Source organism: Priestia sp. D51, from assembly GCF_053345675.1.
This window is the reverse complement of sequence record NZ_JBLTIR010000016.1, coordinates 1-47637: the sequence shown is the minus strand read 5'-3', so window position 1 is coordinate 47637 and position 47637 is coordinate 1. Positions and strand designations below refer to the sequence as shown.

Below are 47637 nucleotides of genomic sequence, written 5' to 3'. Positions count from 1 at the left end.
AGTAAGATCCCTGAAAGATGATCAGGTTGATAGGTCAGAGGTGGAAGCGTGGCGACATGTGTAGCTGACTGATACTAATCGATCGAGGACTTAACCAAACTTTAAAAGCGTAAGCTTTACTCAGCAAACTGTTACCTAGTTTTGAGAGAGCAATCTCTTGTCTGGTGGCGATAGCGAAGAGGTCACACCCGTTCCCATACCGAACACGGAAGTTAAGCTCTTTAGCGCCAATGGTAGTTGGGACTTTGTCCCTGTGAGAGTAGGACGTTGCCAGGCCAATAAAAAGACTAGTCATTCAATGACTAGTCTTTTTTGTTTCTAAAAATTACAGCATGAATTTAACTTTTAAATTATGTTACACTATAGTGGATTCATTTAATTTTTTATTATAAAAGTTCTTTTTGACGTTGTAAGAAACTTCTTTCAAACTGGAGGCTGCATTTTGGGTAAGAAATCAAAAAAAGTACTATACGAATTACAGGAAAATGAAACAATCGCAAGTTGTTTAGATCGGATGAAAAAAGATGGGTATATGCCCGTTCGACGAATGGAAAAGCCTATCTTTGAAGAAAAAGAAATAAATGGTAAAAAAGAGTATGTTCCGGTAAAGCAACAAATTGTTTTCGAAGGGAAAAGTCTCTAAATACGAACATTTTAATGATAAAAATAGTAAACATTCGATTTTTGGGTTGACTTTTTTCTGGTTTGGCTGTTATTATTAAGTTGTCAAATGAGATATCCGAAACCTCATATAATAGTGGGAATATGGCCCACGAGTTTCTACCCGATGACCGTAAATCATTGGACTATGAGGAGAGTACAATTACTAAATAGGTAAACATGATTCCTTTTCAAAAGGAATATTGATACATGAAACCTAGGGTAGTTGTGGCTTTCCTTTAGTGAGCCATAACATACCCTAGGTTTTTTTATAACGTGAAAAAGGAGCTTTTATTCATGAATGTAAAAGTTGCTGTTGTAATGGGCAGTCAGTCAGACTGGAGCACTATGAAATATGCGTGTGACATTTTAGATGAATTAAATATTGAATATGAAAAGAAAGTTGTATCAGCACATCGAACGCCGGATTATATGTTTGAGTATGCTGAAACTGCTAAAGAACGAGGGATTAAAGTTATTATTGCTGGCGCTGGGGGCGCTGCTCACTTACCTGGTATGATTGCCGCAAAAACAATTTTACCTGTAATAGGAGTACCCGTTAAATCAAGTAACTTAAACGGTTTAGATTCACTTTTATCGATTGTTCAAATGCCAGGCGGCGTACCGGTAGCTACAGTAGCTATTGGGAAAGCTGGTTCTACGAACGCTGGCCTGCTAGCAGCACAAATCTTAGCAACACAGGATCCAACGTTAAGTGATCAACTTGAAAATCGTAGAGAGTCTATTAAATCATCCGTGTTAGAAAGTAGTGATCAACTTGTCTAATTTACTTATACCTCCTGGTAAAACAATTGGAATCGTAGGCGGTGGACAGCTAGGAAGAATGATTGCACTATCTGCTAAAGAAATGGGTTATTACATTGCAGTGCTTGAACCAACAGAAGATTCTCCTTGCGGTCAAGTAGCAGATATTAAAGTCATTGGCAACTATGATGATAGAAAAGCGGTTGAACAGCTTGCTGAAGTGTCAGATGTCATCACCTATGAATTTGAAAACGTTGATGTTGAGATGATGAAATGGCTAGAAACAAAATGCTACGTGCCACAAGGCAGTCATTTACTAGCCGTTACACAAAATCGTCGTTTAGAAAAAGAAATGATTACAAAGCTTAATCTAGACGTTCCTGATTACGCAATCGTTACGACTGAAGAAGAACTTTTAAAAGCTGTCGAAACAATTGGTTATCCATGTGTCGTAAAAACTTGCCGAGGCGGATATGACGGTAAAGGGCAAGTTCTAGTGAAAAATGAGAATAATATTCGTGAAGCAGCTGAGCTATTAGCACAGTCGGAATGCATTGTAGAACAGTGGATGAACTTAGATAAAGAAGTATCAGTTATTGTACACCGCAATGCAAAAGGCGAAACGGTATGTTTACCAGTAGCTGAGAACATTCATAAGCATCATATTTTGCACCAAACGATTGTTCCGGCACGTATTACAGCAGATCAAGAAGCGAAAGCTCTTCAATATGCGCAAGAAATAGCAAAAGGATTAGATTTAGTTGGTACATTAGCAGTTGAGATGTTTCTAACTGAAGAAGGTCAGCTTTATATAAATGAAATGGCACCTAGACCTCATAATTCAGGTCATTATTCAATCAATGCTTGTGATCTTTCTCAATTTCAGCAGCATGTAAGAGCCATTTGTAACTGGACCCTAGCACAGCCGACTTTATTAAAACCTGCTGTTATGGTTAACCTATTAGGGGAACATATTGAGAACACAATGGCAAAAATCGAATGTTTAGATGATATGCACTTGCATTTGTACGGAAAAAAAGTTGCAAAAGAGAAGAGAAAAATGGGACATATCACGGTATTAGCTGATAAGATAGATGAGGCGATAGAAAAAGCCGAATCTCTAGGAATTTGGGAAAGAACGGAGGAAGTAACAACATGATTGAACGTTATACAAGACCAGAAATGGCAGCTATTTGGACAGAAGAAAATAAATTTAAAGCTTGGTTAGAAGTTGAAATTCTAGCTTGCGAAGCATGGTCAGAATTAGGACATATTCCGAAAGAAGATGTGAAGTTAATTCGTCAAAATGCATCTTTTGATATTAACCGCATCAATGAAATTGAATTAGAAACGCGTCATGACGTAGTAGCTTTCACTCGTGCAGTATCTGAAACGCTTGGTGAAGAGCGCAAGTGGGTACACTACGGTTTGACTTCAACTGACGTAGTTGATACAGCTCTATCTTATTTATTAAAGCAAGCTAATGAAATCTTGCTAAGTGACGTAGAGCGCTTTGTAGAAGTACTAAAGGAAAAAGCTCAAGAACATAAGTATACGGTTATGATGGGACGTACGCACGGTGTACACGCTGAGCCAACGACATTTGGTTTGAAAATGGGATTATGGTACGAAGAAATGAAGCGTAACCTAGAGCGTTTAAAACGTGCTGCAGCTGAAGTGGAATTCGGTAAAATGTCAGGAGCAGTTGGAACGTTCGCTAACATCGATCCTTTCGTTGAAAAATACGTATGTGAGAAGTTAGGAATTTCACCAGCACCAATCTCTACGCAAACATTACAGCGTGACCGTCATGCACACTATATGTCAGTACTAGCGTTAATTGCGACATCTATTGAGAAATTTGCAGTAGAAGTTCGCGGTCTTCAAAAGAGTGAAACACGTGAGGTTGAAGAGTACTTTGCAAAAGGTCAAAAAGGATCATCTGCAATGCCTCATAAACGTAATCCAATCGGTTCTGAGAACGTAACGGGACTTGCTCGCTTAATTCGCGGCTATATGGTTACAGCTTATGATAATGTACCGCTTTGGCATGAGCGTGACATCTCTCATTCATCAGCAGAGCGTGTCATCTTACCTGATGCAACGATTGCTTTAAATTACATGTTAAATCGTTTTGCAAACATTGTTAAAAACTTAACAGTATTCCCTGACAATATGAAGCGCAACATGGATCGTACACTAGGATTAATTTACTCACAGCGTGTACTGTTAACACTAATCAATAAAGGCATGGTACGCGAAGAAGCATACGACTTAGTACAGCCAAAAGCAATGGAAGCATGGGAAACGCAAGTTCCTTTCCGTTCTTTAATTGAAGGCGAAGAGCGCATTACTCGCCACTTATCGCCAGAAGAGATTGAAGATTGCTTCGATCATAAGCACCATTTAAAAAATGTAGATATGATCTTTGAACGTTTAGGTCTTTAATAAAAAAGGCAAGGCACGTCCTTGCCTTTATCTAAGAAAGTGTATCTGAATATTCTGTATGTAGAGGTGACAGCATGGAAAAGCAAGAGTTACTTTATGAAGGAAAAGCGAAAAAAATTTACGCTACTGATGAGCAAGATGTATTGTGGGTTGCTTATAAAAATGAAGCTACAGCATTCAACGGTCAGAAAAAAGCGGAGATTAGCGGAAAAGCACAGTTGAACAATCAAATTAGTAGTTTACTATTTTCAATGTTACATGAGCAAGGGATTACAACTCACTTTGTGAAGCAGCTTTCAGATCATGAACAAGCGGTTAAGAAAGTAGAAATTGTCCCGCTTGAAGTTGTTGTACGAAATGCTACAGCAGGAAGCCTTGCGAAGCGAATTGGCGTAGAAGAAGGTATTCGTTTTGAACAGCCAATCGTTGAACTTTATTACAAAGACGATGCGCTTGGTGATCCATTAATTCTTGCAGAACATGCGATTTTCCTTGAGGCTGCAACTCAAGAAGAGATTGATAGTTTAAAGGCACAAGCACTTCAAATCAACGAAATATTATCGAAATTTTTCAAAGATAAAGATATTTTCTTAGTAGATTTTAAATTAGAATTCGGCCGTACTTCTCAAGGCGACATTATTTTAGCGGATGAAATTTCACCTGACACTTGCCGCTTCTGGGATGTTCATACGAACGAAAAATTAGATAAAGATGTATTCCGCAGAGATTTAGGCGGTTTAACAGAAGCATACGAAAAAATCTTACAGCGAATCGGAGGATAACCCAACCATGTATAAAGTAAAAGTATTTGTCACATTAAGAGAAAGTGTATTAGACCCTCAAGGAGTAGCCGTTAAAAATTCATTGCACCGTATGTCTTATGAAGAAGTTCAAGAAGTACGCATCGGTAAATTTTTAGAGCTAACAATCGACAGCACAGATTCATTAGATGAACGCGTAAAAGAAATGTGTGAAAAGCTTTTAGTTAATACAGTAATTGAAGATTACCGTTACGAGGTTGAGGAGGTTGTCGTACAGTGAAATTTGCTGTAATTGTTTTTCCAGGATCAAACTGTGACGTAGATATGTATCATGCTATCAAAGATGAGCTTGGTGAAGAAGTAGATTACGTTTGGCACGATACAGAATCATTAGATCAATATGATGGTATCTTGCTTCCAGGTGGTTTCTCATATGGAGATTACCTTCGTTCAGGTGCTATCGCTCGCTTCTCAAATGTAATGGATGCTGTAAAAAAAGCAGCAAGCCAAGGAAAGCCAGTACTAGGTGTATGTAATGGATTCCAAATTTTATTAGAAGCAGGATTACTGCCAGGTGCTATGCGCCGTAATGAAAACTTAAAATTCATCTGTAAAACAGTGAATTTGAAAGTAGCTAATAACGAAACAATGTTTACAAATGCTTATGGCAAAGATGAAGTAATTGCTATTCCAGTGGCACACGGTGAAGGCAACTACTATTGTGATGAACATACGTTACAAAAATTGATTGAAAACAACCAGATTCTTTTCCAATACGCAGGTGATAATCCAAACGGAAGTCTTCAAGATATTGCAGGGATTACGAACGAAACAGGCAACGTATTAGGAATGATGCCTCACCCAGAAAGAGCGGTAAGCGATCTTTTAGGAAGCGCGGACGGACTTAAATTATTTCAATCAATCGTAAAGCAGTGGAGGGAACAAAATGTCGTTACTTCTTGAACCAAATGTAGAGCAAATTAAAGAACAAAAGTTATATCGAGATATGGGATTAACAGACGAAGAGTTTGCGAATGTAGAGCAACTGCTTGGTCGTACTCCTAACTATACAGAAACAGGCTTATTCTCTGTTATGTGGTCAGAGCACTGTAGCTATAAAAACTCTAAGCCTGTACTGAAAAAATTCCCTATCACGGGTGAAAAAGTATTACAAGGTCCTGGTGAAGGAGCTGGTATCGTTGATATTGGTGATAACCAAGCCGTTGTATTTAAAATCGAAAGTCATAACCATCCATCAGCGATTGAACCTTATCAAGGAGCAGCAACTGGTGTAGGTGGCATCATTCGTGACGTCTTTTCAATGGGAGCAAGACCGATTGCACTTTTAAACTCTTTACGTTTTGGTGAATTAACATCTCCAAAGGTTCGTCATTTGTTTGAGGAAGTAGTAGCGGGAATCGCAGGTTACGGTAACTGTGTAGGAATCCCAACAGTAGGTGGAGAAATTCAGTTTGAAGCTTCATATGAAGGAAATCCGCTTGTTAACGCTATGTGTGTTGGTTTAATTAACCACGAAGATATTCAAAAAGGTCAAGCTAAAGGCGTTGGCAACACGGTTATGTACGTAGGAGCAAAAACGGGACGCGACGGTATCCACGGCGCTACATTTGCTTCTGAAGAGCTATCTGATCAGTCAGATGAAAAACGTCCTGCTGTACAAGTAGGAGATCCATTTATGGAAAAACTTCTTCTTGAAGCTTGCTTAGAGCTTATCAAGTGTGACGCTTTAGTAGGTATTCAAGATATGGGTGCTGCGGGCTTAACAAGTTCTTCGGCAGAGATGGCAAGTAAAGCAGGTTCTGGTATTGAAATGAACCTTGATCTTGTACCTCAGCGTGAAACGGGTATGACACCATATGAAATGATGCTTTCAGAATCTCAAGAGCGCATGCTCATCGTTGTTGAAAAAGGCCGTGAAAATGAAATCGTCGAAATCGTTGAAAAATACGGATTAGAAGCTGTTTCAGTCGGTCACGTAACCGACGATAAGCGCCTTCGTTTAACTCATAACGGAGAAGTAGTAGCAGATGTTCCTGTAGATGCATTAGCAGAAGATGCACCGGTATACCACAAACCATCTCAAGAACCAGCATACTATCGTGAGTTCCAAGAGCAGTCAGCATACGCTCCTACTGTTGAAAATCACAGTGATATGTTAGTAACGCTTTTAAAACAGCCTACGATTGCAAACAAAGAGTGGGTTTACAACCAATATGACTACCAAGTACGTACAAACACAGTTGTATCTCCTGGTTCTGACGCGGCGGTTGTTCGTGTACGTGATACAAATAAAGCATTAGCGATGACAACAGACTGTAACTCTCGCTATTTATACCTAGACCCGGAAGTAGGCGGCCGTATCGCAGTGGCAGAAGCTGCTCGTAACCTTGTATGTTCAGGTGCACAGCCTCTTGCGATTACAGACTGCTTAAACTTCGGTAACCCTGAAAAGCCAGAAATCTTCTGGCAAATTGAAAAAGCAACAGACGGTATGAGCGACGCTTGCCGTGAGCTATCGACTCCGGTTATCGGCGGTAACGTATCTCTGTACAATGAGACAAAAGGTGAAGCAATTTACCCAACTCCTGTTATTGGAATGGTTGGTCTAATCGATGATATCAACCATATTACAACTCAATATGCGAAGCAAAAAGATGACTTAATCTATGTTATTGGTAAAGCTGAAGCAGAATTCGCAGGTACTGAGCTTCAAAAAGTACTAGAAAACGGTACGGTATTCGGCCAGTCACCTAAATTAGATTTAGCGGTTGAAAAAACACGTCAAGATCAGCTTCTTCAAGCAATTCGTGAAGGTGCAGTTCAATCTGCTCACGATATTGCAGAAGGAGGATTCGCGGTAGCCCTAGCTGAAAAAGTGATGAACGGCAGCGGGTTAGGCGTAAACGTAACGGTAGACGGTGAAGCAACAGCAGAGCTATTCAGTGAAACACAATCACGCTTTGTCGTAACGGTTTCACCAGAGAATAAAGAAAAATTCGAAATGCTTGTACAAGATGCAACATTAGTAGGACGCGTAACAGAAGACGCAACATTAACTGTTAAACATCAAGAAAATGTTCTTGTTCAATTATCAGTTGAAGAATTAACTACTGCTTGGAAAGGAGCGCTTCCATGCTTGCTGAAATCAAAGGCTTAAACGAAGAATGTGGCGTATTCGGTGTATGGGGACATGAAAATGCAAGCCAGATTGCTTATTACGGTTTGCATAGCTTGCAACACCGCGGACAAGAAGGCGCTGGTATTGCTGTAACAGACGGAGAAAAAGTGACAGTGATGAAAGGCGTCGGTCTTGTTAACGAAGTATTTGGCCACGGAGAGTTAGAGCAACTAAACGGTAAAGCAGCAATTGGACACGTTCGTTATGCAACAGCTGGAGGCGGAGGGTTTGAAAATGTTCAACCCCTTCACTTCCGCTCTCATAGCGGAAGCCTTGCGTTAGCTCATAATGGAAACTTGGTTAATGCAAATGCATTAAAGCATCAGCTGGAAAATCAAGGGAGTATTTTCCAATCAACATCTGATACAGAAGTACTTGCTCATTTAATTAAACGAAGCGGCTATGAAGATATGAAAGATAAAGTGAAAAATGCTTTATCCATGGTTAAAGGCGCATACGCATTCGTTATTTTAACGGAAGATACGATGATGGTTGCACTTGATCCTCACGGACTGCGTCCATTATCAATTGGACGATTAGGTGATGCCTATGTAGTAGCTTCTGAAACATGTGCGTTTGATATTGTTGGAGCGGTTCATGAGCGTGATGTAGAGCCTGGTGAGTTACTTATTATTAATGATGAAGGTATTCAATCAGAGCGATTCACACTAAACGTAAACCGTGCTATTTGCAGTATGGAATATATTTATTTCTCAAGACCAGATAGTAATATTGATGGAATCAATGTTCACTCTGCTCGTAAAAACCTTGGGAAACAACTTGCAGTTGAGTCACCGATTGAAGCAGACGTTGTAACAGGCGTTCCGGATTCAAGTATTTCAGCAGCGATTGGTTTTGCAGAACAGTCAGGGATTCCATACGAATTAGGTTTAATTAAGAATCGATACGTAGGCCGTACATTCATTCAGCCTTCACAAGAATTGCGTGAACAAGGTGTAAAAATGAAGCTGTCTCCTGTACGTAAAATTGTAGAGGGTAAACGTGTTGTCATGGTAGATGATTCTATCGTTCGCGGCACAACAAGCCGTCGCATTGTTCGTATGCTTCGAGAAGCAGGAGCAACTGAAGTACATGTACGCATCAGTTCACCTCCTATTAAAAATCCATGTTTTTATGGAATTGACACATCGTCATCCTCTGAGTTAATTGCTGCTACGCGCTCTGTTGAAGAAATTCGTGAATTGATTGAAGCTGATTCACTTGTTTTCTTAAGCAACGAAGGTTTAGTAGACGCAATCGGCAGACAGTATGAAGGCAACGGCGGACAGTGTATGGCATGTTTTACTGGAAAGTATCCAACTGAAATTTATCCAGATACTGTACACCCTCATGAAAAGGTAACTTGTTAGTTTTAACGTAAAAAAGGAGTGACAACATGTCATATTCATATAAACAAGCTGGAGTTGACTTAGAAGCAGGATATGAAGCTGTTTCACGTATTAAAAAGCACGTAGAACGAACTGCTCGTGCAGGTATTATGGGAACAGTCGGCGGCTTTGGCGGAATGTTCGATTTATCTACATTGAATTTAAAAGAGCCTGTTCTTGTTTCTGGTACAGATGGAGTAGGAACAAAATTGAAACTTGCTTTTCAAATGGATAAGCATGACACAATCGGTGTGGATGCAGTGGCCATGTGTGTAAACGACGTTTTAGCACAAGGAGCAGAGCCTCTCTACTTCTTAGATTATATTGCTTGCGGGAAAGCAGTTCCTGAAAAAATTGAATCGATTGTAAAAGGAATTGCAGACGGCTGTGAACAGTCCAACTGTGCGTTAATTGGCGGAGAAACAGCTGAAATGCCAGGTTTATACGAAGAAGATGAATATGATCTTGCAGGGTTTACAGTAGGAGCGGTAGAAAAGTCAGAAATTATTACTGGAGATGAGATTAAAGCTGGACAGCTGTTGATCGGTATCTCATCTAGCGGTATTCACAGCAACGGCTACTCTCTTGTACGTAAAATTGTTGATGATCAAGGGTTAAATCTTCACGAAACTTACGCTGGTTTTAATGAAAAGCTCGGAGTTGAGTTATTAACGCCAACAAAAATATACGTGAAGCCGGTCCTAAAAGCATTACATGCAGCTAAGATTGCAGGTATGGCTCATATTACTGGAGGCGGATTTGTTGAAAATATCCCTCGTATGCTTCCTGAAGGTTTAGGTGTAGAAATCGATTACGGTTCTTGGCCAATTCCATACGTGTTTGATTTCCTTGAAGAGCAAGGCAAGCTAGACCGTAAAGAAATGTTCGAAGTATTCAATATGGGAATCGGATTTGTTTTAGCTGTTGAACCTGAAGATATGAATAAAGTCATTGAAGCAATTGAAAACGAAGGCGAAAAAGCATTTGTTATCGGACGTGTCAAAGAAGGAACAGGTGTTGAATTTGCTGGAGGGACGTTTGCATGATAAATATTGCAGTGTTTGCTTCTGGAAACGGCAGTAACTTTCAATCCATCTACGAAGCAACTCAGTCAGGTCGATTAAAAGCAAATATTGCGCTTGTTGTTTGTAATAAACCGGATGCATACGTAATTGAACGAGCAAAAGCATGTGGAATACCATGCTTTGTTTGTTCGCCTAAAAACTATGAAAATAAAGAAGCGTATGAAGCAGCAATTCTTGCAGAGCTTACATCAGCTAAAGTAGAATTTCTTGTTTTAGCAGGATATATGCGATTAGTTGGTTCGACGTTGCTTAAGCCATACAAAAATCGTATTGTTAATATCCACCCTTCGCTTTTACCTGCATTTCCTGGGATTGATGCTATTGGTCAAGCTTTTGATGCAGGAGTAAAAGTGATTGGAATTACCGTGCATTTTGTAGATGAAGGCATGGATACAGGACCAATTATTGACCAGCAGGCTATTCGCATTGAAAAAGGCGATACAAGAGAAACAGTTGAGGCCCGTATTCATGAAATTGAACATCAATTTTATCCCGCGGTACTGAATGAATTATTTGAACAAGCCGCAGTTAAATAAATAGGATGTAACCTTGTCAAAAAAGTTTTAATCCTTTACTATGGTAGAGTAGTAGTGAAAGAAAGATTTTAAATGAGAGATCGGATCAGGAGGAGTTTACAAAATGACAGCAAAACGCGCGCTTATTAGCGTATCTGATAAAGAAGGTATTGTTTCATTTGCACAAGAATTAAAGGACTTAGGAGTAGAAATTATTTCAACTGGCGGTACAAAGCGTACCCTAGAAGAAAACGGCATTGACGTTATCGGAATCTCTGAAGTAACTGGTTTCCCAGAAATTTTAGACGGCCGTTTAAAAACATTGCATCCTAACGTTCACGGTGCTTTATTAGCGTTACGCGATAATGAAGAGCATCAAGCTCAAATGAAAGAGCATAATATCTCGCCAATCGACTTTGTAGTTGTAAACTTATATCCATTTAAAAAGACAATTGAAAAAGAGGATGTAACGCTTGCTGAAGCGATTGAGAATATTGACATCGGTGGACCTACAATGCTTCGTTCAGCTGCGAAAAACTATCGTTCTGTCTCAGTTGTAGTAGATCCAAGCGATTACGCAACCGTAGTAGAAGAGTTAAAAGCGGATGGCAATGTTTCATTTGAAACCAACCAACGATTAGCAGCAAAAGTATTCCGTCATACGGCAGCTTATGATGCATTAATCGCTGAATACTTAACAAACATTACAGGTGAAACAACTCCTGAGAAATTAACAGTAACGTATGAGCGCGTTCAAGGCTTACGATACGGAGAAAACCCTCACCAACAAGCTTCTTTTTATAAAAAGCCGTTAACACAAAAAGGTTCTATTGCAACAGCTACGCAGCTGCATGGAAAAGAGTTATCATACAATAATATCAACGATGCAAACGCAGCTCTTCAAATCGTAAAAGAATTCAAAGAGCCGGCTATCGTAGCGATCAAACATATGAATCCTTGCGGTGTAGGTGTGGGTGAAACAATTGCTCAAGCTTATCAAAAAGCATATGAAGCGGATCCTACATCTATCTTTGGCGGCATCGTAGCAGCTAACCGTCCTATCGACCGTGAAACGGCTATTCAGTTAAAAGAAATTTTCTTAGAAATTATCATTGCTCCTGCGTTCGATCAAGAAGCATTAGATGTATTAACAGCTAAGAAAAACCTTCGTTTACTAACGATAGAGCTTGATGAAAAAGCAGAAAAAGAAGCTTTCTTAACGTCTGTAAAAGGCGGCGTGCTTGTTCAGGATGAAGACGTATTCGGATTTGATGATGCAACGATTACTGTTCCAACGAAACGCGAGCCAACAGAAAAAGAGTGGGCAGATTTAAAATTAGCATGGAAAGTTGTTAAAAATGTTAAGTCTAATGCTATTGTACTTGCAAAAGATGACATGACAATTGGCGTAGGTGCTGGTCAAATGAACCGCGTGGGCGCTGCAAAAATTGCAATTGAACAAGCTGGTGAAAAAGCACAAGGTTCAGCTTTAGGTTCAGATGCTTTCTTCCCAATGGGCGATACAGTAGAAGCAGCAGCTAAAGCAGGAATCACAGCTATTATTCAGCCAGGCGGATCAATTCGTGATGAAGAGTCAATTGCAAAAGCAGATGAATACGGCATTGCAATGGTATTTACAGGCGTAAGACATTTTAAACATTAATGAGGTGAAGAACGTGAATGTTTTAGTTATTGGAAAAGGCGGAAGAGAGCATACAATTGCATGGAAAGCTTCAAAAAGTCCACTTGTTAACGAAGTGTTTGTAGCACCAGGAAACCCAGGCATGAGAGATGTGGCAACGATTGTACCAATCGATGAAAGCAGCCAAGAAGAGCTTGTGCAGTTTGCAAAAGAAAATAAGATTGGATTAACAATTGTTGGACCAGAAAATCCGCTAATTGAAGGCATTGTTGATCGATTCGAACAAGAAGGTCTTCCGGTCTTTGGACCGCGCAAACAAGCAGCGATGATTGAAGGAAGCAAAAGCTTTGCAAAAGAGCTCATGAAAAAGTATGATATTCCAACCGCAGCGTATGAAACATTTACGTCTTACGAGGAAGCAAAAGCATATGTGGAAAAGCAAGGCGCTCCAATTGTTATTAAAGCAGATGGCTTAGCAGCTGGTAAAGGTGTAACTGTTGCTTTAACAGTAGAAGAAGCTGTAGATACATTACGTGATTTTCTAGTTGATCAAAAATTTAAAGAAGCAAGTGCCAAAGTAGTTGTAGAAGAATTTTTGGATGGTGAAGAATTTTCATTAATGGCATTCGTACGCGGGACAAATGTGTATCCAATGGTAATTGCACAAGATCATAAGCGTGCTTTTGACGGTGATCAAGGTCCGAACACAGGAGGCATGGGAGCTTACTCTCCTGTTCCGCAAATTAGTGATGCAGAAGTACAAGAGGCTGTAGAAAACATCTTACTTCCAATGGCTAAAGGATTAGCTGAAGAAGGCTGTGAGTATACGGGAATTCTATATGCTGGTCTGATTCAAACACAAAAAGGACCAAAAGTGATTGAATTTAATGCGCGTTTTGGAGATCCTGAAACACAGGTTGTACTGCCCCGTATGAAAAGCGATTTAGTCGATGTGCTTCTTCGCATTTTGAAAGAAGAAAAAGTAGAAATTGAATGGGATAACGAAGCAGCTATTGGAATTGTATTAGCAGCAGCGGGTTACCCAGAAGATTATCAAAAGGGTGCGCCAATTAACGGATTGGATGCGATCAGTGAAGACGCGCTTGTTTTCCACGCTGGTACGGCTTTAGAAAACGACACATACGTTTCGAACGGCGGCCGCGTTCTATTAGTAGGTGCCAAAGGAGCAACTCTTCAAGAAGCGCAGCAAGAAGTATACAAACAAATGGCTCATATCGATGTAGAAAAAGGCTTTTTCTATCGCAAAGACATCGGCCATCGTGCATTAGCAAAAGCAGCTTTAAAATAAAAAAGGAGAGCTCCGGCTCTCCTTTTTACCTTATGAAGGATTATACGTTTCTTCGTTTCCATTTGGATGGTGTTCATGTTCATCGTGTTTTTGACACGAATCATATGCGTACGTAAGGGGGCAAAAACGCGTGATGCCTTCTGCAACTTTTAAAGCTCCCATTAACCCTAAGAAGATGTATGAATCTTTGTACGGTCTGCGAGATAAACGAGATGTTGTCCAAGAAAGAAGGGTAAAGCCCAGTGTAAGTCGAATTAATGCGTTAACAATACCGATATTTGGTTTCATGTTTTATCACCTTTATTCATAAAATTAATAACAGTTTCTGAATGCGTTTACATCACGGATGTGTTACGATAAAAATACATAGTAAATTAGGGGGAATTTAGCATGCCGGAACAGAGATACCGCTGGAAAAGCAAACATATTAGACAGCAGCTTTTAGTATTAAACGGTCAAAAAGCACCAACTATTGTCTTAAAAGATGCAACATATTTGAACGCTCGAATGAAGCAGTGGAAAAAAGCACATATTTGGGTTTACCAAGATCGTATTGTATACGTTGGCTCAGAGATGCCTAAGCACACAGACGCTTCTACAGAGATTATAGACTGCAGTGAGAAATATGTGGTTCCTGGGTATATTGAGCCGCATGTTCACCCGTTTCAGTTATATAATCCCCAGACTTTTTCCCAATATGCAGCCAAGCACGGAACAACCACTTTATTTAATGATAATTTAATTCTCGCTTTACAGCTTGAACAAAAAACGGCATTTTCATTGATTGAAGAAATGAAAACGTTACCACAGTCACTGTATTGGTGGTGCAGATTTGATTCGCAGACAGAAATTGATGAAGAGGCTGATATCTTCTCACATACAAACATTACTTCTTGGCTACAAAATGAAGCTGTCTTACAAGGAGGCGAACTGACAAGTTGGCCGAAGCTTTTAGACGGAGATGATTTAATGCTTCACTGGGTTCAAGAGACAAAGCGGATGAGGAAGCATATTGAAGGACATTTCCCGGGGGCGTCAGCATTTACCTTAGCAAAAATGAAATTGCTCGGGGCAGACAGCGATCATGAGTCTATGACAGGGGAAGATGTTGTTGCTCGGTTAACGCAAGGCTATGACGTTGCTTTGCGCCACTCTTCCATTCGGCCAGATTTGCCAAAACTGCTGCAGGAGTTAAAAGAGCTGCAGGTAGATTATTTTGACCATATTACCATGAATACAGACGGTTCTCCGCCTTCTTTTTACCAAAACGGCGTGTCAGATATGTTAATTACATTAGCTATTTCAGAAGGAGTTCCTGTGTTAGATGCTTATAATATGGTGTCTGTAAATATTGCTCGCTATTATAACATGGAACATTTGCACGGGCATGTAGCAACAGGCTGTGTGGCTAATATTAATATTTTAGAAGATCCTATGCGGCCTACTCCGGTATCTGTCTTAGCAAAAGGAAAGTGGATGAAAAAAGAAGGCAAAGAACAAGCATTAGCCTCGGTAGAATTTCCTTGGGGAAAGTTTGGTTTTTCACCGTTAAAGTTAGACTTTGATTTAACGATGGACGATTTTCAATTTTCAATGCCAGTAGGCGTGAAAATGAAAAATGCTGTTATTATGGAGCCGTATTCAATTCACTTAAATGTGAGCGGAGATGTATTAGCCTCTGATCATGATGAAAGCTTTTTAGTGCTGGTGGACCGAGAAGGCAAGTGGCGCATCAATACGCTGTTAAAAGGATTTGCCACAAATGTATCGGGACTGGCGAGTTCATTTTCAAATACAGGTGATTTTATTTTAATTGGAAAATCAAAAAAAGATATGATGTGTGCATTTAAACGTATGAAAGAAATTGGCGGCGGTATTGTTATTACAGAAGGAGAGAAGGTAGTATATGAACTGGATCTTCCGTTAAAAGGAGTCATGTCGAATCTGCCGATGGAAGAGTTAAGTAAACGAGAGGTGGAACTAAAGAAAGTGCTGGGGGAGCGAGGATACAAACACGACGATCCTGTCTATTCACTGCTTTTCTTTTCGTCTACACATTTGCCTTATATTCGTATTACGCCAGTAGGAATTTATGACGTTATGAATAAAAAAGTACTTTTTCCGTCTATAATGCGTTAAAATATAAAAGTATCAAAGGAATTTGAAATTTGTATGAAATTGGCTGTCTTCATACAGAATGAATGTATGTGCAAATAAATATAGAAACTGTATTTTATAGATAGAAACAACCAGTAAAGAAAGCCAATGATAAAGGAGTTCGATACGATGCAAATCAACAAACTACGAGGAAAAGAATTAGATCAGCTATTTCAAGCGATTTTATCATTAGAAAACATTGAAGAATGCTATCAATTTTTTGATGACCTATGTACAGTTAATGAAATTCAATCATTAGCACAGCGCTTAGAAGTAGCAAGAATGCTAAGAGAAGGCAACACGTACCATAAAATTGAGACGGAAACTGGAGCAAGCACAGCGACTATTTCCCGTGTTAAACGCTGCTTGAATTATGGAAGCGATGCGTATCAAATGGTGTTAGAACGCCTTCAAGAAGATTCAAATCAAAAGTAAAGCGTATGGCTGAAGCAGCCATACGCTTATTTTTTTAATTAAAATTGAGTTGCTTCTTCAATGATATTTTTTAGGTCGCTAATTGCTACACGTTTTTGTTCCATTGTGTCGCGGTTACGAATTGTTACTTGATTGTCTTCTAATGAATCGAAGTCGAATGTAATACAGAAAGGCGTACCGATTTCATCATGGCGACGGTAACGTTTACCGATTGAACCAGCATCATCGTAGTCAATCATAAAGTGTTTTGCTAAATCTTCAAAGACAGCGCGCGCTTCGTTAGAAAGCTTTTTAGAAAGTGGCAATACAGCAGCTTTAAATGGTGCTAAAGCAGGGTGAAGCTGCATTACTGTACGAGATGAGCCGTCTTCTAACGTTTCTTCTTCATATGCATCAATCATATAAGCCAATGTTACACGGTCAGCACCTAAAGAAGGCTCGATGCAGTAAGGTACATAGCGTTCGTTTGTTTCTTGATCAACGTATTGGAAGTCTTCTCCAGAGTGTTCCATATGCTGCTTTAAGTCATAGTCTGTACGAGAAGCTACGCCCCATAGTTCGCCCCAGCCGAATGGGAATTTGTATTCAAAGTCTGTTGTTGCATTACTGTAGTGAGAAAGTTCATCATCATCATGGTCGCGAAGACGAACGTTTTCTTCTTTCATGCCAAGAGAAAGAAGCCATTTGTTACATGTTTCTTTCCAGTAGTTAAACCATTCTAATTCAGTGCCTGGTTTACAGAAGAATTCAAGCTCCATTTGTTCAAATTCACGTGTACGGAATGTGAAGTTACCAGGTGTAATTTCGTTACGGAAGCTTTTACCCACTTGGCCGATACCGAATGGAAGCTTTTTACGCATTGAGCGCTGAACGTTTTTAAAGTTTACGAAAATACCTTGAGCTGTTTCAGGACGAAGGTAAATTTCATTTGTTGATGTTTCAGTTACACCTTGGTGCGTTTTGAACATTAAGTTAAATTGACGAATTTCAGTGAAGTTAGCTGAACCACACTCAGGACATGTAATTTCATGTTCTTTAATTAAGTCAGCCATTGCATCAAATGAAAGGCCGTCTACGATCATTTCAATGCCTTTTTCTTGAAGCTTTTCTTCAATTAATTTATCAGCACGGTGACGAGCTTTACAATCCTTACAGTCGATCATTGGGTCATTAAAGTTTCCTAAGTGACCAGAAGCTTCCCATGTTTTTGGATTCATTAAAATCGCAGCGTCTAAACCAACGTTGTATGGAGATTCTTGAATGAATTTTTTCCACCATGCTTTTTTAATATTGTTTTTTAATTCTACGCCAAGCGGGCCGTAATCCCATGTATTTGCAAGACCGCCGTAAATTTCAGAACCTTGAAATACAAAGCCGCGATGTTTGGCGTGAGATACGATTTGATCCATTGTTTTTGACATTCTAATTCCTCCTGTAAATGGTAGTAATTCAAGCGAAACAAAAAGAGCGGGTACAAAAAAACTCTCGTCCCTGGGCATATCAACAATATGCCCAGGGACGAGAGTTTTTCCCGCGGTTCCACCCTGGTTGATACAAAATGTATCCACCTTCGTCTGTATATACTCCAGATTGCCTTTTCCTTAAACCATTCTCTAGGCTCCCACCGTCCCTAGTTCGCTTTGTGAAGAGGATTTAAGTACTATTGATCCTTCAGCGTATATCATATGAATTTTAGTAGCTATATATTAGCATATCCTATGCAGAGAAACAATAACCTTGTGCAAAATGGGCTTTTTTTGTGATGTTTTCTTCCGGAGTTTGAGGATAAAACCATATCTTTTATCCATATTTTTTGAAAACAAAAAACGTGATGAAAAGTTCGGTTTTCCTTTCATTTCACCCTCTTAGTTTTGTTATAATGAACAAATGGACGAGCGCGAACTTTTAAGTGTAAAGAAATGGAGGAACCTATATGTATGATATTAAAGAGTGGAGACATGTCTTTAAATTAGATCCTAATAAAGAAATTTCAGATGCAGATTTAGAAAAAATTTGCGAATCCGGCACGGATGCGGTTCTTGTTGGAGGATCAGACGGAGTAACTTTAGACAATGTGCTGCAGCTGCTAATGCGTATTCGCCGCTACACGGTGCCGTGTGCGCTAGAAGTATCAACCATTGACTCTGTAACGCCTGGTTTTGATTCTTATTTCATTCCGACCGTTTTGAACAGCAAGGATCCAAAGTGGATTGTTGACTTACATCATGCGGCGATGAAGGAATACGGTGAAATCATGGACTGGGATGAAATTTTTGTAGAAGGATACTGCGTACTTAACCCCGAAGCAAAAGTAGCTGCGCTAACGGAAGCGAAAACCGATTTGGATGCAGAAGATGTTGTAGCGTATGCTCGCATGGCTGAACGCATGTTTCATTTGCCCGTTTTCTATCTAGAATACAGTGGAACATATGGAGACCCTGCATTAGTGGCAGAAGTGAAAAATTCGCTAAATGAGACGAAGTTATTTTACGGCGGCGGTATTGAGACAAAAGAGCAAGCAAGTGAGATGGGAGAGCTAGCTGATACAGTTATTGTAGGAAATGTTATTTATACAAATTTATCGGAAGCATTAAAAACGGTAAAAGCGGTAAAAAAGAATATTGCACAGTGAAAAATAAATAAAGTAGAATAGAGAATATATGTTCGATATAGGCGGTGAAAACGTGAATTTTTTAAGTGAAAAATTATTAACAGGATTAAACCCTCAGCAGCAAGAGGCAGTTAAAACAACAGACGGACCATTATTACTTATGGCCGGTGCAGGAAGTGGGAAAACACGCGTATTAACGCATCGAATTGCGTTTTTAATGGCGGAAAAAGAAGTTGCACCTTGGAATATTTTAGCTATTACCTTCACAAACAAAGCAGCTCGTGAAATGAGAGAGCGTGTGGCAAGTATCGTTGGCGGAGTGGCAGAAGATATCTGGATTTCAACGTTCCACTCGATGTGCGTGCGTATTTTAAGAAGAGATATTGATCGTATTGGCTTTAATCGCAACTTTACGATTTTAGATTCAACGGATCAGCTGTCCGTTATTAAAAACATTTTAAAAGATCAAAACATCGACCCAAAAAAATTCGATCCGCGCTCGCTATTAGGGAGCATTAGTTCAGCTAAAAATGAACTGAAAGTAGCGGAAGAATTTGATAAAACAGCAGCAGGACCATATGAAGAAGTTGTAAGTAAAGTCTATAAAGAGTATGAAAAGCGTTTAAAGAAAAACCAAGCGCTCGATTTTGATGATTTGATTATGACAACGATTCAGTTATTTAAACGAGTTCCTGAAGTGTTAACGTACTATCAGCGCAAGTTTCAATATATTCATGTGGACGAGTATCAAGATACAAACCATGCACAATATATGCTGGTTCGCTTGCTAGCCGCACGATTTGAAAATGTATGCGTAGTAGGGGATTCAGATCAGTCTATTTACCGCTGGCGCGGGGCTGATATTACAAATATCTTGTCATTTGAAAAAGATTACCCAAAAGCCAAAACCATTTTGCTTGAACAAAATTATCGTTCAACGAAAACGATTTTGGCTGCGGCAAACGGCGTCATTGCAAACAATATGAATCGTAAAGTGAAAAACTTATGGACGGAAAACGATGAAGGCCAGAAGATTTATCATTACCAAGCAATGAGTGAGCATGATGAGGCACAGTTTGTAGCACGTAAAATCAAAGAAGCAGTAGACAGCGGCAAACGTAAATATAGCGATTTTGCCATTTTGTATCGTACAAATGCACAGTCGCGTGTAATGGAGGAAGTACTGCTAAAATCCAATATTAACTATACGATTGTCGGCGGGATTAAGTTCTACGACCGCAAAGAGATTAAAGATTTGCTTGCGTACTTACGCTTAATTGCCAACCAAGATGATGACATTAGCTTAGCTCGTATTGTGAACGTTCCAAAACGCGGAGTTGGAGCTACTTCAGTCGATAAAGTAGCCAATTACGGAAACGTTCATGACATTTCTATTTTCAAAGCGCTTGATGAAGTAGAATTGATGGGGTTAACGGGTAAAGCAACAAAGGCACTTCGTGATTTCCAATCCATGATTTCAAACTTAGCTCAAATGCAAGACTATATGTCTGTAACAGAGCTTGTGGAACAAGTATTAGAAAGAACAGGGTACCGTGAAGCGCTTAAAGTAGAAAAAACAATTGAAGCACAAAGTCGCTTAGAGAATATTGATGAGTTTTTATCTGTTACAAAAACGTTTGAAGAAGCAAGCGAAGATAAGAGCTTAGTAGCATTTTTAACCGATTTAGCGCTTGTTGCTGATATCGATAAGCTTGACGACGAGGAAGAAGAAGAGAACGAACAAGTGATTCTGATGACGCTTCACTCAGCAAAAGGTCTAGAGTTCCCGGTTGTTTTCCTAATGGGTATGGAAGAAGGCGTATTCCCTCATAGCCGATCGTTATTCGAAGATAATGAAATGGAAGAAGAACGACGCTTAGCCTACGTAGGGATTACACGTGCTGAACAAGAATTGTATTTATTAAATGCTCAAATGCGTACACTATTTGGTAAAACAAACGTTAATCCAAAATCGCGCTTCATTGGAGAAATCCCAAGCGAGCTTGTGGAATCTTTAAATGAAACGATGCGCAAGCCTGCTGCTGGTCGTTCAGGGGCTTCAGCTTCGCCGTTTGCAGCGCGCCGACAAGCGGCCGTGGCAAAAACGAAGCTTGTATCAACGGGCAGTGAATCGATTGGATGGAGCGTTGGAGATAAGGCCGAGCATAAAAAATGGGGAATTGGTACAGTTGTAAGTGTAAAAGGAGAAGGAGACTCAAAAGAATTAGACATTGCTTTTCCTAGTCCTACAGGTGTAAAAAGACTGCTTGCTAAATTTGCCCCGGTTACGAAAGTGTAATCGTGAAAAGGAGCTAGAATATGGAGTTTGAGACAGCAAAATCACGCGTTCAAGAATTACGTGACTTATTAAATCAATATGGTTATGAATATTATGTGTTAGATCAGCCATCTGTTCCAGATGCAGAATACGATAAATTAATGAATGAGTTAATTGAAATAGAAGAATCGTTTCCAGAATTAAAAACAGCTGACTCACCTACTCAGCGCATCGGCGGCCAAGTGCTCGATGCGTTTGAGAAGGTTCAGCATCAAACGTCTATGCTAAGTTTAGGAAATGCATTTAATGAAGAAGACCTTCGAGATTTTGATCGCCGAGTGCGCCAAGCCGTTGGAGATGAGTTTTCTTATGTATGCGAACTTAAAATTGACGGCCTTGCTGTATCTCTTCGCTATGAAGATGGATACTTAGTGCTGGGTGCTACGCGCGGAGATGGTACGACTGGTGAAAATATTACTGAAAACTTAAAAACAATTCGCTCGATTCCACTGCGAATTAAAGAACCGTTATCAATGGAAGTTCGCGGAGAAGCATTTATGCCGAGAAAATCATTCGAAGCACTTAATGAAGCAAAAATGGAAAGGGATGAAGTTCCGTTTGCTAACCCCCGTAACGCAGCTGCTGGCTCACTGCGTCAGCTAGATCCTAAAATTGCGGCAAAACGTAATTTAGATATCTTTGTCTATGCCATGACTGATACAGGAGAATTAGAAATCGACTCTCACAGCGAAAGTTTGAATTTACTCGATGATCTTGGCTTTAAAACAAATAAGGAAAGACAGACGTGTGAAACCATTGATGATGTGATTGCTTATATCGAAAGCTGGCAAACGAAACGTCCAGAACTATCTTATGATATTGATGGCATTGTTGTAAAAGTAGATTCATTTGATCAGCAGGCTGAGCTTGGAACAACGGCCAAGAGTCCACGCTGGGCTATTGCTTATAAGTTTCCTGCTGAAGAAGTTGTAACCAAGCTTGTAAATATTGAGCTGACGGTAGGCCGGACAGGTGTCATTACGCCAACAGCTATTTTGGAGCCGGTTCAAGTAGCAGGTACGACGGTACAGCGTGCGTCTCTTCATAATGAAGATTTGATTCGTGAAAAGGACATTCGCATCGGCGATTATGTCGTGGTAAAAAAAGCAGGAGATATTATTCCTGAAGTAGTGAATGTAATTGAAGAGAAGCGAACGGGAGAAGAGCAAGAGTTTACGATGCCTACTCACTGCCCTGAATGTGAAAGTGAACTGGTGCGTTTAGAAGGAGAAGTTGCGCTTCGCTGCATTAATCCAAGCTGTCCTGCTCAAATTCGTGAAGGACTTATTCATTTCGTGTCCCGCAATGCGATGAACATTGATGGACTTGGTGAAAAAGTTATATCACAATTATTTCGTGAACAGTTAATTAAAGATGTAGCAGATATTTATACGCTGACAAAACAGCAGTTAATCGAGCTTGAGCGCATGGGTGAGAAATCTGCTGATAATTTGATTGCGGCCATCGAAGCTTCTAAAGAAAATTCACTTGAGCGTTTGCTTTTTGGTTTGGGCATTCGCCACGTTGGAGCAAAAGCTGCAAAGACGTTAGCTCAGCACTTTGAAACCATAGACAAGTTAACAAAAGCAACGTATGATGAATTAGTGGCAATTAATGAAATTGGTGCCAAAATGGCTGATGCTATTGTCGCTTACTTTACACAAGAAGAGGTTCAAGAACTTATACATGAATTAAAAGAGTATGGAGTAAACCTTACATACAAAGGACCCAAGCTTGTAAGTGTAGAAAATGTAGATTCTGTTTTTGCTGGTAAAACCGTTGTATTAACAGGTAAGCTTGAACAGCTATCTCGCAATGAGGCAAAAGCACAAATTGAAGCACTTGGCGGTAAAGTCACAGGAAGCGTAAGTAAAAAGACAGACCTTGTTGTGGCAGGGGAAGAGGCTGGTTCCAAACTGACAAAAGCTAACGAGCTTGAAATTGAAGTATGGGATGAAGCAAGGCTACTTACGGAATTAAATAAATAAGAGGTGTGTGTAGTTGAAAAAGATATTGTTACTTTCTCTTGCGGTCATGCTTGTAACTTCAGCGTGTGCACCGAACCTTTCGGACGATAAAGAGACTGTTCAACAAACCAACAACAAGAAAGAAAAAGCAGTTATTCCGAAGTATAGTATTTCAGACGATTATTACCGAACAATTCTTCCATTTAAAGCGGGAGTGGCAAGAGGCTTAGTAGCAGCAAACTTAAATAACCGCTTGGATGCGCAAGAATTTGAAACAGGCTTAATGCGCTTATCGACAGATAGCTATTCTCCGAAAAAATATGTGTATCAAGAAGGCCAGTACCTTGATAAAGATACCATTCGCTCATGGTTAAGCCGTAAGCTGAGTGATAAACAGTTTAAAGATCTTCAAAGCAAAGCAAAAGATGATACGGCGAAAAAGAAGCTTAAAAACACTGGGTTAAACCCAATTGATACAGAAAAAGGCGATTTGAAAACTCGTAACGAAACAAGTCCAATGTACTTAGCGAACATTACTGAGCAAGATTACCTTATTCAAGACGGAGACGATAAGGTAAAACTTGGAGGCGTCACAATTGGTCTGGCGATGAATTCTGTTCATTATTATACAGAGGAAAATGGTTATGCCCGTGAAAAACAACTAACCGATAAAAATATTGAAGAGCAAGGCAAAAAGATGGCCGATGAAATTGTGCAGCGTATGCGTAATATCAAGGGCTTAGAAAACGTTCCAATTCGAGTAGCACTATTCAAACAAAGTGCTAAGGCTTCTTTAACGCCAGGTAACTTCATGGCTGTCGGAAATGCAGGTTCAAATGATACGGCTGTTGGCAGCTGGGATAATTTAGATGAGAAATATTATTTATTCCCATCATCAGATGCAACAAAAGACCATCGAGACGATGCGATGAAATTTGATGAGTTTAAAGCGCAAATCGAAGACTACTTCCCGAACTTTACAAGCGTAGTAGGGAAAGGGTATTACAAAGATGGACAGCTTCAAAAAATGACGATTGATATTCCCGTACAATTTTACGGAAAAGGTGAAATTGTAGGATTTACTCAGTACGTTGCTGGTTTAATGCTTGATCATTTCCCTTCATATATGGAAACGAGTATCTCTATTAACTCAGTAAGCGGACCGGAAGCTCTCATTGTTAGAAAAGCAGATGAAGACAAGCCGTTCGTTCATATTTACGAAGAGTAAGCAAAAAGGACACTGCGAAAGCAGTGTCTTTTTCTAATTCTATGAAATTGCCTTTTATGAAGGAATGGCATGAGAATTTTGTCTTGTAAACTTAGCAAGATAATAAGCAGCAAATGCAAACGCATCTTGTTCGGTTGTCCGCTCTTCATACGGGCGTTTTTTATCCAGCTCAAATTCTTTCTGATAATAAGGGATGTGATCTTGAATATAGTGACGCAGCTCGTGAAAGGTGGTTTCAACAAGCGGAAGGTAGTCATCAAATTTAAAAATAAATATAATGCCGACTTCTCGCCAGTAAACACCTGAGGCAAACTGCAGGTATTCTGCTTCTTCTTCTCCAAGAGCGGAGACAATTTTATTGGCTTCACATGAATCACAAAAAATGATAGGAATATGAAAGGCTTTATTTAAACAAGCAAAAACATCTTTTTGCAAGGTGGATAAATCCCACTTGAATTCTTCATCTAATACAAACCATCTTCCGCTTTGCTGATACACAGGGCGCTGGTGGATGACTGACTGTATAAGTATTTTATTCAATTTTTATAGCACCTCTTTTACGGTAAAGTAGTTATTCGTTTTGTTTACTTTCCCAAAGACTAGTGAAATTAAAACATGGTGGTGTGTTCTTCTAAAGCATGTTTCTCTTTCTATCTATCTTTTCTACAAAGAAGGTTATTTTATACCTATGCAAGAGAGAAATATTTTATGACGAAGGAAAAGTATGGAATGTTGTTTGAATGAAATAGATTTGGTATAAAATAGAAGTGATAAATGTAAGCCCTGTCTTGTCTGGCGGGGTTTTTAATATTTTAGGAACTAGTCTCAGAAATGTTGCCTGTTGCTAGTGAAGTTTGGTATTATCAGTATATTGTAGTGGGACGAATATTCGGAGGTGAAGGAACATGTCAAGAATTTCTGTTGATCAAGTAAAACACGTTGCAAACTTAGCGAGACTTGCGGTGACGGATGACGAAGCAGAACTATTTACAAAACAATTAGATGCTATTATTACATATGCAGAACAATTAGATGAGCTAGATACTACAAATGTAAAACCAACTTCTCACGTATTGGATATGAAAAACGTGATGCGTGAAGATAAGCCAGCTAAAGGCTTACCAATTGAAGACGTAGTAAAAAACGCGCCAGACCACAAGGATGGCTACATTCGAGTACCAACTATTTTAGAATAAGGAAGGAGGCTTTACGATGTCTTTATTCGATCGTAAACTTTCAGAACTACATAGTCTTTTACACAAGAAAGAAGTACGTGTACAAGATTTAGTAGACGAATCATACAAACGTATTAATGAAGTAGATGATAAAGTAGGTGCGTTCTTAGCGCTTAATGAAGACAATGCTCGTGCTTATGCAAAAGAGCTAGATGAAGCATTACAAACAAAAGATGAATTTGGCCTATTATTTGGTATGCCGATCGGTGTAAAAGATAATATTGTCACAAAAGATTTACGTACAACTTGCTCTAGTAAAATTCTAGCAAACTTTGATCCGATTTATGATGCAACAGTTGTTCAAAAACTGCAGGCAGCTGAAGCAGTAACAATCGGTAAATTAAATATGGATGAATTCGCAATGGGTTCTTCAACTGAAAACTCAGGTCTTCAGTTAACGCGCAACCCATGGAATTTAGATTACGTACCGGGTGGGTCTAGCGGTGGTTCAGCTGCAGCTGTAGCAGCAGGCGAAGTTCCGTTCTCTTTAGGTTCTGATACAGGTGGTTCAATTCGTCAGCCAGCTGCTTATTGCGGTGTTGTTGGATTAAAACCAACGTATGGTCGCGTATCTCGTTACGGATTAGTGGCATTTGCATCTTCTTTAGATCAAATCGGACCAATCACAAATTCTGTTGAAGATAATGCATACTTACTTCAAGCAATTTCAGGCGTAGACCCAATGGATTCTACTTCTGCTAATGTTGATGTACCGGATTATGTATCTGCTTTAACAGGTGACGTAAAAGGCCTTAAAATTGCTGTTCCAAAAGAATACTTAGGCGAAGGTGTGGGCGAAGAAGCTCGCCAGTCTGTTTTAGATGCACTAAAAGTGTTAGAAGGACTAGGCGCAACTTGGGAAGAAGTATCGCTTCCACACTCTAAATACGCATTAGCTACGTATTATCTATTATCTTCTTCTGAAGCGTCTGCTAACTTATCTCGTTTTGACGGCGTTCGCTACGGATACCGTACAGATAATGCTGAGAACTTAATCGAAATGTACAAGCAGTCTCGAAGCGAAGGCTTTGGAAACGAAGTAAAACGCCGTATCATGCTTGGGACATTTGCGTTAAGCTCTGGTTATTATGATGCTTACTACAAAAAAGCACAGCAAGTACGTACGTTAATTAAGCAAGACTTTGAGTCTGTATTTGAAAACTATGACGTTATCATTGGACCAACTACACCAACTCCATCATTCAAAATTGGTGAGAAAACAGATGATCCATTAACAATGTATGCAAACGATATTTTAACAATCCCAGTAAACCTTGCTGGAGTACCTGGTATTTCTGTGCCTTGCGGCTTATCAAATGGATTGCCATTAGGGTTACAAATTATCGGTAAGCATTTCGACGAAAGCACAATCTATCGTGTTGCTCATGCATTCGAACAAGCAACTGAGCATCATAAAGCGAAACCAGCACTGTAAGGGGTGAGATAAAGATGAACTTTGAAACGATTATTGGTCTTGAAGTACACGTTGAGCTTAAGACAAAATCTAAAATTTTCTCAGCAAGTCCAAACGCATTTGGTGCGGCTCCAAATGCTAACACAAGTGTAATTGACTTAGGTTATCCTGGCGTACTACCTGTGTTAAACAAAGAAGCAGTTGATTTTGCAATGAAAGCGGCGCTTGCGCTAAACTGTGAAATCGCAACAGATACAAAGTTTGATCGTAAAAACTATTTCTATCCGGATAACCCAAAAGCTTATCAAATCTCTCAATTTGATAAACCAATTGGCGAGAACGGTTGGATTGAAGTAGAAGTGAAAGGTGAAACGAAGCGCATTCGTATTAACCGACTTCATTTAGAAGAAGATGCTGGTAAGTTAACGCATACAGGCGATGGCTATTCACTAGTAGACTTCAACCGTCAAGGTACACCTCTAATTGAGATTGTATCGGAAGCAGATATGCGTTCTCCTGAAGAAGCATATGCTTATTTAGAAAAACTAAAATCAATCATTCAATATACAGGCGTATCTGACTGTAAAATGGAAGAAGGTTCACTTCGCTGTGATGCCAATATTTCTTTACGTCCAGTTGGACAAGAAGAGTTTGGTACAAAAGCTGAGCTAAAGAACTTAAACTCATTTAACTATGTGCGCCGCGGTCTTGAACACGAAGAAATTCGTCAAGAAAAAGTGTTATTGTCTGGTGGCCTAATCGAGCAGGAAACACGCCGTTTTGATGAGTCTACGGGTGAAACAATTCTGATGCGTGTAAAAGAAGGATCTGACGACTACCGCTACTTCCCAGAGCCTGACTTATTAGAATTACACATCGACGAAGAGTGGAAAGAACGCGTTCGTGCTTCGATTCCTGAACTTCCAGATGCTCGTAAAAAGCGCTATGTAGAAGAGCTTGGCTTACCTGCTTATGATGCAATGGTATTAACGCTAACAAAAGAAATGTCTGATTTCTTTGAAGCAACACTTGCTGCAGGCGGAGATGCTAAGCTATCTTCTAACTGGTTAATGGGTGAAGTTTCTGCTTACTTAAACTCAAATCAAAAAGAACTTTCAGATGTAGCATTAACACCTGAAGGTCTAGCTGGTATGATTCAATTAATTCAAGAAGGTACAATTTCGTCTAAAATTGCGAAAAAAGTATTCAAAGAATTAATTGAAAATGGCGGAGATGCAAAGAAAATTGTAAAAGAAAAAGGTCTTGTACAAATTTCTGATGATGCAACTTTACGTAAATTCGTAACAGATGCATTAGATGCAAACCCTCAATCTATTGAAGATTTCAAAAACGGTAAGGATCGTGCAATCGGCTTCTTAGTTGGTCAAATTATGAAAGCTTCAAAAGGTCAAGCGAACCCACCGATGGTTAATAAAATTCTTTTAGAAGAAATTAATAAACGCTAAATTTGATAACTAAATGTGAGGTGGGTATCCATCTCACATTTATTATGAGTAAGGGCGATCGCGCTGAAGGTATGAATAAAAACCGAAACGTGAATATTGTATATCAAGGTTAATTTCTTTATAATATGTTTGTTCATGCCCCCTCTTGTTGATGATGTAATGTGAGGGGGCATTCTTTCACTGATAAAAGTAGGCAAAGATTTGTGACAAATTATCATTATTAGGATGATGAATATGAAAAGAGCGAGAATTATTTATAACCCGACATCGGGCCGTGAAATTTTTAAGAAAAACTTACCGGAAGTTTTGCAAAAGCTAGAGCAAGCAGGCTATGAAACATCTTGTCATGCTACAACTTGTGCTGGCGATGCAACAGAAGCTGCCAAAGTAGCAGTAGAGCGCCACTTTGACGTTGTAATCGCAGCCGGTGGAGACGGTACTATCAATGAAGTCGTAAACGGTATTGCCGGACAAGACTATCGTCCGCAGCTAGGTATTATTCCTGTTGGAACAACCAATGACTTTGCTCGTGCCATTAATGTTCCGCGTACAATTGAAGGCGCTGTTGATGTTATTGTAGAAGGCGTAACGAAGCCAATTGATTTAGGCTGTGTAACAAACGACGGAGAAACGCATTATTTTGTAAATATCGCCGGAGGCGGCCGTTTAACTGAATTAACGTATGAAGTGCCAAGCAAGTTAAAAACAATGCTTGGACAGCTAGCTTACTATTTAAAAGGGATGGAAATGCTTCCTTCTATTAAACCAACATCTGTTGAAATTGAGTATGACGGAAAATTCTTTGGCGGCGAGATTATGTTCTTCCTCGTTTCCTTAACGAACTCAGTCGGCGGTTTTGAAAAGCTGGCACCAGATTCTTCTTTAGATGACGGCATGTTTGATTTAATTATTTTAAAGAAAGCAAATTTAGCTGAATTTATTCGAATTGCGACACTTGCGCTGCGAGGAGAACATATCAATGATCCTCACATTATTTATACAAAAGCGAACCGTGTTAAAATTCATACGAATGATAAAATGCAGCTAAATCTAGATGGCGAGTACGGTGGGTTATTGCCTGGGGAATTTGTAAACTTATATCGCCATGTAGAAATCTTTGTTCCAAAAGCAACAGCTGAATTGATGGAAAAAAATGAGATCGCCTAATTGCGATCTTTTTTCATGCTTTCCTTTGTTTGGCTTTCGCTCTTATGGTACAATCAGTTCAGCATTTTCAAATGACTAAAAGGATGTAACGATAAATGGAAAAATTAAAACCACCTGTAGAAAAAAATGAATATATAGATGTTGCGTTTGAAGATTTAACGCATGACGGAGCGGGTGTAGCGAAAGTGAACGGATTTCCTATTTTCGTTCAAAATGCGCTGCCCGGCGAAAGCGGCCAAGTAAAAGTCATTAAAGTAAAAAAAGGCTATGCGTTTGGCAAGCTCATTAAGCACCATACAATTAGTGAGCAGCGTGTTGAAGCACCCTGTCCGGTCTACAAGCAGTGCGGAGGCTGTCAGCTGCAGCATGTAAGCTATGAAGGACAGCTGCAATTTAAACAAAAGCAAGTAAAAGACGTCATGGCGCGAATTGGCCATTTACCTGACGTTCCGGTACATTCGACGCTAGGAATGAACGATCCTTGGCGCTATCGAAACAAAGCTCAAGTTCCCGTAGCAGAGCGAGAAGGCGGTTTGGTGGCTGGGTTTTATCAGCAGCGAAGCCACGATATCATTAACATGGATGCCTGTTTGATTCAGCAGCAGGCAAATGATGATGTTGTTCAAGCTGTCAAATCAATCTGTGAAAAGCATGGGGTTTCTGCTTACCAAGAACAAAAGCATAAAGGCTCGCTTCGTCATATCATGGCGCGCTACGGACTTGTAACGGGTGAAATTATGGTTGTAATTGTGACTCGTACAGCTGAGTTGCCAAACAAAAAGCGTATTATAGAAGACATTATCGAAGCCGTGCCGAACGTGAAATCAATTGTTCAAAACGTCAACAGCAAGCGCACGAACGTCATTTTAGGGAACCAAACGAACGTACTTTGGGGAGAAGAATATATTTACGACTATATCGGCGAAGTTAAATTTGCCATTTCAGCAAAATCATTCTATCAAGTAAACCCTGAGCAAACGAAAGTGCTTTATGACAAAGCGCTCGAGTATGCAGATTTAACAGGAGAAGAAACGGTCATTGACGCCTACTGTGGAATCGGAACAATCTCGTTATTTCTCGCTCAAAAAGCGAAAAAAGTATATGGCGTTGAAATCGTGCCTGAAGCGATTGAAGATGCAAAGCGCAACGCTGAGCTAAACGGTATTCACAACGCTGAATTTGAAGTAGGCGAAGCAGAGGTCGTCATTCCAAACTGGTACAAACAAGGCATTAAAGCGGACGTCATCGTCGTAGATCCGCCGCGAAAAGGATGCGACGAAGCCCTTTTAAATACCATCATCGAGATGAAGCCGAAAAAAGTTGTCTATGTTTCATGCGGACCAGCAACTCTTGCGCGTGATCTAGCTATTCTAGAAAAAGGCGGCTATGAGACGGTTGAAGTTCAGCCTGTTGATATGTTCCCGCATACGACGCATGTGGAGAATGTGGCGGTGCTTACATTAAAATAAGAGGATAAATACGTAGATCGCTATCAATGAAATGATAGCGATCTTTTATTTTCCTTATAAATAAAAGGTATAAGTAAACAATTTTATAGTTCTTTTGTCGTAAAATGTCTAAAATTAAATAGTTATATTTTCTTAAAATTCTGATATTATAGGTCTGTAGTATTATTTTTGGAATATTAATAAGGGGGGCCTATATGAAAAAGTCTTTAAGTGCTTTATTGGGAGTAAGTTTATTAGTATCTGGATTAACGCTAGGAGCGGAGTCAAGTTATGCAGAGTCAGGTACTTCTAATGTAAAAAAGGCTACGCAGCAGTTGAATCCTACTATCCAAATTCCTGCTAGTAAAGTGAAGGAAAAAGAAAAAAATTTATTTAGCAGCAGCTCTACAAAGGAAACTAGAAGAGGAAAGATAACTGAAGCGGATGCAAAAAGAGGATACATAAAAGACGAAATTATAGTTAAGTTTAAAACGAATAAGTCTCTTAGTAGTCTAGGAGATAAAACAAAGGTAAAAGGGTTAAAGTTAAATAAAACGTTAGATAAGAAACTAGGAATTCAAACGTTAAAGTTTGATACGAATGTATCAACTATGAAAGAAATCTTAAAAAGCTTAAATGCTTCCAACGCTGTGGAATATGCTGAACCTAACTATATTTATAAACCAGCCGCTGTTTCAGAGCCATATTATCAATATATGTGGGGATTGAAAAATACAGGTCAATATATAGATGGAGTGGCAGGAAAAAAAGGCATTGATATAAATGCTGAAAGTGCTTGGATGAAAACAAAAGGAAGCGCTAGCACTACAGTAGCTGTAATTGATACGGGAGTAGATATTTATCATCCAGATTTAAAGGATAATATTTGGAAAAATACTGGAGAGATTCCTGGTGACGGAGTAGATAATGATCATAATGGTTATGTAGACGATGTGAACGGCTGGAATTTTTATGATGGAAACGAAGATGTTTATTATGACGAAACAGAAGATGATCATGGTACTCATGTAGCTGGAACAATCGCCGCTAAGGAAAATTCAGTAGGTGTAATGGGTGTAGCACCTAACGTTAAAGTCATGCCTTTAAAATTTATTGGTCCCGATGGCGGTAGTACAGATGATGCCATTGCTGCAATCAATTATGCAAAATCAAAAGGTATTAAAATATCTAATAATTCGTGGGGAGGCGGACAGTACTCTCAGGCTTTATATGATGTTATTAAAAACTCAAACTCTACGTTTATAGCGGCGGCTGGAAACGATGGTGACAATATTGATTATTATGCCGCTTATCCAGCTGCTTTTGACTTACCTAATATCGTTTCTGTAGCAGCGGTAGATAACCAAGGTAATTTAGGCTACTTTTCGAATTATGGGAGTAAAAATGTAGATATAGCTGCACCGGGTGTTTCTATTTTGAGCACGCTTCCTGAGAATAGTTATGGCTATTTCAGTGGAACATCTATGGCAACTCCGCATGTAACGGGTGTAGCATCATTGGTTTTAGCAGCAAATCCATCTTTCAGTTCCGCACAGCTAAAAGATACATTGATGAAAAGTACCACAAAACTGTCATCTTTAACAGGAAAAGTTGCAAGCGGCGGTCTAGTTAACGCTGGATTAGCGGTATCAGCTGATATCGATGGAGAAATACCTGGAGTGTCTTTAAATGGAAATAGCATAAGTTCTACCTTGAACGCCTCCACGGATAAAGATGATGTATATTCAGTAAAGTTAACAAAAGGCGAAAAGTTTACAGTTTCGTTATCAGGAGCTGCGGGGACAGATTTCGATTTGTATTTGTATAATCAAAATGCAAAAACTGTAAACTCTAGCGATGGTATCGTAGCTTACTCAGAAAAGTTGAATACTTCAAGTGAAACTTTAACTTTTGTAGCATCAGCTGACGGAGTTTATTATTTAGATGTATACGCTTATAAAGGAAGCGGAAGCTATAAAGTAGATGTGAAGTACGGAGCAACTGCCGGGGTATACGAAGATACTAGTACAAATTTGGCTTATACAGGAAACTGGAGTAAAGTGTCAAACAGCAGTTCATCAGGAGGATCATACAAAGCTGTAAATGAAGCAAATGCTGGAATGCAGTTTGTATTTAATGGAACTGAGGTATCTTTAAATACGCTTAAGGATAATATCCAAGGGCAAGCAAAAGTAACGCTAGACGGCACCGCTTATTGGGTTGATTTGTACGCTGATAAGCCACAGTATAAAGCTACAGTGTTTAACAAAAAAGGATTAAAAGCAGGAAAACATACTCTCAAAGTTGAATGGTCTGGAAAAGTTCACCCTGGAGCTAAAAAGACTGTAACAAAAATTACGATAGATTCTATTACAGTTAAATAATAATCTAAATATGCTTGTTGAGTAAGGGCAGCTTTCATTTGAGGATGCTGCCTCTTTTTAAGTGAAAAAGAGGAGAAATATTTCATGGAAAAGCAATACTTTAATTTAATGTCATTCTTTAACGGTTATGTACGGAGCTATCGAAGAATGAATTTATCAAGTCTACATAACCGATCCATGTTCACAAAACGAGAAATTGATTATTTTGCTCATGTAGGGGAGCTGTTAGGTTTTGATGCCTTTATTGAAGACTCTAAGTTTGATTGCTTGAAAGGTCGTTCTAGACCAATGGATTTATCTTGGTGGAAATGGGATGCTCGATTTGATGATAAATACTTTTTGTATCTGGCCTTACACTTAGAACGAGAAAATGTTTGGGCAAAAGATGTCGACACCATTCAAAAGTTATTTTCACAAACGACAGAAGAATATATTCCTCATAATGTAATAGGAATTCAGTTCGTAGAGTCTTTTGAAAGGATAAAATATTTGAACGAATTGATTCTTCAAAAAAATGCTATTCAAAAGTCTAATGTTTTAATGATTTATCGATATTACGATGGTGAGATTAATTCAGAAAGAATTTATGCGTGCAGCTTTACTTCAAAAGGGATGAGTGAAGTAAGAAAAGCTATTTGTGCTCAAGATCAGACGGGATATTGGTTTATGGTATTTGAAGAAGAATATCAACAAGCTGGTTTTGATAATGAGAAAATTAGGATAGAAAAATGAATGAAAAAATTTTTCATATAGAAAGTTAACTGATTTGAATTTAAAGTGAAAGAGGAAACTGCTAAGTTTTTTTCTTTCGCTTTTTTACATTTGTCCACCCCACCAACACAGCAAATTTCTGAATATACTTTTTTTAAGGTTTTCAATATTTTAGGAATTATAATAAAGAAGCAATAAATGAAAACATTATATTTGTGGTAAGAGGTGAAGGGACATCATGTATAGAGCAATTGCTATTATAGCAGGTTCTGTATTAATTGGATTTGCATACAATTGGTTTTTAATCCCCCATAAAGTGCTAAGCAGTGGTATTAGCGGTATTGCTATGATTATAGGAATTTTAACGCCTGCAAGCACGGGAACAATGAATTTTTTGTTGAATTTACCCCTTTTAATTATTGGTTTTATGAAGTTAGGAAAGCGGTTTGTCTTACATACGCTGCTGTCCGTTGTGGCTTTATCAATTGCTTTATACGTGATTCCCTTGAGAGCTGTTAGTACAGATCCTATTCTGTCAGCTGTTTTTGGAGGAGTTTTAACTGGAATTGGCGTAGGGTTTGTTTTTCGTCAATCGGCTTCGACAGGTGGATTTGATATTATTGCGATGCTTCTTACGCATAAAAAAGAATTTCCTCTTGGCGCTATATTATCAGCGATGAATGCCGTAGTTGTATTTGTTTCAGGTTTCTTTGTGAATTGGGACGCAGCTTTATATACGATGCTTTCGATTTTCGTCACAGGAAAAGTAGTGGATGCGATTCATACTCGCCACATTAAGCTCACGTTAACCATTATTACGAGAAAAGGCGAAGAAATGAAGCAGCAGCTTCTTACCAATTTAGTGCGCGGCGTGACGTTAATGAACGGTGAAGGAGCTTATTCAAGAGAAGACCGTAAAATATTAATGACGGTGATTTCACGCTATGAGCTTGCAAACCTCAAGCAGTTAATTCAATCGGTTGATCCTGAAGCTTTCGTAAATATTACAGAAACGGTAGAAGTAATGGGGCTGTTTCGACGGGATGCTTATTAATATATTTGTTATTTCAGCGCCGATTTATGATAAATAGCCATTTTTATAGTATAAAAGTTATAAAAAAAGCCTTAAGAGTAGTTCTTGAGGCTTTTTTTGCGTAAAATATGAGTAAGAAAATATCGTGTATGAAAAGTATAAAAAAGGGAATTTGATAGAGTACATAAAATATTGACATCAAAAAGGAGAGACTATATGACGGTAGAATATCAGTTAACGAAAAAGAAATATTACGAAACGTTTATGCAAGAAAATGAAAATCAGCCGCCTGTAAAAGTCCTTGGACAAGTTTATTACGAAGAGCAGCAAAAAGAGTGGTACGACTTATCGCTCATTCGCTTAGCTCAGGGAGAAGTGTACTTCCACAATCAAGATTTTGAATCCGCGATTTTTAAGTGGGAGAATGTAAATGGCGAGTTTAAGCTGTGGGCGAAGAAAAATACAGCCGACGCGCATTATGAATTGGGGTTGTCTACGCTCGCTGAAGAGCTTTACCTATCCATCGAAACGGATTCAAAAGTATTAAAAGCTGAAATAGCGCTCAAGCTGTTTTCGCTTTATACGGACCATAACAATATTGAACGAGCTTATGAAGTTATTAACGAGCTGGTTGCTTCTCAGCCGGATTATCCAAACGTCACGGCGATTGCGCGAAGATTTTATGAAGAGCAAGAAGACTTTAACAGCGCAGTAGAGCTTGCGGTAGATGAGTGTATTCGAACAGAATCGTTAAATTGGTTTGCGGTATTAAAGACTTACGTAGATAAAGGATATACAGCAAACTTTATCCCTAACTATTTTTATCAAGTGATGATTTCATTTTACAAAGTGGACCAAGTATATTTCAAACAGCTTGTCTCAGCTTTATGGAAACAATATAAGAGTCAGCCCCCTTATCTTGCTTGGATTAAAACTATCAATGATATTTTCTTGAATATTGAAGTGGGTCTCTATGATTATTGGCAAGAGATTTCAACTCTTTATCAAGAGACGTACACTGACTTAATGGAAAGTGATCATTCTGTAAAAGAATTGCATGAAGTCATTCCGAACGTATTAACAAACTGGCTTAAAATTACTAATAAGTCACGTGCGTTATTTCCGTCTGCGGCCGTGCTTTCATGGAATGAAAAGTTTCCGTCAACTATTGATACCATTACAATCGAAAATGCAGGCAGATTAATTTTTGAGGCGCGTAATGACATTGATGGTCTTGAATATCACTACAAGCTTTGCCATGGCATTATTAAATGGGCTAATGAAAATGGTTTAGAAGTGGGGCACACCTTTAAATGGTGGGTAGACTTTTTATTAGATGCTCATACGACACACTTATTAATTACAGGAACAAATGCTGCAACGTCTTCATTTGTGGGATCGATTACAGAAGAAAAGGTACTGCAAAATCACGAAACAACCTTTGTGTTCATTCATGATGAAGAAGAATCTATCCAGCAAATCGCTGATCAAGAAATCATTCCGATGGAAACGATTGACGGAGCGGAGCAATCTTCTCACCAAGCGCTTGTAGAAGTGAAAAAACCTTTTGCGTTCCTTGATACGCATAATTGTTCATGCATTGTTACGCCAAGCTTTACAGAACAAGAGGCGCGTGAGCAGGATGCATTTAAATATGCTCCTTTAGCAGATGGTTTACTGTTTGTGCTTGATGCAAAAGAATCGCTGCTTGATGAAGAAAGAGAATTATTGCTGGAGATTAAAGAATATGCGCCAAATACGCCAGTTCATTTTGTCATCAACAATATGGACAGTCTTTATAATCAAGCAACGATTGAGCGAATTACAAAAGAATTTGAAGCAAGCATTGGAGCGGATTTCCCGCAGGCTCATGTATTAGCCTATACGCCTCACTACGTATCGAGTCAGCACCACGGAGACTTGGCTCAGTTTATTAAAGCTAATTTCTATTACGATCCAAACGACGTTGGAGTAGAAGAGCGTGCGCGCAGACTGCTGTTCTTCATTCAAAATATGCTAAAGAGCTTAGTGGAAAAGAGAAATCACACAGAAAATCATTTGATTGAAAGTATTAAATGGAACGAAGATATGCTTGTGCGATTAAATGGCTTCTTGCATCGAGTGGATGACTTAGAACAAGAAAAAGCGAGTAGTATTGTTTCAGCTTATCATGGCATTAAAGAGGATATCAGCAAAAAGCTAAAAAATAAAATTCCTCGTTTACTCAAAAAGTCTTCAGAATTAGTGAAGGAAGACAGTGATTTTAGTACAGTTCATATTGAACTGAATAAACAAATGAATATGCGCGTGGAAGAGCACTTGCAGCAAGATGTTCTACCTAAGTTCCGCATTTCTTTAAAGGACTGGATTGCTACATCAAATGAAGAGCTGATTGCGAGTCAAGTAGATATTGAAGAAGTAGCAGAGTCATTAAATAAGATGTACAATGAGCAAAAATTAACGTTAGCCTGCGATTTTAAAGTGTTGGACGACTGGCGCCGCGACGTTAATCGTATGGCTAATCGGGTTCAGCTGGATGAAGAAAATATTTTACTTCGCGTTAATCCAACGCAGCTTTTGTTAAAAGGAGCAGGAAAACTGTTTTCTTCCATTCTTCAAAATCAAACGCTACTTTATAATCAATATAAAAAGTACATTGAAAGTCAAGACTATCAAGATATCACAGAATCTATGCTGGCAAAGTTTTTTATGCAATTTAATTTATTTGAGAAAAATTTAGAAGTTGATATTGAACTATTCTTTGAAAAGCCAAAAGAGGTTCTAAAAGAAACGATTGAAGAAACACAGGCACATATTAATGAAAATCAAGACGTATTAAGTCATATGAAAGCCAATCCTGAAGCTTACTATGATCCGTTAACATTATTTCAGCTTCGCTTGCGTCAGTATGAGTTAATGGTTAAAGCTACAGAAGAAGTACACTATAACGTCTAAAAGGTGGAGCAGGATGTATTTAACGATAAAAGAAGCAGCAGAGTATCTATCTTTTCCTGAAGAATATGTACAGAAATTGATTCAAGAAGGAAAAGTAAGGGCTATATTTGATGGTGAAAACTACTTATTAAATAAAGAGCAGTTTAACACCCATTTAGAGCAAATGGAAAAGTACAAAAAACAAATTGAAGAATACCTAAATGAGCCAATCCCTGAAGATATGGACGTAAAAGATGAAGATTGAAGGCCGAAGCAGAAAACAGATGTTTTCTGCTTTTTCTTTTGGAGTGAAAGTGTTAAAAAAGGTAAGATATGAAAGAAATGTCGAAAAAAGTTGGAATTTCGTTAAAGATGTAGTCTTTTTAGATGCTTTTTTTATATAATGAAAGTATGCTAAACAAAAAGGAGAAGGTTTATGCAACGATCAAGACAGTTAAGGCTGATTTTATTGCTTGCCCTGATTGTTGTCGCTTCGTTTTTAATTATTATTATTTCGAAAACACAAGGGATTATAAGTCAGCAAACGACAAAAAAAGTAGAAAACACAAGCGTTGCAATTCTCACCTCTGATGTACTGACAGATCAAAGCTGGGGCAGTCTAGCTTATAAAGGGAAAATCAACATCGAGCAGAAGTACCCCGTTTCGGCTCAAGTTATTAGCGAAGTAAATACGAACCAAAAAATGAAGGAAGCTGCTGAAAAAGTTATTCAAAATGGAACAAAAGTCGTAATTGGACATGGAAGAGAATTTTCTACCGTTTTTACAGAACTCGCTCCTAAGTATCCTCATGTTCATTTCGTCACCATTCACGGTACTTCACGTTATAAAAACCAAACTGTATATACATTTGATCAAACAAAAATAGAGTATCTGGCAGGCACGGCAGCTGCCATGAAGACACGAACGAAAAAAATTGGATTAATTGATGCATTTGAAGCACGCGAAAAAAATCCAGGGTTTGAAAAAGGCCTAAAAGCGTCTGATTCCTCAATTGCTTTTTATTATCGAGTGGTAAACAGCCGAGACGATGGAGCAAAAGCAGTAAAGCTGCTCCGTGAGTTAAAAGATGAAGGCATCGATATCGTCTATGCTAAAGGAAATTCATATAATCAAGAAGTTATTCAAGAAGCGAAAACACAAGGAATGTACGTAATAGGATATTTAGATGATCAGGCGTATATGGGGAGGTCTGTTATTTTAACAAGTGTGATAAATGATGTTCCTCAAGCTTACAACGCGATTATGAAGAACTATTTTAGTAAAAAGGGCCTTCCATCTGGAGAAGTCAAACTTGACGCCCGGGATGGTGTTTATAAGCTTGCGCCTTTTGGACCAATGTACAGTAAACAAGAAAAACAAATATTATATTCGAAAGTTAGAATGTCTACACAGCCGAAGTAACTATGAAAAAGAAAGAGATGATTATGAATCAATTATTTCGCAACATGTCATTCCGTAGCCAAATATTAACGATTCTTCTTTTGATTACATTCATGTTAAGCGGGTTCTCTTTAGTTTTAGTGCATGCCATTGATAAAATGAATCATGTAAGCAACGAAATTAAAGATGAAGATGTTCCTCAAATGGTGTGGCTTTCTTATTGGGAAGAGCAGCTGAACATAAAAGAATACATTGTGAAAAATAATCTAAAGAACCCCACTGTCTCTTTGATAGAAGAATATCAATCATATGATACACGAGTTATTGAAGACAATGAAAAGTATAAGCAGCCTGTACCAAAATTGCTGATTCCATTAAAGGAAAAAATTGAGCTGCTGGATTTTAAGATTTCTAATAACGTGCAGGGACTACTGAAGTACGGAGATGTAGAGGGAGCACAAGAGTATCTTAAGGGAAATTATTTGCCGGATCTGCATCAGATAAAAAAAGATATTAATAGTTCAAAAGAAGAGACGGTTGATTCACTTGATACACTATCAGATACACTGTCTGTTATTATTAAAGATTCATTAATTTTACTATTGATTTTAACAGTAAGTGCTATTGTCGCTTCTCTTTATGTTTCGTATCGTATGAGTGCGAGCCTCACGAAACCAATTGAACAAATGATTGAAAAAGTAAATGACATTGCAGACGGAGAATACGGTCTTGTTCTTCAAGACACAAAGCAAATCGAGCTGAAGCAACTTTCGGCTTCTATCAATCAAATGTCGGTTAGTTTAGAAGATTCATTTTGGAAAATCATTAAAGATAAAGCATATCGCCAGCAGATCTTAAATTCACTGCCTGTTGGAATTATCACAATAGAAGATGAGACAAATAGTATATTTGCTAATACCTCAGCAAAACAGTTTTTAGATCTCGATGAAAAGGATATTTGCGGGTATATGAAGGAATGTCCTGAATATAATACTGAATTTTGGAGCATGTTGAATTCGGGAGAAATTCACGAAAATAAAAAAGTATTATTTGGAACGAAAGAGACGTGCTATTGCTTTTTAGCCTCTCAAACGCAGCTGTTTAATGAGAAGAACGAAAGCATTGGAAGGATTTTTTATTTCATTGATATATCGGATACCGAAGAATTAGAAAAGCGAATGCATCAGTCTGAGAAACTTGCCTTGGTTGGAGAAGTGGCAGCCGGAGCTGCTCATGAGATTCGTAATCCTCTTGCCGTGATTCATGGATTTATATCTCTTATGAATCAGTCTCTTTCTGATGAGGAGAAAAAGCGTTTTTACCTGCCTCTGCTTATGAAAGAGTTAGAGAGGATTAATTACATCATTGAAGAAATGCTGTTGTTATCAAAACCTGGGACTCCGGTGATGAAAAAAGTCAGCATGCAGGATATTATTAATGAGTTATTGCCTTTGATTACTCACTCAAGCAAATTTACAGAAAAAGATAAGCTTATTTTCGATGTGAAATTGCAGCCGCATGTATTAAAGGTAGATGAAAAACAAATCAAACAAGTTCTTCATAATTTAATTCGAAACAGTATGGAAGCCATGGATGGGGAAGGAGTCATTACAATCTACTCGCAGGTTCATGAAGATAGCTACTGTCTATACATTGAAGATACTGGAAAAGGTATTCCAGTTCATATGCAGCAGTCGCTGTACCAGCCTTTTTCCACTTCGAAGGATAGCGGCACAGGTCTTGGTCTGCCCATTGCTCAGCGTATTCTAGAAAGCCACGGAGGACAGATTAAATTATTATCTACTTCTTCCCGCGGCACAGTTTTTGTTATTAAATTTCCTCTACATTAAGAAAACAGCCTCAAAAGGGCTGTTTTTTAATGTGCTGTTAAAATAAGAGGACCGTTTTTCGTAATCGCAAGCGTATGTTCAAATTGAGCGGATAATTTACCGTCTGTTGTACGAGCAGTCCAACCATTTTTATCCATTTTAGAATGCCATGTACCAGCGTTTACCATTGGCTCAATTGTAATAACCATACCTTCTTTTAAACGTGTACCTTTGCCAGCTTTTCCGTAGTGAAGAATTGTAGGCGCTTCGTGCATGGTATTTCCAATTCCATGTCCTGTGAAGTCGCGTACGACAGAGAATTTTTCGCCTTCTACATAGCTTTGAATAGCGTGGCCGATGTCACCTGTACGGTTTCCTGGCTGTGCTTGCTCGATTCCTTTTAAAAGCGCTTCGTATGTAACATCTACTAGACGCTGTGCTTCGTCTGAAATGTCTCCAACGGTATGAGTCCATGCAGAATCTGCTAAGCCTCCGTTTAAATTTACAACCATATCAATGGTTACGATATCCCCGTCTTTTAACGGTTTAGTTGTTGGAAAACCGTGGCAAATTTCATCATTTAAAGAAGCGCACGTTGCATATTGATATCCTTTGTATCCTTTTTGTTCCGGCGTTGCTCCGTGCTTTGCTAAGTACTCTTCAACAAATTTATCAATTTGCATTGTTGTTATGCCTGGTTTGATCATTTTAGCGATTTCTTTATGACAAGAAGCTAATAATTTACCTGCTTCGTGCATTAAATTAATTTCGCGTTCACTTTTTAATGTGATCATTGTTGTTCACTCCTTTTTTGATGTAACTTTACGAAAAAAGTTGAGCAGCGGTTATAGCGATGGAAGTCGACTATTCATCAGTTCATTTTTCTTTATTTAAAAATCTAAGAAATACAGGAACCGTCTGCTATTGGGCGATATAAAATCATCCTTAATCATAACGCCCAATGGTAGGAAAATGCAAGATGCAGGCTTAAAAAGGAAGGGTTTGACGCTAGGCATGTAGGGAAAACTGATAAATGAACGTTGAATTGGAGCATTCTCTATAACAAATGCGGTATGATATAGTAAAATAAATGAAACAAAACAATTCTTTAGGAGGGGTATAGGAAAATGAGTGAACATGGAAAATTTATTGGATTTGCAGGTACATATACAAAAGCAGGCAGTGAAGGTGTCTATACATTTACGTTAGATACAAAGGCTAAAAAAATTGTAGAAGTAAAAGCCGTGGCTAAAATTGAAAATCCTACATACTTAAATGCGAGCAAAGACAATGAACATCTTTATACAGTTATTAAAGAAGGAGAAAAAGGCGGCGTAGCTGCTTTTAAGATTGATCCAAACACAGGGCAATTGAAATTTGTAAACAAACAGCTGCTAGACGGCGCGCCTCCTTGCTACGTTTCAGTGAATGAAGATAATACGCTTGTTTTATCTGCTAATTTTCATAAAGGGAGCGTTGAGACGTATTCTGTTAATGAAGAAACAGGAGAAATTGAATATGTAGCATCCGTAGTGGAACATCCTCATTCAGACCTTAAAAAAGGACAACAAGGAAAACCACACGTACACTATGCCGATTTTACTCCTGGAGAAAAACACGTGGCGGTTGTAGACCTAGGTATTGATGAAATTGTGACATATGAAGTGGAAGAGAATAAATTGAAGGAAGTCAACAGCCTTTCTACATCTGTTGGTTCGGGCCCTAGACATTTAACGTTCCATCCAAATGGCCGCTATGCGTATGCAATGACAGAATTCAGCTCCGAAGTTTTATTTTTAACGTATGATGAAAGCACAGGAAGCTTTACTCAACAACAAGCTACTTTAGCAATTCCGGCTGATTTTACAGAAAATAATCAAGGGAGTGCGATCCACATTTCTTCAGACGGCCGCTTTGTCTATGCAGGAAACCGCGGACATAACTCGATTGCAACATTCAAAGTAGACCAGGATTCTGGACAGTTAACATTCGTAGAATGGACAGGCACTGAAGGCGACTGGCCGCGCGATTTTGTTTTAGATCCAACGGAACAATTTATTGTGGCGTCTAATCAAGAGACAGGAAACTTGGTGCTGTTTGAAAGAGACCAAGAAAATGGAAAGCTAACGCTTCTTCAATCTAACGTTACGGTTCCAGAAGCTGTATGCGTAAAGTTCCTCCACTATAAGTAATCGATGTAGAAAGCCAGACCTGATCCAAAAACAATCAGGTCTGGCTTTCTAAACCTAAGCGGCTGTCACTCCCCTTTCGGGGTTAGTGCCATCCGCATAGGTGAACCTTTGAGGGAATAGTCAGGTAGTGCGCATTCCTAAGCGTCATTTATGATCCCAATTTTTGAAATGAGCGTAATCTATATATGGAAGAAAAGCCCTTTTGGAGGGCTTTTTTTTTCTGGTTTTGTAGTAGAATGAAGAGAGAACGCATGAAGGGCTGAGGTGATAAGTGTGGAAAATATATGTGAGTATCCAATTGTACAAGCTCCTATGGCAGGAGGAGTTTCGACGCCTAAACTAGCTGCAGCTGTATCTAATAGCGGAGGGCTAGGGTTTTTAGCCGCAGGATATAAAAGTGCGCGTGAATTGGAGCAGGAAATTATAGAGATGCACTCACTTACGAAAAAACCTTTTGGAGTAAATCTGTTTGTTCCGACAAATGAAAAAGTAGCAGTTGATGCACTTGATTGTTATCAAAAAGAATTGTCAAAAGCCGCTGGATATTTGGAGTGTCAAGTTGGCATACCAAAGAATGATGATGATGAATGGAGTGCCAAGCTCGACATCATTCAAAAACATCGAGTACCTGCTGTGAGCTTTACATTTGGGTGCCCGGATCGAGAGATTGTAGCAAGCTTAAAGGGAATTGGAAGTCATATTTTCGTTACGATTACAACACCTCAAGAAGCCGAAGTGGCTTTGAGAGCAGGAGCAGATGCGCTGTGCTTGCAAGGAATTGAAGCCGGCGGCCATCGGTCTACTTTTTTAGAGAGTTCGGTGGACTTTTCGCTTATAAATTTGCTAAAAGAAGTCCGTCTAATCACTAAAAAGCCATTAATTGCTGCGGGAGGCTTGATGACGGGGTCTGACATTAAACGCGTGTTACAGGAAGGTGCTTCTGCTGCGCAGTTAGGTACGGCTTTTATTTGTTGTCCAGAAAGCGGAGCGAGTGCTCTTCATAAAGAAAGCATTCTTCAAAAGCGTTTTAATGAAACAGGTGTTACAAGAGCTTTTACAGGGAAACGTGCTAGAGGATTTGTGAATGCTTTTTTTATTTCCTATGATAAATCAGCACCATCCGCTTATCCTTATATTCATTACATGACAAAGCCTATTCGAACAAAAGCTACACAAATGAATAATCCAGAGTACACTTCTTTGTGGGCAGGAACTGGATTTACGCTGGCAAAAGAACTGCCTGCACATCTTATTGTGGAAGAGCTTGTACAAGAACTAAATGAATGATGAGAATTACGGTGTTGCTTGCTTTAAGTGCAAGCAGCTTTACATAAAGAAGGTGAACTTATAGTGCAAAACAAATTTACGATTGGGCAAATGGCCAGACTGCACGATATTCCAATTAAAACACTTCGCTATTATGATGAAATTGGCCTGTTCGAGCCTTATGAAGTTGATCCGCAAACTGGATATCGTTATTATACGTTAGAACAATTTAAGAAATTAGATATCATTGTCTATTTAAAGCTGATGGGGGTTCCGTTAAAAGAAATTAAAAGAAAAATGGAGCACAGCAGCTTGGACGAATTTATTGAAACCTTAGCGGAATATCAGAAGGTAACAAAAGAAAAAATTCGTCACCTTCAAAGAGTGAATGCGCAGTTAATAACTCGAATGAAGGAATTAGAACAGACGAGACATATTAACCAAATAGGAGCCCCGTTCATCAAACACCTTCCTTCTCGTGAAGTTGTGCAAGTAAAAGCAGAGGTAGGTACGTTAGACGGAACTGAAAGTGTTCTGCGTGATTTAAAAAAGAAAATCAGTCATATTACCCCGATTATGATTGGGAAAGTAGGGTTTATACTATCTGTAGAAAACACAAAAAAACAACAATTTACAGATTACGATGGCATTTTTTTATTGGTCGAAAGCGATGTTTCTTTTAAGCATGAACTCGTTACGTTAATACCTGAAGGCGATTACGCATCTATTTATATGAGAGAAAAGAGAGATACCACAGGAGTCTATTACGATACGTTACTGAACTTTATTAAAGCCGAAGGATACAAAGCAGAAGGGCCTTTTTTAATTCGGCGAATTGTAGATTCATTTATTTCTCATCATGAAGAAGAGCGGCTGACGGAAATTCAAATTCGAATTACGTCTTGACTATCCAGTTGCTGGAGGGTTTAAGATGAGACTATTGTAAAACTGCTGAAGGGAGAGACAACAATAGATGAATCAGCAAAGTATTTCCCAAGGAATGTCTTTAAGCCGAGGAAATCGCATTTTATTTATTTTAATTTTGGGTTCACTAAGCGCATTTGGACCGTTATCAATCGATATGTATTTGCCAGCGCTGCCGACGCTTGCTAAAGAACTGCATACGTCAGCTTCTTTAGCCCAGGTTAGTCTGACAGCTTGCTTATTAGGCTTGGCATTTGGGCAAGTGGTAATGGGGCCATTCAGTGATATCCGGGGAAGGAAAAAGCCGCTTGTAGCAGCATTAATCACCTATGCAGTTGCCTCTGTGTTATGCGTGTTTGCGCCTTCTATTTGGATTTTTATCGTTTTACGATTTATTCAAGGTATGGCGGGAGCAGCAGGAATGGTTATTTCAAGAGCAAGCGTGCGAGACTTGTTTTCAGGTTCGGATTTAACAAAGTTTTTCTCCATGCTCATGCTCGTAAATGGTTTAGCTCCCATTTTGGCTCCGGTTGCCGGCGGACAGCTGCTGACGGTTATGTCGTGGCGCGGAGTATTTGGTGTGTTAGCCGTAATTGGTGCACTAATGTTTTTTGCCGTTTTATTTGGCTTGAAAGAAACGCTGCCGGCTGAACGCCGTAAAGAAGGTGGATTAACAGAAGTACTGCGTACATTTAGCGTATTGCTAAAAGATAGTGTCTTCGTGGGATATGCACTGGCGCAAGGTTTTATTATGAGTGCTATGTTTGCTTATATTTCAGGCTCTACATTTGTCCTTCAAGACATTTACGGGCTGTCTCCGCAGATGTTCAGCTTTGTTTTTGCTATTAACGGTTTTGGTCTCATTATAGCTACTCAAGTGACAGGACGTTTAGCTGGTAAAGTAAAAGAAGCTACTCTTCTCATGTATGGCTTGCTTCAAGCAGCCGTTGGAAGCGTGCTTTTAGTGGCTGTAATTGCTACTCACACGTCCGTTATTTTGGTCTGCATCTTGCTTTTCTTTGTTGTATCAAGCGTAGGAATTGTGAACACCACCGTTTTTTCACTTGCTATGCAAAATCAAGCTTCCAATGCGGGAAGTGCTTCAGCGCTTCTTGGATTGCTGCCGTTCTTGCTCGGAGCAGCCGTAGCTCCTCTTGTGGGACTTGGAGGAGGGCAAAATGCTCTGCCGATGGGCATTGTGATTATGGTCTGTGATTTATTAGCATTAGGTGTATACATGGCATTAGTGAAACGGAAAAATGCATCATAAAAAAGCTACTTGGCTCTCAACAGCCAAGTAGCTTTTTTTAGTTATTGAACTTTGTGCTCGTTCTTTTCAAACGGCATTGTGACACCGAGTTTTTGAATTTCTTTTTTTGCATTTTCTAAAATGGTTTCGGCCTTAGCTTTTGTTTCAGCATCTAAACCATTTAGAAAATCTTTCTTTTTAGCAGGAAGATCTACGCCAAGTTCTTTTAATTTGGCTTCAGCTTGTTCCTTAGTCAGGGTGCCGTCGCGAAGCTGATCCATAATAGCTTTGGCTTTTTTCTTAGTGGCTGCATCTAGATTGCTAAAAGGACCACCTTTATGTTCAGGGAAGTCTACGCCAAGTTCTTTTAATTTGGCTTCAGCTTGTTCCTTAGTCAGGGTGCCGTCGCGAAGCTGATCCATAATAGCTTTGGCTTTTTTCTTAGTGGCTGCATCTAGATTGCTAAAAGGACCGC

Annotated in this window: 39 protein-coding genes, 2 rRNA genes, 1 pseudogene and 1 riboswitch; of the genes and pseudogenes, 37 read left to right on the top strand and 5 right to left on the bottom strand. The window is 39.0% G+C overall.

From position 1 onward, the window contains the following. From ACNHOZ_RS27395 to purD, 15 genes are all read left to right on the top strand, one after another. Positions 1-98, top strand: a 23S ribosomal RNA gene (locus ACNHOZ_RS27395); the annotation flags it as partial. 62 nt (positions 99-160) lie between these two features. Next, positions 161-276: ribosomal RNA gene (rrf, locus tag ACNHOZ_RS27390) — 5S ribosomal RNA — on the top strand. Positions 277-442: 166 nt separating this feature from the next. Then, on the top strand, positions 443-643 hold the full coding sequence (locus ACNHOZ_RS27385; RefSeq protein ID WP_014461942.1) for an NETI motif-containing protein: 201 nt from the start codon (positions 443-445) through the stop codon (positions 641-643). An 84-nt stretch (positions 644-727) separates the two neighbouring features. Then, positions 728-829, top strand: a riboswitch (purine riboswitch). Positions 830-957: 128 nt separating this feature from the next. Next, on the top strand, positions 958-1446 hold the full coding sequence (gene purE / locus ACNHOZ_RS27380) for a 5-(carboxyamino)imidazole ribonucleotide mutase (RefSeq protein ID WP_013055034.1): 489 nt from the start codon (positions 958-960) through the stop codon (positions 1444-1446). Further along, the gene (gene purK, locus ACNHOZ_RS27375) at positions 1439-2584 is read left to right on the top strand and encodes a 5-(carboxyamino)imidazole ribonucleotide synthase (RefSeq protein WP_013081438.1); all 1146 of its coding nucleotides are present in this window, start codon (positions 1439-1441) and stop codon (positions 2582-2584) included. The genes purE and purK overlap by 8 nt, the downstream gene beginning before the upstream one ends. After that, positions 2581-3873: an adenylosuccinate lyase gene (gene purB, locus ACNHOZ_RS27370; RefSeq protein WP_013055036.1), complete on the top strand. Its 1293-nt coding sequence runs from the start codon at positions 2581-2583 to the stop codon at positions 3871-3873. The genes purK and purB overlap by 4 nt, the downstream gene beginning before the upstream one ends. A gap of 74 nt (positions 3874-3947) precedes the next feature. Beyond that, complete coding sequence (purC, locus tag ACNHOZ_RS27365) at positions 3948-4655, top strand: phosphoribosylaminoimidazolesuccinocarboxamide synthase (protein WP_048021520.1); 708 nt, start codon at positions 3948-3950, stop codon at positions 4653-4655. Positions 4656-4662: 7 nt separating this feature from the next. Continuing rightward, complete coding sequence (gene purS / locus ACNHOZ_RS27360) at positions 4663-4914, top strand: phosphoribosylformylglycinamidine synthase subunit PurS (RefSeq protein WP_014461938.1); 252 nt, start codon at positions 4663-4665, stop codon at positions 4912-4914. Next, positions 4911-5597 (top strand): phosphoribosylformylglycinamidine synthase subunit PurQ, encoded by a 687-nt coding sequence (purQ, locus tag ACNHOZ_RS27355; RefSeq protein ID WP_013055039.1) that lies wholly within the window; start codon positions 4911-4913, stop codon positions 5595-5597. Before purS ends, purQ begins: the two co-directional genes overlap by 4 nt. Further along, positions 5581-7812, top strand: coding sequence for a phosphoribosylformylglycinamidine synthase subunit PurL (purL, locus tag ACNHOZ_RS27350; protein WP_028412530.1), 2232 nt, complete (start codon positions 5581-5583; stop codon positions 7810-7812). The genes purQ and purL overlap by 17 nt, the downstream gene beginning before the upstream one ends. Beyond that, the gene (gene purF / locus ACNHOZ_RS27345) at positions 7788-9203 is read left to right on the top strand and encodes an amidophosphoribosyltransferase (RefSeq protein WP_013055041.1); all 1416 of its coding nucleotides are present in this window, start codon (positions 7788-7790) and stop codon (positions 9201-9203) included. The genes purL and purF overlap by 25 nt, the downstream gene beginning before the upstream one ends. A gap of 26 nt (positions 9204-9229) precedes the next feature. Next, positions 9230-10267, top strand: coding sequence for a phosphoribosylformylglycinamidine cyclo-ligase (gene purM, locus ACNHOZ_RS27340; RefSeq protein WP_028412529.1), 1038 nt, complete (start codon positions 9230-9232; stop codon positions 10265-10267). Beyond that, positions 10264-10842, top strand: coding sequence for a phosphoribosylglycinamide formyltransferase (gene purN / locus ACNHOZ_RS27335; protein ID WP_014461934.1), 579 nt, complete (start codon positions 10264-10266; stop codon positions 10840-10842). The genes purM and purN overlap by 4 nt, the downstream gene beginning before the upstream one ends. Positions 10843-10945: 103 nt before the next feature. Continuing rightward, positions 10946-12484, top strand: a complete 1539-nt coding sequence (purH, locus tag ACNHOZ_RS27330; protein ID WP_025752921.1) for a bifunctional phosphoribosylaminoimidazolecarboxamide formyltransferase/IMP cyclohydrolase — start codon at positions 10946-10948, stop codon at positions 12482-12484. A 13-nt stretch (positions 12485-12497) separates the two neighbouring features. After that, a complete protein-coding gene (gene purD / locus ACNHOZ_RS27325) occupies positions 12498-13772 on the top strand; it encodes a phosphoribosylamine--glycine ligase (RefSeq protein WP_033580832.1) in 1275 nt (424 codons plus the stop codon). A 30-nt stretch (positions 13773-13802) separates the two neighbouring features. On the opposite strand, the gene ACNHOZ_RS27320 is transcribed toward purD, so the two are convergent. Next, positions 13803-14060 (bottom strand): YgaP family membrane protein, encoded by a 258-nt coding sequence (locus ACNHOZ_RS27320; RefSeq protein ID WP_016762773.1) that lies wholly within the window; start codon positions 14058-14060, stop codon positions 13803-13805. A 102-nt stretch (positions 14061-14162) separates the two neighbouring features. Here ACNHOZ_RS27320 and ACNHOZ_RS27315 point away from each other — a divergent pair, with 102 nt between their 5' ends. After that, positions 14163-15911 (top strand): adenine deaminase C-terminal domain-containing protein, encoded by a 1749-nt coding sequence (locus tag ACNHOZ_RS27315; RefSeq protein ID WP_221831834.1) that lies wholly within the window; start codon positions 14163-14165, stop codon positions 15909-15911. Positions 15912-16058: 147 nt separating this feature from the next. Further along, positions 16059-16364 carry a YerC/YecD family TrpR-related protein gene (locus tag ACNHOZ_RS27310; protein ID WP_013055048.1) on the top strand — a complete coding sequence of 102 codons (306 nt, stop codon included), beginning with the start codon at positions 16059-16061 and terminating at the stop codon, positions 16362-16364. 38 nt (positions 16365-16402) lie between these two features. Here the strand turns inward: ACNHOZ_RS27310 and ACNHOZ_RS27305 are convergent, their stop codons facing one another. Next, positions 16403-17785 carry a glycine--tRNA ligase gene (locus tag ACNHOZ_RS27305; protein ID WP_028412526.1) on the bottom strand — a complete coding sequence of 461 codons (1383 nt, stop codon included), beginning with the start codon at positions 17783-17785 and terminating at the stop codon, positions 16403-16405. Positions 17786-18297: 512 nt separating this feature from the next. On the opposite strand from ACNHOZ_RS27305, the gene ACNHOZ_RS27300 reads away from it, so the two are divergent. Genes ACNHOZ_RS27300 through ACNHOZ_RS27285 form a run of 4 tightly spaced genes read left to right on the top strand, consistent with a single transcriptional unit; the run spans position 18298 to position 24508 of the window. Beyond that, positions 18298-18996, top strand: a complete 699-nt coding sequence (locus ACNHOZ_RS27300; RefSeq protein ID WP_033580830.1) for a heptaprenylglyceryl phosphate synthase — start codon at positions 18298-18300, stop codon at positions 18994-18996. Positions 18997-19048: 52 nt separating this feature from the next. Further along, the gene (gene pcrA, locus ACNHOZ_RS27295) at positions 19049-21274 is read left to right on the top strand and encodes a DNA helicase PcrA (RefSeq protein WP_028412524.1); all 2226 of its coding nucleotides are present in this window, start codon (positions 19049-19051) and stop codon (positions 21272-21274) included. A gap of 20 nt (positions 21275-21294) precedes the next feature. Further along, positions 21295-23301 (top strand): NAD-dependent DNA ligase LigA, encoded by a 2007-nt coding sequence (gene ligA / locus ACNHOZ_RS27290; protein ID WP_168761424.1) that lies wholly within the window; start codon positions 21295-21297, stop codon positions 23299-23301. Positions 23302-23314: 13 nt separating this feature from the next. Continuing rightward, positions 23315-24508: a CamS family sex pheromone protein gene (locus tag ACNHOZ_RS27285; RefSeq protein WP_033580828.1), complete on the top strand. Its 1194-nt coding sequence runs from the start codon at positions 23315-23317 to the stop codon at positions 24506-24508. A gap of 54 nt (positions 24509-24562) precedes the next feature. Here ACNHOZ_RS27285 and ACNHOZ_RS27280 read toward each other — a convergent pair whose 3' ends face one another. After that, on the bottom strand, positions 24563-25048 hold the full coding sequence (locus ACNHOZ_RS27280; protein WP_048021524.1) for a DUF3920 family protein: 486 nt from the start codon (positions 25046-25048) through the stop codon (positions 24563-24565). 365 nt (positions 25049-25413) lie between these two features. Here ACNHOZ_RS27280 and gatC point away from each other — a divergent pair, with 365 nt between their 5' ends. From gatC to ACNHOZ_RS27220, 12 genes are all read left to right on the top strand, one after another. Beyond that, positions 25414-25704, top strand: a complete 291-nt coding sequence (gatC, locus tag ACNHOZ_RS27275; RefSeq protein ID WP_013055055.1) for an Asp-tRNA(Asn)/Glu-tRNA(Gln) amidotransferase subunit GatC — start codon at positions 25414-25416, stop codon at positions 25702-25704. A gap of 16 nt (positions 25705-25720) precedes the next feature. Further along, positions 25721-27178, top strand: coding sequence for an Asp-tRNA(Asn)/Glu-tRNA(Gln) amidotransferase subunit GatA (gatA, locus tag ACNHOZ_RS27270; protein WP_013055056.1), 1458 nt, complete (start codon positions 25721-25723; stop codon positions 27176-27178). 14 nt (positions 27179-27192) lie between these two features. Next, positions 27193-28623, top strand: coding sequence for an Asp-tRNA(Asn)/Glu-tRNA(Gln) amidotransferase subunit GatB (gene gatB, locus ACNHOZ_RS27265; RefSeq protein WP_013055057.1), 1431 nt, complete (start codon positions 27193-27195; stop codon positions 28621-28623). 234 nt (positions 28624-28857) lie between these two features. Beyond that, positions 28858-29790, top strand: a complete 933-nt coding sequence (locus ACNHOZ_RS27260; RefSeq protein ID WP_168761423.1) for a diacylglycerol kinase — start codon at positions 28858-28860, stop codon at positions 29788-29790. 95 nt (positions 29791-29885) lie between these two features. After that, positions 29886-31259 carry a 23S rRNA (uracil(1939)-C(5))-methyltransferase RlmD gene (gene rlmD / locus ACNHOZ_RS27255; RefSeq protein ID WP_048021525.1) on the top strand — a complete coding sequence of 458 codons (1374 nt, stop codon included), beginning with the start codon at positions 29886-29888 and terminating at the stop codon, positions 31257-31259. Between the two features lie 194 nt (positions 31260-31453). Then, the gene (locus tag ACNHOZ_RS27250) at positions 31454-33622 is read left to right on the top strand and encodes a S8 family serine peptidase (RefSeq protein WP_053074089.1); all 2169 of its coding nucleotides are present in this window, start codon (positions 31454-31456) and stop codon (positions 33620-33622) included. A gap of 84 nt (positions 33623-33706) precedes the next feature. Then, on the top strand, positions 33707-34354 hold the full coding sequence (locus tag ACNHOZ_RS27245) for a hypothetical protein (protein WP_048021526.1): 648 nt from the start codon (positions 33707-33709) through the stop codon (positions 34352-34354). Between the two features lie 217 nt (positions 34355-34571). Beyond that, positions 34572-35387 carry a YitT family protein gene (locus ACNHOZ_RS27240; protein ID WP_013055060.1) on the top strand — a complete coding sequence of 272 codons (816 nt, stop codon included), beginning with the start codon at positions 34572-34574 and terminating at the stop codon, positions 35385-35387. 195 nt (positions 35388-35582) lie between these two features. Next, the gene (locus ACNHOZ_RS27235) at positions 35583-38321 is read left to right on the top strand and encodes a GTPase domain-containing protein (RefSeq protein WP_048021527.1); all 2739 of its coding nucleotides are present in this window, start codon (positions 35583-35585) and stop codon (positions 38319-38321) included. A 13-nt stretch (positions 38322-38334) separates the two neighbouring features. Further along, the gene (locus ACNHOZ_RS27230; protein ID WP_013055062.1) at positions 38335-38565 is read left to right on the top strand and encodes a helix-turn-helix domain-containing protein; all 231 of its coding nucleotides are present in this window, start codon (positions 38335-38337) and stop codon (positions 38563-38565) included. Between the two features lie 171 nt (positions 38566-38736). Beyond that, a complete protein-coding gene (locus tag ACNHOZ_RS27225; protein ID WP_048021528.1) occupies positions 38737-39723 on the top strand; it encodes a BMP family ABC transporter substrate-binding protein in 987 nt (328 codons plus the stop codon). A 23-nt stretch (positions 39724-39746) separates the two neighbouring features. Then, positions 39747-41552 (top strand): ATP-binding protein, encoded by a 1806-nt coding sequence (locus tag ACNHOZ_RS27220; RefSeq protein WP_048021532.1) that lies wholly within the window; start codon positions 39747-39749, stop codon positions 41550-41552. A gap of 26 nt (positions 41553-41578) precedes the next feature. Here the strand turns inward: ACNHOZ_RS27220 and map are convergent, their stop codons facing one another. Next, positions 41579-42325 (bottom strand): type I methionyl aminopeptidase, encoded by a 747-nt coding sequence (map, locus tag ACNHOZ_RS27215; protein ID WP_025752900.1) that lies wholly within the window; start codon positions 42323-42325, stop codon positions 41579-41581. A gap of 333 nt (positions 42326-42658) precedes the next feature. Between map and ACNHOZ_RS27210 the strand changes: the two genes are divergently transcribed. The 4 genes from ACNHOZ_RS27210 (at position 42659) to ACNHOZ_RS27195 (ending at position 47183) form a co-directional block, all read left to right on the top strand. Further along, on the top strand, positions 42659-43723 hold the full coding sequence (locus ACNHOZ_RS27210; protein ID WP_033580820.1) for a lactonase family protein: 1065 nt from the start codon (positions 42659-42661) through the stop codon (positions 43721-43723). Between the two features lie 273 nt (positions 43724-43996). Beyond that, entirely contained in the window at positions 43997-45010 is a 1014-nt protein-coding gene (locus ACNHOZ_RS27205) for a nitronate monooxygenase (protein ID WP_080968676.1), read from the top strand. A 63-nt stretch (positions 45011-45073) separates the two neighbouring features. Beyond that, on the top strand, positions 45074-45895 hold the full coding sequence (locus ACNHOZ_RS27200; RefSeq protein WP_048021534.1) for a MerR family transcriptional regulator: 822 nt from the start codon (positions 45074-45076) through the stop codon (positions 45893-45895). A gap of 67 nt (positions 45896-45962) precedes the next feature. Then, complete coding sequence (locus ACNHOZ_RS27195) at positions 45963-47183, top strand: multidrug effflux MFS transporter (RefSeq protein WP_048021535.1); 1221 nt, start codon at positions 45963-45965, stop codon at positions 47181-47183. 41 nt (positions 47184-47224) lie between these two features. Here the strand turns inward: ACNHOZ_RS27195 and ACNHOZ_RS27190 are convergent. Beyond that, positions 47225-47637: pseudogene (locus tag ACNHOZ_RS27190) on the bottom strand (hypothetical protein); the annotation flags it as partial.

Bases quoted from the DNA above. Each gene is read 5' to 3' on its own strand.
- purE (WP_013055034.1), top strand. From the start codon at position 958: ATGAATGTAAAAGTTGCTGTTGTAATGGGCAGTCAGTCAGACTGGAGC.
- purB (WP_013055036.1), top strand. From the start codon at position 2,581: ATGATTGAACGTTATACAAGACCAGAAATGGCAGCTATTTGGACAGAA.
- purC (WP_048021520.1), top strand. From the start codon at position 3,948: ATGGAAAAGCAAGAGTTACTTTATGAAGGAAAAGCGAAAAAAATTTAC.
- purS (WP_014461938.1), top strand. From the start codon at position 4,663: ATGTATAAAGTAAAAGTATTTGTCACATTAAGAGAAAGTGTATTAGAC.
- purL (WP_028412530.1), top strand. From the start codon at position 5,581: ATGTCGTTACTTCTTGAACCAAATGTAGAGCAAATTAAAGAACAAAAG.
- purF (WP_013055041.1), top strand. From the start codon at position 7,788: ATGCTTGCTGAAATCAAAGGCTTAAACGAAGAATGTGGCGTATTCGGT.
- purM (WP_028412529.1), top strand. From the start codon at position 9,230: ATGTCATATTCATATAAACAAGCTGGAGTTGACTTAGAAGCAGGATAT.
- purN (WP_014461934.1), top strand. From the start codon at position 10,264: ATGATAAATATTGCAGTGTTTGCTTCTGGAAACGGCAGTAACTTTCAA.
- purH (WP_025752921.1), top strand. From the start codon at position 10,946: ATGACAGCAAAACGCGCGCTTATTAGCGTATCTGATAAAGAAGGTATT.
- ACNHOZ_RS27320 (WP_016762773.1), bottom strand. From the start codon at position 14,060: ATGAAACCAAATATCGGTATTGTTAACGCATTAATTCGACTTACACTG.
- ACNHOZ_RS27315 (WP_221831834.1), top strand. From the start codon at position 14,163: ATGCCGGAACAGAGATACCGCTGGAAAAGCAAACATATTAGACAGCAG.
- ACNHOZ_RS27310 (WP_013055048.1), top strand. From the start codon at position 16,059: ATGCAAATCAACAAACTACGAGGAAAAGAATTAGATCAGCTATTTCAA.
- ACNHOZ_RS27305 (WP_028412526.1), bottom strand. From the start codon at position 17,785: ATGTCAAAAACAATGGATCAAATCGTATCTCACGCCAAACATCGCGGC.
- ACNHOZ_RS27300 (WP_033580830.1), top strand. From the start codon at position 18,298: ATGTATGATATTAAAGAGTGGAGACATGTCTTTAAATTAGATCCTAAT.
- ligA (WP_168761424.1), top strand. From the start codon at position 21,295: ATGGAGTTTGAGACAGCAAAATCACGCGTTCAAGAATTACGTGACTTA.
- gatC (WP_013055055.1), top strand. From the start codon at position 25,414: ATGTCAAGAATTTCTGTTGATCAAGTAAAACACGTTGCAAACTTAGCG.
- gatA (WP_013055056.1), top strand. From the start codon at position 25,721: ATGTCTTTATTCGATCGTAAACTTTCAGAACTACATAGTCTTTTACAC.
- gatB (WP_013055057.1), top strand. From the start codon at position 27,193: ATGAACTTTGAAACGATTATTGGTCTTGAAGTACACGTTGAGCTTAAG.
- ACNHOZ_RS27260 (WP_168761423.1), top strand. From the start codon at position 28,858: ATGAAAAGAGCGAGAATTATTTATAACCCGACATCGGGCCGTGAAATT.
- rlmD (WP_048021525.1), top strand. From the start codon at position 29,886: ATGGAAAAATTAAAACCACCTGTAGAAAAAAATGAATATATAGATGTT.
- ACNHOZ_RS27250 (WP_053074089.1), top strand. From the start codon at position 31,454: ATGAAAAAGTCTTTAAGTGCTTTATTGGGAGTAAGTTTATTAGTATCT.
- ACNHOZ_RS27245 (WP_048021526.1), top strand. From the start codon at position 33,707: ATGGAAAAGCAATACTTTAATTTAATGTCATTCTTTAACGGTTATGTA.
- ACNHOZ_RS27240 (WP_013055060.1), top strand. From the start codon at position 34,572: ATGTATAGAGCAATTGCTATTATAGCAGGTTCTGTATTAATTGGATTT.
- ACNHOZ_RS27235 (WP_048021527.1), top strand. From the start codon at position 35,583: ATGACGGTAGAATATCAGTTAACGAAAAAGAAATATTACGAAACGTTT.
- ACNHOZ_RS27230 (WP_013055062.1), top strand. From the start codon at position 38,335: ATGTATTTAACGATAAAAGAAGCAGCAGAGTATCTATCTTTTCCTGAA.
- ACNHOZ_RS27225 (WP_048021528.1), top strand. From the start codon at position 38,737: ATGCAACGATCAAGACAGTTAAGGCTGATTTTATTGCTTGCCCTGATT.
- ACNHOZ_RS27220 (WP_048021532.1), top strand. From the start codon at position 39,747: ATGAATCAATTATTTCGCAACATGTCATTCCGTAGCCAAATATTAACG.
- map (WP_025752900.1), bottom strand. From the start codon at position 42,325: ATGATCACATTAAAAAGTGAACGCGAAATTAATTTAATGCACGAAGCA.
- ACNHOZ_RS27210 (WP_033580820.1), top strand. From the start codon at position 42,659: ATGAGTGAACATGGAAAATTTATTGGATTTGCAGGTACATATACAAAA.
- ACNHOZ_RS27195 (WP_048021535.1), top strand. From the start codon at position 45,963: ATGAATCAGCAAAGTATTTCCCAAGGAATGTCTTTAAGCCGAGGAAAT.